Genomic DNA, 44,028 nt, shown 5'->3' with positions numbered 1-44,028 from the left:
TAGCAAAGCCCTGGCTTGTGAAAGTCAGGGCTTTGTGATTTTTTAAGAATCAGGGAGTTTTGACACACCCTCTTTCGCAGTTATTATTCTACATATTTGTCTTTATCCAAAAATCAGGCATAACAGTCTTAAATTCAACATCAATGAAATGACATTGTTCCTTTATAATGCCACGACGACGAATAGCCGGTTGTAGGCAGTAAGTGTCAAAATCATCAATGTTTACATCTTCAACATGAGTCCAATGAGGAAACAATAGCTTCATGTATGCTACTGCTATACGCTTAACCGCATTGAAATCTCGTGTATCAGCATTTTTGTCACATCCCACTAATTCGTCAAACAATAGTCCATATACATTTTGAGTGCGAAGCGAATGTAGTATTTCAGAGAAGTATTCTACATTTAATGTCCACCCTTTGTAAATAATGCCTTTGTTGATACGAGGCAAGTGCCAACCTTCAATAAAACAATGGAAACGGTCAAGTAAAGCAGATTCGCGGAATGACTGTGGCAAAGAATCAAAGTATCGGTAGTTCAAAGGTCGGCGCTGCTCGTTAAGAGGTATATTGCCCATTATCATAAGCCCACACTCTGAACAGAATTCATTGTTGTCTATCGTTGTTTTACCAGACTCTAAATACGATTTGAGAGCAGCCTGTATTTCTGCTGGCTCCTGGAATATAATGGTCTGAATCTCGTCAAAGGCAGTGAAATCATGGTTCTTGATAATACCATTCTGTTGCTTTGCCTTATCATAGAAAAGTTTGGCACGTGTAACTTTACCACCACTCACAAGCCATCCATACTTTGAGAGGTTTCCAAACACAAATGACTTACCCGTTCCTTTTGGAGCAAGTTCTATAACATTCAATCGAGGCTCGACAAAAATAAGAAGACGTGTCAAGAACTCCATTTTCTGTGTCATTGTCTCAAAACCATCAGCTTCATATTCCATAGACGACAAAAGCACATCTATCCACTCCTCCGTTGAGAAAACTGCACGAGCGTTTCGCAAGTAATTAATGTCAACACTGCGGTAAGGCTTGAATGGTTTGTAATCAACCATCTCAACATGATTTTTCTTTCCATCTTCATCAGGAAGTACAGAAAGTTTTATAATTCCCCATTTCTCACCATCAACGAGTTCGCCTTGATGATTTTTGTAAACGTACTCAGGTATTTGTCCTTCATTTATTTTGATGCCAAGATCAGGGATTCCGAATCTGCGCACACCTTTCACCAAGTCTATGTAGATGATGAAACGTGTGAGCAAAGTAAGTTCCTCACCAAAAGCCAAACGGTCTTTTACCTCTGTCTGCTTTTGCGGTATGACCATATCAAGGAAGTTTGTCAACTCAGCACGGTTGACATTTCCATCCGCATTGATAAACCGCTTTAGAATAAAGTCTTTTACAAATGACGGAAGGTTTCGCCCGGCAAACAAGCTGTTGGTTGATGCAGGGTCTTTATATATAGCCATCGAGGAGAACTGCTCCCGAATCTTTTGTGTGATAGTTGCTTGCATAATTTAAAATCCGAATAAGTCGTCTTCCTGAACACCAGTGTTGATGCTCAGATTGTCTGTTTGCTTAAATTCTCCTATATGTAGGATTATTCTTGTTGAAGTGCTGACGAGATTCAATCGTTCACTCTCATAAACATCTCCATCCATATTGTGAAGCTCATAGTCAACACCATTGTATGTTACATATGGAGTGTCTATGCTGCTGATTCCCTTTATCGTATATCTTACTATGGGGCTACTTGCAACAATTTCGTTTGACTGCAATTTCGCAGAATATACATTTGCATTTTTTTGACTGGAAACAATTATGATAGGTACAAGTACCTCTTCAGGTGTTGCGCCTCCATGAGCACCCTGTCCCACTGGCGTTTTGGTGGAAAGAGAGTTGTTATTCAATGAACACAGAGTCTGGCCATCATCCAAAACAACATAGTTATTATCTGCCGGAGCAGACCCTTTGAGCCAATGTCCACAACGTCCAGCATGATCTGTCTCCACGCCTGCGAGGTTAAGTCCTGCTCCGAACTGTGCCATATAGCTGACTCCATGATCAGAGACAAATGCTATCTTCTTGCCATTGTACAGCGAGAGAACTTTCGAAATGGCATCTTCTACAATTCGAAACTCCTCAATAAGGTATGCAGGATATTTTTTCGGCGTATGTGCAAACTTATCAACATCTCCGATTTTCACCAGTTTGCCATCTGCCATCTCATCCAACTTCGTCTTGTTTACGGAAGTGACTGTAGGCAATTCTGAAGCTGCGACATAAATTTCATTCAAGAACACTCCATCTGCCTTGTGTTTTTCAATAACTCGTGTTATGAATGGAATCCAATCTACACCAAGCCCATCTATCCAATAGTAAATGTCAATATCCTGCCTGTTGTGCATGAATGTCTTTACAGTCTTGAAACCATTGCGCCATGTCTCAAAACTGACTTGTGAAGCATTAAGTTCCTTGAGCTTGTTTGTCAGGTTTTCTGTTTGACTATTTCCCACTTTTGAAAGACAATATTCCTGGAAATATTCATTTATCCAACCATTGACTTTCTCTGTTTGCACACTTGAAGGCAACAAATAGGCATACAATTCAGGGAAAAGAATCTTTATATAGTTCTTTTCTATCTTTCCGTGACCAACCCATTCCGTCATAAGACATTGTTCTGACAAAGTGAGTGGTGACATATATTTCATCGCAAACAATGGCCCACGTTCTGGATCAGCAGCCATTGCCGACAACTTTGCCTTAACCTTTTGTTCTGCCAAACTCGTTATCTGCACATGCTGTCTTTTTGCTTCTCTAAGCAGAGCCAAACGTTGGCTAATACTGGTCTCGTCAAGAGACTCTTCAAAGATTTGGGTAGCTATTTGTGAGAACAAATCTGACGAGCCCAAAGAGGCAACGTTCTCCAAGACCCTAATGAGATAATTGCATTCCTCTGTTTTCCATACAAAATAAGTTTTCAGCAGCCAGCGTGAAAACTCATCCCTATATTCAAACCATGTCTGCACAAAGGCATTCTCTTCATTCAAACTTGATGTATTGAACCGTTGATTGACAAAAGCGTCAAAATCAAAATCTGCCACATCAATATTGGAAGCCAGTTCTTCCCAATACGGCATATCTTCTTCTCTTGCATTCAATTTGCCAAAATCAATACAGAGTCCTTTGGTCAAGAATTCAAACGCATTGTTGCAAATCGTATACTTGAAGGCATTGTCTGGCTGGGCATTATTACTGTTGGCGAAAATACACTTTGATGTACAAATAATCTGCGGCTTTATCTTGGCACCCACATTTTTCCAAAGGGCAATCCAATGGCGTAGGTCTTCACACAGCGTATAATGTTCTTCAAGTCCTTTCACACCGTATGTTGTTCCCTTCGTAAGAATCAGGTGATAGTTGTCATACTCTGTCCCAGAGCGGTATTCCCATATGTGGATATTTGGATCGTCCTTGAATTTGCTCACCTTGCTCTGCATACCGATGACAGGCACGTATATACGCTGGTGATCATGTTGGGCTTCTTCCGGTGATTGGATAAGACGTATTGTCTTCAGCAACGAATCAAACTCAGCGTAATGTGCATTGTCATAGAATCTTGTTATCTCCGAAAATGGCGCGATGACGAAATCGTTTGCAGGCAGACTTTTAATGTAAGCCTCGAATAATGCGGCAAGTTGCGAATAGGTGATAAGTTTGTCGTCCTGTCCGTCTTTCATCCATTTTTCTATGCTTTGCACATACACGTCATGGTCTTGGCACACTTGCACGAAATCGCCAAAGTCGCCAAAATTCTCAAACAATACAAAACGTATTGGATAGCGGTTGCGGAGACTGCTCTCCGCTCCCGTCCAATGTTTGTCGACCTCTATTTCATGACAGAGGTCTTCCAATGTACCAAACTCCTTATACATAGATTTAACCGTTTATCTTGTCCAACAGCCACTCTCCACATTCGTCACACAGTCGGGTCAGCAGAGCCTTTGCATCATCAAGGGAAACAATGCTTGAAATGTGCTTTTTTGCTTGCTTGCGCTTCTCCTCCAATGCGTTAGAATCCGTATAGGATGTTTGTACAGTATTATTGGTAGGCGGTTCGGAAACTATGTCGTTGCTTTGTTGCCAACCATTGCCATTTGTTTTTTGCTGACCATTTGCAGATGAACTTCTTGCAGAATTCCATTGTAATGCCTTCTTCTCCACCTCTTCTTCAGTCCAATAACCTACTGTTGATTGTAGATTCTGCTCGATGAAGTGCTTCACGTCATCCACTTCATCTTCTTGTATGTTGATGAAGTCAAGCTGCATCAGATAATTCTTAAAGCCATCAGAGAAGGCTGCATCCACATTGAGGATGTTCTTCATCTCGAACCTCAGTTCAGAGATGAGGTCTATAGTATCCTTTACCAACGCTGGATTCCGCAGGTCGCGTTCCATACAGATGGTGACGATATTGTCTATCAGTCTGCACTCTTCATCCGTAATGTTCAGCATGACTGGCAAACTGGCAAAAGCAGCTTCCGAGGCGTATTTCACCGTCCACAGCGGATATCCTTTCTTGCCAAGAAACTCTGATGTTATGGCGTAACGGGCATCTTTCAGACTGGTCACATCCGAATAGTCATTGTTCTTGTTGTTCAGCTTGAAAAGCGATATGAGGTCTTTGCACAGTTTGCCTTCTTCGGGTGTTTGGAACTTGAAGTTCAGCTTACTGTTCGATTTTTTGTCATCCCACACCTTGAACAGCCATACGATATCGTCAATTAATGCATTCTTGTCGCGTGGCTTGCCCTGCATATCGAATATTTTGTTTGCCCAAGACTTCAGGGCAAAAGCCATCATTGCCATTGGAGCAAAACTACCGTATAAGCCGTATGGGGGCTTCTGCAGAACAGAAAATTTATCATCAAAGTTGAATGGCAGGCTCTTGTCTGCATACTTGATGATACTCTGCACCTTGTCATATACAACCTTGAACGGATGGTTCTCTGGCACATCGCCCTTCCACTCCATGTTGTCGTCCAAGCACTCTTGTACAAGATATTGTATAGGGCGCATCTGAGCGGTTATGGTTGCCAGTTCTTCCTTTGAAGTAGCAAATATGAATGTACGCACAATCTCTTTCGAGTTCTGTTGGCGCCAGAATGTTGACGGTGCTTTTTGACGTAACAATTCACAAGCATCCGGACCATATGGAAATATGGTCGGAGATATCACACTGTTGACAATGCTTGAAAGATGCTTAACGGAAATGGGCTGTTTATCTTCACCATTTATATACACAATGGCATTGCCACGCTGCACGCTATCCATCCACTCTTTTACCATCGACACCGCATGGTCGCGGTGTACTTTCTGCTGATCGAGGAAGCCATGGCTGCTGGCACATGCATAGTTGGCTTGATATTCTATAAACTGCTCATACTTAGCATCGGTAAACACCTCGTCAAACACAAGATACACAATATTCTTCAGGTCTTTGTCGTTCTCGTCTTCGGCACATTTCTCTGCAAAACTGCGCAGCACGCCAAGTTCAGCGTTGTTTCTTGCCATCAGCAGAGCGAAGAACATGGTGCTCGTCTTCGTATCCTTTCGTGCATTCTTAATTTGGCTTCTGAGCACGGCTTCGTTCTGATGGTCGGAGAAAAACTTGAATCCATATGGGCGTATCACTTTCTGCATCATCTTTTTCTCAAAAGCCGTGCTGGCTGCATCTGAGAAATTAAGTATCTGCTCCGTAAAGCGATACTGCACATTGCGCATCTCTGTTTTCTTTTCTTCTATCTCACCTGAAGGCAGGGCAGAGAACTGTACTGAGTACAATCCGCCTGGCGCACGTTGTATGATGCCTTGTTCATTGAACCACTGTAGTACTGTGTCCACCTCACTGTCATAACGTGTTCCAGCAAACAGGGCATGTATGTTGTCCTCCGATGGTGTTACCAGTCCGTTGTTGTTCTCTCCCGACACATTGTTGAAGGCGTTGAGCAACAATATTCCCTTAAATACAGCAAAATAGGCTGCACCTTCATTGCTGACCTGTAGTTTGTATGAGTTGTAGCGTTCCGTTACGGCTCCATAGTTGGTCACATCGTCTTGGAACACCTTCAATACATAGTCCCACAGATAGTCTGCCGTGATGGTGTCACGGTTCAAGAAACTCTCCTCGCTGTCAAGAAAATCGCGGATGGAATCATTCTGTCCCAAAAACTCGAATACGCTTCGGCTCGATGAGCCTACCACAGTAGCGTAGTGAGTGGCTAGGTTAGCTGTACCCGGATGCAGGGGATAGAGATTAAATAGGTCTTCACGGGTGGACTGCTGGTCGTTGCTGGTGGCTGTAAAGATGTCAAGCAGTTGCGGATTCATCGTATAGAACTGCTGGCACATCTGGGCATGGCGCTCCTCATCAATGATTTCAAACTTGCGCGACATAATCTTGAATGCCGATACAGATTCCATGTTGTACTTCATGCGGTGGTATCGCCCATCGGTCTGCTTCAGTTGTTCGGAGTCGATGCCGTTGAATGCAGACGGATGCGAGATAAGGAACAGGTAGGAATTACAGTCCTCATTCATGAACTTCTGAGCCACCTCTTGCAATTGTTTCAACACGGGTACACCAATGGCGTCGGTCATAACGTCGGTAAACTCGTCCCAAACAATCAGCAAACCGTTATACGTTCCCAACTCTGTCAGACGGTCTTGCACCTCACAAAGCCATTGCTTGATATTGTCGTTGTTAAGGCGTATATCGAGTTGTGCCTCACGCAGCGTGTCGCTCACGCGGTGGAATATACCAAGGTCGCCGGTCTTCAGGCTTTCTGCCAGTTGATCACTGTCGGCAACAACAGACGACAGAGCTGTATGAGTATCTATCAGATGATTCCATATTTCCGGGTTCTGGTGTATTTGCTCAATGTAGTTTTCATAATCCGTCGGCACAGCTATCTCTATCTTGTGCTTGCGGAGCGTTTCTGTTACCGCCTTCTGCAACACAAGAGCCAAGTCTCCGGGATGTGTCATTGCTCCCAGTCCATAAACATTGACCGTGAGCAAACGCTTCGTCTCGCGAAGTGAATAAATGGCTTGACGGAGTGTGGCAAACTTTGCGTCCTTATACTCGTAGTCCACCCACTGGCGTATGTCTTCCACGGCATCACCCAGCAAGTGACTGACAACTGCTACGGCATGGCTCTTGCCAGTGCCGTATGTTCCGTTTATCCAAAAACTCTTGTGGTTGTCAATGTCGTTTCCACGCACACTCTTTATGACCGTACGCAACACGTTGTTAAATTGTTCATTGGGGATGAACGAAACCCATTCACCCTTTTTTTCTTCTGCTATGTCGTAAGCGGCTTTGCCACCACGAAGCTTTATTATATCGTCATACTTAGTTGCCATAAGTGTATGATTGGTTTGTTATAGTTATTTTGTCAGGTATCGACTGATGATGTTCTGTTTGATATAATCCCTGTTCTCTGCGTCTTGTAATAGCTCCCATAGCTCATCGTCCAATTTTGCATAGAGAAGATTCTCGCGGAGGTATTTGGCAGAAGGAGAGGATGACATACTCGGAGATTCAAAGTCACGCTTCCATATTAAATGATAGAATGGAGAACTTGCAAGATGATAAAATGGTTTAAGAAATGTTGACAAGCAATATTTTTTCTCACCATAGACCTTCTCATATTGTGAGAAAAACATTTGTTGTAAGTAAACATCATCTAAGCTAAATTTATTACAGCATAACTTACCATACTTGACACATTCAATCAAAGACAAAAGGTATAGTGGCTTTGATAACGAAATCCATCCTCTATAATTACCCAATGTTAAAGAAAGAATCATATCTGTGTATGTAACAAGTAATGCTTTCATTTCGCTAATGTCTCTAAAGCTTTTTCAGGAGTTAAATCATCTCTTAGTGTAATATGATCCAAACCCATATTTAGTTCTGCCACCAATACTCTGTGACTATCAGAAGAAAGAAAACGCAATTTCTTTTCCAAATCACTTTTTGAAATACCAAATTCCTTATATATTCCGTCCTTTTCATCAGCTTTGTAAAAGTCGGAAACTCTCATCAAGTTGCTTTCCTTTATCTGTGCATATTTGTATAATGAATATGCGACTGCTTCCACCTCAATATCTGAAAATCCAGATCGAGTATATGTGTTCTTATCAACTTTAGTCATTTGACCAAGTTCCTCACCTATAGGACTCTCCTTAAATGTACGAGTGAGAGCATACACAACATTCTTTATCGTTGTTGTGCTGTCACTGGAATAATCATTCTTTACCCCTTCTCTCAAATCAGCATCAGTGAAATTGCTTCCGAAAGAAACATTCTGCGAATACCAATGTGCTATAGGAGAATTGTACGTCAAGTTTATCCAAATAATTTGCCATACTAAACTTGGATTGTTCTCATATATTTCGATAAGCAACTTTCCAAATGGGGTAATTTCTCTTTTCTTTGTATCAGAAAGAATTTCTGCCTGAACAAGCCATTTTACAAAACTTGGCAACTGCTCCTTGACATTTAGTCCATGATTTGTTGTCTGAAAATAATCGTCATGATTAGACATATAGTAGTCTAACCATTCTTCACGTAATCCAAAATTATTATAACTAATCAGTTTCATTTTACTCTTTGGTGTTTCTGTTATTTTTAATGAATGAGCTACAATACATCCAGTTTCATGGAAATTTAGGCATTTCCCACAATGGATACATTTATTAGTGTCTATTTCGGCTTTTGGTAAAATAGATAATGCACCTGTCGGACATTCTACTTCACAAGCTTCACAATTTATGCAAAATGTGGCCTTATTCAAAGCCCTTTTTATCAATCCTTGCAACGCTAAACTTTTTGCTGTATTTTTGAAAGACAGACTATAAACATCACCATTATTTTCACACTTGTATGAGTATACTTCATTCCTGTATTTGAGTTCTCCTTGTTTTTCAGAACCTGTAAATGGAGCAATAGCGCTAATCCATGTTAAAGGATGCTTCTGTGGTTTGATCAACATGACATTCAAGTCTGGCTTTGAAGACAGAAAGTCAATAGCTGAGGAAGAATGAATGTCACGACCGCCGGCTCGTCGTTTCCAGTTTCCATCTTCAATATAATTTCTAAAATCCTGTACCTTGTTACGTTTTACATTGTCTTCAATTCGTGACAAAAAGGGCTCAAGTTTTTCATGAAAAGTTTGATTAACCACCATGTCATTCCATTCAGAGGAAAAAGGACAAATAATACATCCAACTCTTGTTATACCACGTCTGTATGCAATATTAATTGGGAAGCCATAGCGGAACAAATACAAAAATACTTCAACAGAAGACCAAGATAATATTGGACTTGCATTGATAACAGTCGAATGTTTAACACCTTTTCCAATTCGATTATATCCACTTCTCCTTACAGACTCCTCCGCTCTCACTCCGTCGAATGTCAGAACACGTGCTTGCTTGTTGCCTTCAACTTTCAACATTCGGTACAACGGTGCCGTCTTCATCACCGAGCAGCACCAACGGTGATTGTCACTTGGTGTGCCAATCTTGTCCCAATAGCTCAGTACCGACTCGTGGTTGCTGGCTGTAAGGAAACGGAGTGAAGGAAACTTCTTTTTATAGTACGCCTCCACGTCTTTGTAAAGAGCGAGAGAAGGAGGCAGTTCATAGCCGGTGTCGCTATAAATGACCTCAAAGTCTGTAGGAGGAATGGCACGTGTACACAAGTCGAGTACCACTTGCGAATCCTTACCACCAGAGAAACTTGCTATAAAGCGGTCTATTTTGGTAGATAGCAGCACACGCTTGCCTTCTTTTTCTGCCGTAGCAAGAGGCATGATATCGAACGAGTCACAATCCTGTTTAACCACAGCCATGTGTTGCTTGCTCTTCTTTTCCACGCGCTCTGCCATCGTCTCGAAGTCCAGTTTGTTGGCATCAGCCTTGTTGTAGGTTTTATTTGCTTTGGCATACGCCAAATAAGTGTCACGGATAAATTCTATGGCTTCATTCTCCAATACGAACATCAAATCAGATGTACGCTGAAGCATCTTCTTCACGTCAACAGGCACCAACTCCATTGGTTCTATACCAGGTTGTATCTCCAGTGTAGGTTTGGTGTATATATTGGCGCCCTTGGCATCAAAGAGCCTCACTCCCCTATACCAATACTGCTTGTTGACAGCCCACATAATCGGCTCTTCCACATGAGGATAAGTCCATCCAAGTTTATCAAGCCCCAACAAGTCCAGCTCCTCAAAGAACACAGGACGGGGGGAGATACCCAACGTACCTTCCACAATGCGAGAGTGGAGCAGTACTCCTCCCGTTTCTTTGTCCCATGTTATTTTGTACATTTCGGCTCTACCTCTTATTAGGTGCGGATAGAACCCCAATCTCCGACGATAATTATAAAAAATTGCTGTACCTCTACAAAAATAAAGCGTGGGATTCGCCTTTGCCCATCCCACATGTCGAGGCCTTCGCATTGCCCTAATCGTCGAGACGGACAACGCTGAAAGCCCACGCATGGTATATATTAATCCCATACGTGAGCAGCCGTATACATACAATAAGTACATATACGACAAATCACGGCAGGGTATAATATACCTTACCGTGAGCATTTACTGGTTGCCACCGTCCTTTGACGATTACTGTAAGTTGCGAAGTTACGACATGTCAAAGACAGGCGCTAAGTAAACGCCCATTTCCATAAAGTCAAAACCCACCCGCTTGCCCTTTGGGCTTCCAGCAAGTGGATATCCTGTGCAAAGTTAACGCAAAACAATCAGAATAACGAATGTTTTACTATGTTTTTCTTCTTGGAGCTAAATTTGCCGTAATAAGGCGTAGCCAATATGCCTAAACTACCTATTTCTGGCATTCTTTCGCTCCTGGCATCTTCTTATACACAAATCCCTCGCCACCAGGGAAGTAAGCTTCGAATACAATGCTGAGGAACCGTGCAATATCCTTACGCTTCTTGCCAATCTTGAAGAATGTGGAACTGGCATACGCCATGAGGTCGGCTTGGCTGCATTTGGCATTAACGGCTATGCTGACTTTGGGTATTACTACCAGGTCGCGCTCGGCAAAGGCAATGGCACAAGCGTTGATGGCCTCTTGCTCTTCTTTGCTGAACACGCTCATCTTTGCTGCAAACCAGTCGAGTGCTTCTTGTACTTTGTGCTGCTGATCTTCATCCACGGCTTGCGACATTGCTGCCGCACGTTCTTGCTCCAGCTTCTCTACCGTGTCCTCAAGCACCGCCACCTTTTTCTTCATGACATTGTACTTCACCATATTTGCCATGACGAAGCAATAGCAACACACAACGACGATGAACACAAGCACAGCTTGATAACGCAGCTCGTCCACAATATCGTTCAGCCCTGCAATATAATGGCTCATCATTGGCACTGCCATCAACGACAGCGCAGCACAGACATACATAAACCTTACTTTCGCCTTGTCGCTTATGGGCGATATGCCCACAAACAAGGCAAGGACGAGCGACAACGCACAGAAGCAGAGTGCCAGTAATACTGTTCCCATATTCTATTCTGTTTTTTAATCTTTCAAACAAGCAAGCGGTATGACTTTGACTCCGTCTGGGCGTGTGTAAGCCATGCTGCCACCTGTCATGACAATCATCAAGTCGGGTTCGCGCAACGGCACCTGCTTTTCTGTTTCATTATGCACTTGAATAAGTCGTTTAATTTCCAAAAGATGTTTGGCTCCTTCTTCTATTTCACGGCTGCCAAGTTTGCACTCTATCAGAGCATAGCGTCCATCGTCAAGATGAAGCACCAAGTCGGCTTCCAGTCCGTAGCGGTCGCGATAGTATGACAGGAGGCTATCGTGAGAGGCTGAATACACCCTAAGATCTCGTGCGCACATTTGCTCAAAAATAAAGCCAAATGTCTTTAACTGAGTCATTAAGGATTCTGGTGACAGGTTGAGTAATGCGACTGCAACCGATGGATCACAGAACGCTCGTTTGGGTCTGCTTTGGATTGTTGTCTTGCTCCTTATGGAAGGGCACCAAGCCTCTATGTCCTGAATGACAAACAGTTTTTCCAATGCCTCGATGTAGCTTTCAAGCGTAGGCCTGGTACATTCTACATCATCAGAAGCAGTAACGTCTGCCAATATGGATGTGGTTTTCGCCAATGTTGAGATGTTGCGTGCGTATGATTTCATTATCAGGTGCGCCAACTTCTGATTTCTCTTTACTCCATCTATGCGTGATATGTCATTCTTATATACAGACTTTACATACTCTTTGGCAACAAGTAATTTTGACTTGTCGTCACCTAAATTCAATGTTGCTGGCCAACCTCCTCTGCATGCAGCAAATATGATTTCTTCCATTTTTAGTTCCGAGGTAGCGAAGATTTCTTCTTGAGGATTGTCGAACATCTCCATCAATGATACGCTGCCGTTAGATTCACCATATTCCCACAGGCTCATGGGCAGCATCTCCATCCGGGAAATACGCCCTGTTCCACTATGATGGATTTTACTGTCGTCAATAGCGTTAGACCCTGTCAATATGAATTGACCAGGCAAGCCACGCTCATCAACCTTTGTGCGCACTGCATCCCATAGCATTGTGGCATCTTGCCATTCATCTATCAAGCGAGGCACTTCCCCTTCTAATAAGAATGAGGGCTTGGTAATGGCTGTAGCCAAATATTCTTCACGATGGTCAGTATCTTGTAAACTAATAACACTATTGGCCAATTGCTTGGCAGTGGTGGTTTTGCCACACCATTTTGGTCCTTCAATGAGCACTGCTCCCATTGCTTTAAGATGCGCTTTAAGTCGCAAGTCAAAGACTCTATTTAGATATGCCATATTCGATTTTGTTTTATGCTGCAAAGGTACTCATTTTAATTTGATTACCAAACGTATTTTAAGTTTTTGATGTGTTTTATTTTAATTTTTTGTTGTAATCCATTTATAATTTTTGAGGTATTTTATTTGTAGTTTTTGGGGTGTTTTATCATGTGTTTTTGTGGTAAAGCACTACCTTTTAATAAGGTAGGCTGCACCTCGGAAATAAAAATAAATGTGATTTATTTTTGTTTTTCTCTTCATTTGCACTACCTTTGCAGCAGTTGAGTGCGTGTTTGCTTATCGTTGCTTATTTCCATATTTGCAGCACATTTGCAGCACGCTCACGCAAATGGCTTGTTTAATAACGGTTTGCATTTCGAGGAAGTGAAGTAAGTTTGACCAATTTGTAAATCTTAATCCGAATTAATAACAAAAGGCGTACAACTTAAATCTTAATGATTTTGGTTGTACGCTTTTTTATGTTTAAGTGATGTGATGTTCTGTCAAACTATTCTCTATATATCCTTCCTGGTCGTAGCAGCGGTGATATTTGTGGAGCATATCTATCAGTTGCTGTAGTGGCGGGATATTGGAGGTGAGGTGGCAGAATTTTGGATATTGGTCGTTGTATCTCTCTGCCGAACCATGCTTTATGCGCTGTTCTATGTCTTGCGGAATGAGGAAAGAGGCACGTGTGCCGAGGTGTTTTTGAAATTCTGTAAGGAAGATATGGATGCCGGCGAGGTCGAAATCGCCGAAGTGGACGTACTGGTTAGGGATGGTCTGCAACCATGTCCGTAGGTCGGACGACTGCGGATAGCGCGACACGAACAGCAGTTGTTTGCCTGCCAATGCAGAGGCAAACAAGGATTGCTGACGACGTATAAGGCGGAAGTTCTCCATGTTCTCGATGTTTACGACGGTCACATCGGCAGGTATGGCAAATGATTGCCAATCGGCAATGAATAGGAATGTGCCTTCCTGTGGATTGACCACCAGCTCCTTACCGTTCAGACAGCATATGATTGGTTCGTATGAATTGACTGGAAAACCTGGGCATGAGCGTGCTGTCACAAGTTTGGAATTACCCGTTTCTGCCGCCTGTTCTGACCTTGTTGTTTCCGCGTCAAGAGTCTCTTTCATTTTGTCGAGATGGCCTAACCGTTCGTTGATATGCATCAGACTTTTTTCCAATGTATCTGGAGAAGCCGCAATTATGCAGCTTCTGCTTCCGTGTGAACGGCTGATAAGCACACCGTCGCTTAGGAGTTCTTCCACCCATTCACCACGTAGGGCACTGGACGGAAGTGACTCACCTGAGCGAAGTCTGATAAGCTTGTCTATAAGAGATGACGTAATCTTCATATACGAATATAGTCAGCTGTTTCTGATGTGTTTTATTGTTGTGATATTAAAGGATGAACCACGGTCTGCGACTTGCTGTCCTTGCTAAGCAGATAGGTGTAGCGATAGTCCGAAACGTTGTATGTGGTGGGCGAAGAGTTGATGAGCAGTATGTTTCGGGCATTGGCAAAGTCGAGTATGCCTTTCACGTTCTGCGGGTGCAGCTTGCCGATTTCGTCCATCATGCAATGTATGCGGAAGTCGCCGAACTTACGGCTTACCTTTCCTTTGAATACATTTATCAGCATGATGTTTATCATTGCCTTAACCAATGTGTCCGTTCCCTCGCTTCCCACATGCGACAGCTTGTCCACCCATCCCGTGTCGTTGTCGTTCTCCACGATGCGGAACTGCAGCAGGAATAGGTCAGAGAGTGCAAGGTATCGTCGTTGCGGATTGTCAACAAGCGACTTCATCAGGTCGAGCAAGTGTCCTACAGCCTTCTGGTTCACGTCGTCGCGATTGGCTGAGGAGAATAGGTTTAGCTCACCCATGGTGTATTGGTTGTCGTCGTGAAAATCCTTTATACGCTTCATCAGCAGCACCATCTTGTCTGCTGAAGGAACGGATTGAAGGGCAATGAGTTTTATGACGCCGGCAAAATTGCGTTCGCGGAAATCGTTATTGATATCATGAATGACCTTATCTACATCCGATTCGTGCCGCGTCAGATCGCCCATCTCCTTGGACACACGTCCCAATATGTCTACATATCGTTCGCTGGTGCGGCGTCGGAATTCTTCTATCTTGTTGTAGACAAGGAAGTCTTCCAGATTATTGGCGAAGTCGAGATAGTCTTCATCAAGAGCCAGCTCCATACGGAAGTTGAAAGTATTCTTAGCGGTAAAATTGCCCTTGAACACGTTCACTGCGCTTTTAAGCTTGTCTTGGCTTTTTTGGCGTGACACAATTATGCCCGTCAGTTCGTCCACTGCCAGTCCTGGCGTGCGCAGTGTCTGACGTTCTTGTGCCTCTGCCAGCATTGGCGGACACAGGTTTTCGTCATGTATGAAGCGTTCAGCCTTATGCAGGTCGTTGTCAATACGGGTCTTCTCCTCCCTGCGTTCATTCAGTTCTTTGCTCAGTAAGTTCAGCGTTTCGTTATGCTTCTGCTTGCGGAGATCGTATTTCTCGTTCAGTTGCTGGAACTGATCGGTGATGAGTTTCTTCCTTGTTTTGAATTCTTCCTCATGGTCGAACAGTTCTTCACAGTCACGCTGATAGTCGAACACTATACGTCTGTGGTCGTCTATGTATTTAAGTTCGGTTTCTGTCGTCTTTATTGAAGCCTTGCATTCCTCCACTATACGTGTGTCAGCTCCACGTCCGTGCAGTTCTTCATGCTCTTGCTGTTGCAGCAGTTGCAGCTCCTTGGCAGTATTCTGCTCCTGCAATCTTATGTCCGCACGTATTTCAGCCACCCGTTGTTCGTGCTGCTTGATAATTTCCTCCTTAGCTTTCTGGTGTCGCTTGTCTTCAGAAGTCAGCTGTTTCTGTTTGTCATTCTGTATCTTTGCCAGTTCCGTATCGGCAGCAGTTCGGCGTATCGTCACATCCTGCAGTCGTGCATTCAGCTGTTCGGCCTTTTCCTCCTTTTCATGTTGAGCCTTAGCCACATAGTCTTCCTTCTTCAGCTGTATGGTCTTGCGTTTCTGTGGAATGACGCGCAATTCGGTCTCATGGTATGATTTCTGTTCGTGCAATTCTCTCATCTTGGGAGCAAAGCGTCGTTTCAGTTCGTCCTGCAGTTTCTCCTGTAGTTCCGTCAAGCCAACATATTCAGTCTTCAACGAGCGAAGCGCCGCATCCAGTTCTGCTCGTTCCGCTTTCAGTTGGGCAGGTTTGCGCACAGCAAGTGGCAGGTCCATAAGGTCCAGTTTCACGCCGAACAGCGATGTTCCCTCGTCCTTCTGCGGATGCAATCCGGTCTGATAGAGCACGCTTTCTTCGTTTATTACCTTACCTATGTTCTGTTCCCAATCGCGCTTGTTCGCCTCCAGCCATTCATAGAGCGATCCCTTGGTTCTTTCCAGCAAGCTGTCTATCTCAGTCAACTTCCCCTCAACTTCATCCATTTCGTGCTGCTTTGCATCCAACTTGGCTTTACTGTCCGCCATTATTTCAGCTTCGTTCTTTTCGTATTCGGTCTGCAGCTGATTGATTTTAGCCTCCGTGGCTGAAATCAGTCCGTTCAATTCTTTCTCACGTAAAGCCAGTTCATTGGTTTCTTTGCTGAGAGCGTCAGTCTCTTCCTTGTAAGGTTGCCAGTATTTCAGTTTCAGCATCTCTTTCTCCAGCTCCGTCTTTTCGCCTTTAAGTTGTTCGATATAGTTGGTGGCGAGAGTGATTTTATCGGCGAAAGCCACCTCTATACCCTCTCGTTGCTTGGTATGTTCGGCGAGCATACGTTCGTCTGCTGCTTGCTTTTCCATTCCGAGAGAGATGATGCGGTTGGTCTGCGACTGACGATAATTCTCCAAAACGTTCTTCGCCCCTTGATAAAGAGCCTTATATTTAGCTGTTATGTCATTAAAGTGCGCCGTGAGTTCCGCCAGTCGGGCATTGTCTCCATCGAGTTTTACGCGCAGAATCTGTTCCTGCTCGTATCTATTCAGTATCTCCTCTATCTTCTGGGCAGAATAATATTCCTTACGTTTCTTCAGACGTTTGAGGCGGTCGTTCACCACGCCCTGCTCTTGGTTGAGACTTGACTTCTCCATATCGAATTTCTGCTGTATTTCGCTTATCAGCCTTTTCTGCCGGTTTTGTTCCTCCATAAGCTCGTCTATCTTCTTCTCCACCAAAGGCAGACGTTCTCTTGATGTGCGTACAGCATATTTCAGTTCGCCGCACAGTTCGGTTATCTGCCGCTTCATGAATAGCAGTTCGCGGTAAGTCTTCACCACGTTTTCCGCTTGTGTGCGTACTATGGATTCGCCTTTCTGATTCAGCTTATACCAACATGAGATGTCCTTATATTCCTGTTCGAAGTCTGCCACCTGACGACGGTAATATCCGAGATCGATGTTGGCTTCCTCATCACTCATAGAGCGGATGATGATGTCCTTGATGAAATTGGCATCCAGTCGTGAGTTGAGAAAAACGTTCTGTATGCTTCGCGGGATGTTCTGATAACGGTTCGACTCCATCAGTTGGAAACGTGCAAACTCCTTGCCCACGGCTTGTCTGTTGCCATAGAGAATGTCGCGGTATTGCTCGTAGCGGTCAATAATCTTGCTCATCGACGCTCCTCCCAGACGCTCGCGTATCACCTTGCTGTCTGCCGTAACGTCTCCATTGTTGTCTATGAGCCATTCCTTACGGTATGCAGCGTCTATGAATCGGTAACAGGCACGGCCTGACGAACGGAACGTTAGCACGCAGAACGGTCCGTGTTCATGCTCCACCTCATACACGATGTATGAATTGGCATGTGGCAGATAAAATTCGTCGTATGATTTCATCTCCTTGGGAATGCCAAGGTGCAATTTGTCGGCATTATAGAAAAACAGGATGGCGCGTAGCAGGGTGCTCTTGCCCACGCCTTGTGTGCCGATGAAGTGCACATTTCCGTCCAGTCGCACCTCTGCGTATCTTATGTGTGCGCTGTTCACAAATATTATCTTGCGTAATGCTCTCATGCTTGTTCGGTATCGGTTTCTATAATGGTGAGACAATCAATAAGTTCTTCTATGTAATGGAAGGCTGCTGTCACCTTGAAAGTGCCGTCAAGTTCATCCTGCAGTTCCACGAATCCCTGACGTTGTAGGTCGCCTATCAGCTTGTCCATTTTCTCATCGTTGGTTTTGAGGTCGGTATAAAGGTGACGTGCCTTTTCCTTGAGTTCTATGTCGCTTGAGAACTGCTCCAGGATATTCGATTTGCGGAATGTGAATCCTGACCCGAATGCAGTGTTAAAGGTTTTGAGGAAGTCAATCCTGTCTATCCATTCTGCCATTCGCTGTACCTTGTCCGCCAGTTCCACCTTGTTCTCCAATCGTGAGAAATAATAATATCCGTTGCCGCCTTCAAGCAAAAAGCCAATTCCGCTGAAGTAGTCTTGGTATTGCTGAAAGTCATCTTCTATGGCATCATAAAGGTTAGAGATTTGCTGTGAGACGGAGTTTTGCGATATAAATCCACCTCTGCTCAATATGTCGAATATGTCTTTGGTATAACGCATAAGTGTCAAGCTGTTTTAGGATAAATCAATGGAAATTCAATGTTGCCATGTCGGCTATGTTCTTCGCTTATGAAAAGCTCGTCAAGATATTGTGCGGCAATCTGGCAGAACAACACCAGTTTTTCTTCTTCCGTCATATTCTTTCTGTATCCGGAATAGTTCATTACGAAGTGGAAGAGATTGTCGCCCGAAGCCATGAATGCCGTTTTCACCTCACGCACGTCCACCATCTGCAGCACCTGTTGCTGTTCGGTAAGTTCTTCCTTAGTGAGCGGTTCAGCCAGATTGCCTTTACGCAAGCGGCTGTTGTGTTTTCCTTTGGCAACGTCTTGCAGAATCTTCAGCCCGAGGTCTGTGGTACGTAGCATTGACAGCGACACCTTCAGCGTATATCTTGGGCGAGGCTCCATCCATACCGGATTCCTTGCGTCCATCTTCGCCTTTAGGTCGGTGTTGGTTTCGAGCAGCATCTGGTCGCGCAGATACTTCAGCTTCTGCACTTTTTCGAACAGTCGGTTCTGATATTCTATTAGGTTGAGGTAGTTGATAATCTGCCGGTCGAGTTCGAGGAGGTTGTGATACACCTCCCTAAGCTGTAGTTTCACGTCCGTCACCGTCTCCTTCAGTCCTACGTCCATTGCCATCATGAAGAAGGTGGCTTGTTTCTCGTCTATCACCCTCTCGCATTCGTTGATCAGCACGGCTATGTCCTTTCGCTTTTCATCAAGGTTCACCAGTTTCTTCTTCTTTACTGCGAAGGTAGGTTCGTTCTTGTATGTATTGTCGATGTTTCGCTTTAAGTCGATAACGTTTCTTAATGTGGTAAGAGCTATATTGCGCAGGATGCGCTTCACGTCCTTCAGGTATCCGTACTTGCGTGTGGGGCTGTTCTCGCTTTGATAATAGTCGATGGCGGCATTAAGATTGCCGATGCTCTCCTTTACGCTCGCCACGTTTATCTCCTCGTTCACTTCGAGCACTTCTTCAAAGAACTTCATGTACACATCCTCCAATTCCACGAAGTCGCCGTTCTCTCTGATTACTCCGAATCTGCGCAGAAACTTCAGACTTTCGTCCTTCTTGGCTGCCATGTCGCGTGCCACATCATAACGGAACGACAGTCGCTTGCGGTCCTGAAACAGTCCGCTTAGAAGTTTGCGTTCTCTGTCAAGAGCGCGTATCAGTTCGTCAAGTGAATGGAAGTGCGATAGTGTGTCCATTGTTTATGAAGTTAGTTATTTTGCTTACAAAGATAGTTATTTTCGTTCAGATATAAGAAATTAGTTGTATCTTTGGTGGAAAAATACAATAGTTATGTCAAAAGCAACGATAAAGAAACTTCTTCGGTCAATGTCGAAGGAAGAGATAATAGAAATGGTGATTGAAATGTATGATGCTCGCAAGGAAGCAAAGGATTATCTGGAGTATTATGCAAGTCCTGACGAGAATAGCAAACTCGAAGAATACAAGGATATTATTCGTGCTGAATTTTATCCTGAGGGACGTCGCGAACCAAAGACACGTTTTTCGGTTTGCAGAAAAGCCGTAACTGACTTCAAGAAGCTCAAGCCATCTGCCGATGCGCTTGCAGAACTGATGCTGTCGTATATGGAATATGCCATAGAGTTCACATTCGACTTCGGTGATATGTGGGAACAGTATTATGAGTCTGTTGAAGGTAATTTCGCCAAGACTGTTGAGTTCATTGCTAAAAACGGTTTGTGGGAAAAGTATGACAAGCGACTACAGCAGTGTGTCAAGTGGGCGAGCGTATGTGGCTATGGTTTCGCTGATGGTATTGATGACATATACGAGGAGACAAGACTTCGTTATGTTTAGAGCAATTCTATGTAAATAACTCATATTTTAGCCGTATACGTATTCATCGGCTTACGCATACGTTATCATTGGCACATGAATACGTTATCGTTGGGCGATGAATACGTTATCGTTGGGATATGTAAAATATCAAGCTTTGCACCTGCGCCGGAAATAAAGCAAGTAACCAGTAATAGGCAGTGATGCTCCTATGAGACTTACGACAAAAGTTATAATTTTTGTCAACATACCTCCCCACAAACCTATATGCAGTTCATGAAAGAGTCTCATCAACTCAGTACCCTTAGGTACAAGCTTCAAGCCGAACCCCAAGCCAGTAACAGAAAGAAGCAACAACCAAAGAAGTGCCCACCAGCCAAGACTGACGTGAAGGTCGAAGAGGCGGCGTCTGCTTCCTTTGTTCCATTCTACCTTAAAGCGTTGGCACAACTGCTTTCTGTCTTTCGGCAGAAGAACAAATATACCACTTATCAAGATGAAGATAAAGAGCAATGTGGTATAGGTGATTATAAGTTTGCCAACAGGTCCCATCATGAGACTGGTGTGAAACTTGGTGACATAGGAGAAAAAATCTCTTTTTGTCGTTGTACCATAAGGAGCGTCCTTGGAAGAAAACTTGCCAATAGTCTTGCCAACCCTTTCTTCATCACCCGCTTTTACGCTATAGGCTACTTTTACGCTCTTTGCGTGTGGCGCAATGACTTTTGGCATTTCAAGAGCATTTCTTATCTCATTTTTGAATACGAGTGTAGCTCCAGACAGGCAAATGAGTATTATGATAACTCCCAAAGGCAAGGAAAGCCACAGATGAAGTTTCAAAAGAACTTTCTTAGTCATTATTCATTATATAATCAATGCAAGGAGAGCGGAAAACCAACTATCTGATGCTTCCGCTTTCCTTGATATTCCATTAAAAAGTCTTATTTTGCAAAATTCACTTTTAGTCCTACCACAAGCATTCTGCCAGGCGAGTAAAGTGCCACTTTCTGTAAAGGAGTGTCTGTGCGATGATCTGTCTTGTTGAAGATATTGTCAATGCCGACACTAGGAACAAGTTTAAACATTTTGCCTATGGTAAAGGTGTGAGTAGTATTCAAGTTTATTACGCCATAGCCAGGAGCATTCTCATAGCCAGGATAATAAGTTGCCGACTGGAAGCGGCCGTTGAGGTTCACACCGAGGGTATAGTTGCGCCAAGTGTGGTTGTAGTTGGCTCCTGCCGTTAAGCTGTTCTTGAAGGTTCGCTCAAGCGCGGTCCATGTGCCAGCGTTCTTCGATCGGCCGTTGGTGTAGGCATAGTTTACAATAAGAGAGATGTCGTTAGTAACACTTACCGTTGCGTTAGCCTGTAGTCCTCTTACCACGCCTTTATTACTATTAATGTAGTGGCCGTATGTCTTCAGCTGCGCAAGCTGATCGGCTGTTGCCTCAGGAAACTGTTGTGCGAGTTCAGTACGAGCAGCATCGTCTATTGTGATGTTCTCCTTGACAATCATATTGTCAACAAAGTTCATATATCCCATAACAGATAGTGTAAGAAACTTGTTGCTGTATTCTGCGCTCAATGAGACGTAGTTGCTGCTTTCTGCCTTGAGGCTTGTGTTTCCGAATGTTATGACAGGACGCTTGCCCATCATCTTGAAGTAGTGATAGTAGAGCTCGTCGAGACCTGGTGCACGGAAACCGCGTGAGTAGGCAGCACGGAAGCGGAATTTGCCAGGAGCATACATCAATGCCACCTTAGGTGTGAAGTTGTTTCCGAAGGTGCCATGCTTGGTGTAGCGCATGCCAAGGGTTGCACTTACATTTTTCACAATCTCCATATCGTGCTGCACATATCCAGCAAGTGTGTATACATTGTTGTTTACGTTGCCGCTTGTAGCCGTGAGAAAGTCGTTACGCCAGTCAGCACCAATGATCGTCGTTGCATTGTCATAGAAATGGAATACGCCTTTCAGCTCAGCCTCATAGTATTTTTGCGACTTGTTACGCACGAAGTGTCCAACATCGTAAGTATTCGTTGCCACCTGATAGAGGTTTCCATAGTGGTAGTTGTCGTTTATGAAGTCGAAGAGCACAGAGTGTTTGCCCATATTATATTTTGCGCCCGCTTCCCAACGCCATCCTTCGCTACGCATGTCATAATCGGAACCTCCAGTAATGTCTTTACGAGAGTTGGGACGGTCGGTAAGTTTATAGCTGTATGATCCACCTGCATACATTGAGAGATTCTTTGCAGGATTTATGTCGAAGCGCTGATTTATTACGTTTGAGTTGAAACCGATGAACAGCGGTGCTATCGTCTCATACTCTTTTCCGTCAGCATCTACAGCCATGTTGTTGTTCTGATAACTGTCAGCCTCTTGATGAAAATACGAGGTGTGAGAGTCAAGATATTTTGATGTAACGTCAAGGTTCACACCTTCAGAAAATTGTCCTTTGCCCGATAGTCGTGTATCTGAAGAAGCAACTACTTTGTCCATTGTCTTCTCATCAGTAATGATGTTTATCACTCCGCCAATGGCATCTGAACCATAAAGGGCAGAGGCAGCACCATCAAGCACCTCAATACGTTTTACCTTCGACATATTGATGCGGCTTAGGTCTACATTGCCTGCAATATCGCCTATCATCTTTTTGCCGTTGACAAGAACAAGCACATATTTGTTTCCCAAGCCGTTAACACGGATGTATGATCCCATGGCGTTAGGCGAGAACGACACCTGTGGCATGAGCTTTGTCAGCACATCTTGAAAGTCGGTCGTTCCAGTTTCCTTTATTGCTTGCTGTGAAAGCACATGCACTGGTGTCGTGGTAGACTTAAGCAACTGGTGGTGTCCGTTTCCTGTAACTACTACCGGGTTGAGATTTATTGTCTTGCTAATGTCCTTATCGTCATTAGTTCCGTCATAAACATTACCTGCCACGGCATTTAAGCATCCAAACGAAGCAGCTACGACAAAAAGTAGAGTTCTGTTGTTCATATAATTATGTTTGTTGATTTCTTTTTGTATTAGTTTGTCTGTGTGTAAGGGCATCTCCCTTTTTCTTTATTATGACTTATCGCATTGTTTTTTCTGTAGACAACAACAATTTACTTAGCCTTTTCAGAGTTTACTGTCTTTATTTGAGCATCAATCTTACCAATGATCATATTCTGAATTTCGGTCATTTCTCCGATTCCTTTCCCAAACACGTCCACATGGTAGCCTTTAGTCTGAAGCTGCGTTTTCCACACTCCATCAATATCTTCCTTCTGATGGTTACCGGCGATGTAGAGCAGAGGTACAAGGATTACGTTTTTGTTTTTGCTGTTCTTCAACTGTTGTTCCACGTTTTCTCTCTTAGGAAAACCTTCTATCGTGCCTACATGCCATGAAGACTTTCCTTCAGCTTTCAACAAATAGTCGATCTGACTGTACATGGCATTTGCCGGACTGTCGCTACCGTGACCAACAAGCACCACTTGTGATTTTTTTGTTGCTACCGATTTGTCTGCAAGAAGACTCTTGGTTAGCATCTCTATAATTGTCCGGCAGTCGTCTACCGAGTAAAGCAATGGACGAACAACAGATACTGCTCTGAAGTCGTTCTTTACCTTGACAACTTCTGTTCTCAGCATCTCTGTCATCACTCCATCAAGAAGCATCGTGCTCTGCACAACGAGTTTGTTGCAGCCAAGCGCTTTCAGCGAATCAAGAGCTTGCGAGATGTAAAGTTTCTTGATGCCACGCTTTGCAAGCGTCTTTATCACCGACGGAGCCGAATAAGCCTCAACAACTGCACAGTCTGGAAAGGTTTCAGCTACACGAGAGTTGAGTTTGTCTATGGTCTGTGCACGGCTTTTATCGTTTGACGTGCCGTAATGTACAAGAAGTATTCCTGTTTTTTCGTTATCCACATTCTGTGCCATGATTGTTGCAACGCAGAACAGAGTAAAGACTATCGTAAGTATGTTTCTTTAATACCTAAAAAATAGGATATTGTAAGCACTACACCGACCTGATTATTTTTCATGATTATTATGTGGTTATACAAATACGCCAAAAGGCGTACAACCTCAATCTTTACGATTTCGGTTGTACGCCTTTTTATGTTTAACCATAACCGGTCATTAGGAAAAAGGGGCTTACATTTCCAAATGACCGATTTGAGGTTATCTCGTTGCTTTTGTGTTTCATCGAACCATCACTTTCTTTCCGTTGACAATGTAGATGCCTTTGGAAGTCGGAGTGGTTATGCGGCGGCCTTGCAGGTCGTACCATACGGGTGTGGAAGCGTCGTTGCGTTTAATGCTTTCAATGCCCGTCGGGTCAACATAGTTGTGCTTGCTGTAGTAATAGTGGCACACGTTGCGAGAGTTGTCGGCTGCTGTCTCAACACTCTCAAGCAGATAGTCGGTGCCGGGGAGATACTCGTAGGTGATGTTGCCACCCTTGCTGTAGATTTCCTCAATCAGTCTGCCGTCGTCGTCAAGACGGTATGTTATTGTACTTACTATGGTCTGATTGCCGTTGTAGGTGTCGGCAACGATATTGCCATCCTTGTTATACACCCTTTGGGCTTCTGTCGGATACCCCAAGAGTTCCCAATCGCCCTTGTCCGTGTTCCAATCATAATACCATATAGTTTCACTGGTAACAGGATATGCTTCTTCCTCATCTTCTCTTTCGAGAGGCATCAACGGGTCGGTATAGTTATATTGCGGATTAGCAGGAACGGATGCGTTGCTTGCGAGAGTCTGTTGATAATAACCGTGTGTTACAACGCCAGCTGACACTTCGTAGTTTCCATTAGTATTCCATACACCATCATTGTTTTCTATATAATGATAGCCGTCTGTCATATCATCGATAAACTTCGGCGCTGTAGCTGCACGCGTTGCGAGACGCTTTCTGGCTCTTGCTTTGCTCCAATCTTCCTTGGTCCACGGACCATCCCAGCTGTCGCCATCATATTCTGCCTCACTAGTCCAAACACCTTTCTTGTTGTACAGGTATTCAATCTTGATGAACTCGTTTTCGCTGATGCTATGGTCAATCTTCCATGCCAAATGTCCATCGGCGTTATATCCTACTCGTATCTCGCCGTAGTCGGTCACAGTTGTCGGATTGTCGTTATTGGAATCATACTCTTTATAAGTCTCCGTCCATTTGCCTCCAATGAGTTGTCCGTTGGCGTTCCACTCGTATGTACTCTCACCCTTATCACCATCGTCGGGATAATAGTAAGAAGAGGTTGCCGGATGTCCAAACTGCATAAACTCGTCCTCCGGATATATCTGACCGCCACCGTCTAATGCTTCAATAGCTTCGCGCAGCGACAGTTTCTTTGCATAGTCGTCGGCGTAAGTATATTCGTCCTTATATGATATTTCCGATGTCGATCCATTGTATCTGATGTCGGATAACAGGCGACCGAGATTGTCCCATGTGTAAGAATGAGAAATATTATCGCCCGTTACTTCGCCAGTTTGGTCATAGCTACGCATTGTCTCCCGTACTGGTCGGGTGCCGTCAGCATTGAGTGCGAATTCGCTTTCAGACGATTTCCACATTTCTCTCTCTATACTTCCTACCGTAATTTGTAGATAGTTTGGGCAGGTGTATTCCCGTTTGTACAGTTTGTCGTTTTCGGTTTGCCATACTATCTTACGGAATTCATCAACATACAGCTCGTTGGTATTCATCGTGTAATGGTAATCATCTTGTCCTTTTGCCGTAAGATCATACAAAAGTCGGCCTCTCTCGATGCTGGTGTAATTTGCATTGTCGGCGTATATGTCTACCGGTCCGGAGTATTCTCTCTTTTTATATCTGCGTATGAACTCCTTACGATTGTAGCTGTCATATCCATACAGGATTTCCTCCACGCGGTTGCCCCACTGGTCGTAGGCGTATGCCTCACTTATGTGAGTGGTGGAGTCGGGATATTCCTTATAGTAGCGTTCCCATGTCGTGTCGCCTATCACTTCCACTTTAGCTTTGTTCTTCTCAGTGGTCTTGTTGCCAGCCTTGTCCACATTGAAGCTTGTTCGGGCTGTACACTGTCCGGCGGCATTGAACACGTACTCCTGGCGATACGAGTTGTCGGTGTCGAGCACCCACTGTCCCGCCTCCTTGTTGTATTCCATGACCGACGTGATATATCCATACTCGTTGTATTGATATATCTTCCGGTGAGTGTCGCTTTCCACCCGGTCGAGCAGCGTAAGCTCGGTCGTTGGTTTTACAGCCTTGATTTTTCTGATTGGCACATTGTTTTGTGCCGCTGCAGGAGCTGCCTGCATAAACATTGCCGAGGCTATAGCAAGTAATAAGGTAGAATTTCTCATATTACATCGTATATTAAGTTTTGATAAATACAATTACTTCTGTCCGGCAACCGGACTACAACACTCTCAGTATTCCCATACGATAAACGGTTCCGATGAGCTGTGCGATGTTTCGTGATTTCGTCTTCTTGAGCAGTTGTCGGCGATGATACTCCACGGTATGTGGAGATATGAACAACTTTTCCGAAATCTCTTTGCTGCTAAGCCCTATGGCGAGCAGACTTAATATCTCCTTTTCGCGTTCGGTGATACTGTTCTTTATATCGGTATTCATGTAGCTGGTATTTGATAATGAGTACACTGTTTCTACACAAAGGTATAGAAAAAAAATAGTAAATATAGTCCTTTAAACACAGTAACCCCCTACCAAAAACTAAGAACTATGGTTTTTGGTAGGGGGTCGGCTATGGTTTTCCGTAGTCGGCCGGACCGCTGTCCGACCGACATAAAACGCATTATAACAATCAGGCATCAGATGTTTGCCTTAAAGCCCAATTCCGTTGCCCGGCTTATCATTTCGGCAGCGTTGGCTACATTGAGTTTCTGCATGATACGACGACGATGAAACTCAACGGTATTGGCACTGATGCCAAGCCTTGAAGCCATTTCGGCGGCAGAGAGTCCCATTGCCGTGAGACTGACTACCTGCTTCTCGCGGTCGGACAGACGGTCGGGGTGGCGCTTCAATGAATTGAGCAGCCGGAAGAAGGTTGGACTATAGTAGCCCTTGCCGGCACAAAGACTCCTGACTGCCATGAGCAGTTCCGCAGCGTTGTCGCTCTTCATCACCACCGCCTCGGTGTCCATATCGGCTATTTCGCCTACCGACCACGGTTCTTCGTGCATGGTATATATCGCCACCTGTGTGGCTGGCTGAACGTTGCGGACGTGCTCTATGAGCATGGAGCCGCTTTCGCCGTTGAGGTCAAGATCGGTTATAATGATGTCAACCTTATGTCTGTTGAGCATCTGTTCAGCCTCCCCCACCCCTGCAGCATCAATGATACGGGCTTCGGCAAACGACGAAGCCAGCAGGGCGTGTATGCCCTTGAGCACTATAGGGTGGTCGTCGACGATGAGTATTGTCATTGTTTTCAATTGGTTAAGGTGTGACTATGTGGTGGTGATTCGGTAAATGAGCATAAGCCTATGGCGCATGTCAGCCTCATCTACAGTAAGCTTTGCACCGATGCGGTCGGCACGTTTCTGCAGCGTCTGCTGTCCTATGCCATGATTGGAGGTGTGCCTGCCGTCAGCCGGACGGGTGCCTATGCCGTTGACAACGCATACGCTCAGGTTGCCGTCGTTGACGGTCAGCGATATGTCTATGCCCGTATGGTCGCCGTATTTCATGGCATTGGCTGTAGACTCCTGTATGATGCGGTATATCTCGTAAGCCACATGTTGCGGCAGACTGCCCCAATCGAACGCAGGGTCTATATTGAGCAAGATGTCGCGACTGCCGTTGCGGCTGATGGCGGCAACATACGAGCGCACCACTGCGTCGAGTGAGAGCGTCGAGAAACATGGAGGCATAAGCTCGTGCGACAACTGGCGCACGTTGCGCCAAACGTCGTCGAGATACTGCTCGGCATGAATGCTGTCGGTGGCGAGCAGCAGTTTGGTGGCGAGGATGTCGTTGCACACGCCGTCGTGCAGATCCTTGGCTATGCGCTCACGCTCGCTCTCGAGTCCGTCGATATAGCTCTGCTTCTCGTGCAGCAACGCCCGCTGTGCAGCGATGCGCCTGCGATAGAGCATAATGCCAACCACTGCCAGCAGCAATACTACCGCCACCACAAGCCACAGCACCTGATTGGCTTTCTCGGCATTCTCGCGTCTGGATTCAGCCAGAGCCATCTCCGTCTCCAGTGTCTTGTATTTCACCGTGAATTCGCTCATGCTTTTCTCTATGTCGCTTTGCTTTACCGAGTCGAGCACGGCAAAGGCACGGTTCATGAACGAGAGCGCCTCGGCGTTGCGATGCATGTTTTCGAGACACTGGGCTTTCGTGCGCAGCATCTTGTCAAGCGGCATTGCCTGGTTATGTGTGCCGCTGGCGATGATGCTGTCTACAAGTGCCAGCTGCTCGGCATATCTATGCTGCTTGCCAAGAAGATCGGCCTTGACCTCAAGAATGCCCAAAACTCCGTTGCTGCTGGCAGCCATTCCGTCCATGACACGGTCGGCATATTGCATGTATTGTGCCACGGATTGATAGTCGTCCAATGAGCTGTACGACTTCAGAATGATAGAAAGGAACTTCAGCGTGAGCACGTTATAGCCCACACTCTTCACCTCCTGCCAGCACGGCAGCATAGCATTGAGCGCAGCCCTATACTGGTTTTGCTTCATATATATGCCTCCGATGTTGGCACGTGCCGACAATCGCTGTATGGTGTCGTTGGCTGCGAGGGCTTCCTTTTCGGTCTTTGCGGCATAGTGAAGAGCCTCAGCAAAGCGGTTGCTTTCGGAGTAAAGCACCGTGACACAATTGTTCAGATATATCTCATATTCGGCATTATGCTCGGCAAGCGCCATCTGTATGCCCTCCTTATACTGCACCAGAGCCGAGTCGGTCTTGCCCAGACGACGGTAGGCTATGCCCATAGTGCCACGCAGATTGAGCATTGCGTCCACGTCGTGCAGCTTCTCTGCCAGACGGTAAGCACCCTGAGCCACGCCTACGGCATCCGCCATACGCCCCATGTCGACAAGCGTCACTGCCTTTTCGCTCAAAAGCCAGCATCGGGTAGTGTCCGCCGGGTGCATCAGCAGGGCACTGTCGGCAAGGGCCAATGCGCCTGGCTTGTCACCTCCGGCGTTGAGTTCGGCTACACGTTCGAGCATGGCGTAAGCGGGGTCGGACGCTGAATTGTGTTCGGTTCTGTTGCATGCAAGCATCAGAAGCGCAAGCAGTAATGGCAGTAATTTTCTCATTAGCGTGGTTTTTTATTAAATCTTAGCGCTGCTTAAAACTCAAATAAAGAATTAAAATTTCGCAAGCGAAAGTAGTTAAGAAGTTAAGGAGTATTCGCGCCCTACGGTCGCTAAGGAGTTAAGCCATTAGTTTTGCTTGATATAGCATTATAAACATTTGGCTTCGCTCGGCTTTGCCGCTTGCTTGCAAGAACTTCTTAACTCCTTTAACTACAGAATTCTCTGAACTTGCTAAAGTTCAGTAAAGAATATCTGACATGTGGCAAAGGTAAACAAAATCAGAGATAATCACTACTTTTAGAATGAAAATCTTATGCAAGACAGGCATTTTTATGGGTATCCGTAAAATGGAGTGATAATAGTAGTTTATTATTATAATGTAACAAGTTTATATAGTAGCGGATATGTCAAAAGTCAAACAAAGCGTGCTGAAAGCCCCAAAAGCACATAGCCCAAGGTAGCGCCTTGGGTGTACGGATTGAAAACAGCAAAACGCCCTGCAAGGGCAAAAGCATTGATAATTAACGCTTTTGCCCTTGCAGGGCGCATTGGTATTTGTGATACTTTCACCCAGGGTGTTGCCCTGGGCTATGGGCTTCTGCCCCTTTGGGGCGTACTGCTGTGACTCTTGACTCACCCTCAGCAATCAATGATGCAAACACTATTATTAGTAATGATGATTTGTATTCGACTTGGTGCTGCGGAGGCCAGAGACCTCCGCTACTTATAGGTTCATAATTGAATCACTTCAAATTAGGATGAACCATTTTTATATGTTTAGAAATCTGTGTCGGCAGTACGATATTTGCATTTTCAAGCGCTCAAAACTGCGAGTTGAGCGCACGACGAAATGTTTTGCCCGAAATTCTTGAGTTTTGGGCGAGCAGCGGTATCGTGCTTATACACAACGGTTTGCGTCGTATAGTAACCAAAGTGTGCAATCTTCGCAATTGCAAAAAGGCTCCTTTTGATGGCAAAAGGACAACTTTAGCCTTGCCAAACGACTCCTTTTGCCAGTCAATAGTTGTCGTTTTACATGGCAAAAGGAGTCGTTTTAGACGGCTAATGCAGTCGTTTTGCTATAGAAAAGCAGTAATATTGGGGTGAAAGAGGGGTTCGGGTGGGGTAAAAAGCATAAAAAACGACTCTGAAAATCTCCAGAATCGTTTTTTATTTTGTAACAGTTTTTTACTGTCTGTATTATATTTGCATTGGTTAGAAAGCACTGGCGGGACACTGGAATCCGGTTCTTCAGAAAGCAGGAATGTCACAATAACTTTAATAAAATCTAACTGTAGGAGGTTATGGCGGGGACGCCATATGCCTGAGCAAGCTGCGGTGTAAATAACTACATATAAGAATGTAACGACAGACTGCACTGGAGGGAGTGTCAAAAGTCAAAGCAGCACGCCCCGAAGGGGCAGAAGCACATAGCCCAGGGCAACGCCCTGGGTAAAAGTATCACAAATAACAATGCGCCCTGTAGGGGCAAAAGCGTTAATTATCAATGCTTTTGCCCCTACAGGGCGTTTTGCTTTTATCAATCCGTACACCCAGGGCGGTGCCCTGGGCTATGAGCTTATTGGGCTTTCAGCCCGTATAATTGACTTTTGACGCACCTCCCCTTACGTTTTTCAATGCCTCTTTTCCTTACTTTCTGAACCGCTTCGACACTGCCGAATAGCCGCAACGTTGGCACAGAGGTTCTACGGCTGTGTGATTGGTGAAGCCCTGATAGATGGCGTCGGCGCGTGTGGACGAGAGGATATGTTCAAGGCTGTGCTCGTAGAGGTTGCCCAGCGGCATGTCGCCGTTGTGGTCAAGACAGCACGGCACAACCGTTCCGTCTACCAATACGCCAATCTGATTGCGCAGGGCGTAGCAGAACACTTCCTCCTCGGCAGTGGGGGCGCATTGCAGGTCGGGCCATTCGAACATATTGTCGTTCTCGATGTAGAGATTTACGGCAATGCGCCAGCCGTCGTGACGTTCAGTCCACGGGCGCGGCTGATGGCTGGCTATCATGTCAAGAATGGCCTGGTTAAGGCTGTTGTGTCCGCCTTCGTTCCACAGACGCAGCACGATGATGCACCCACGGCGGGCGGCTTCCATGGCAAACGCCATCACTTCGTCGATGTATTGCTTTAGGTCAGCCTTGCCGTTGCCCTCGTGCGAGTGGAGCGAAATCTGGATTTTGTGGGGCAAAGCTTCAAGAATATCGGTGCGCTGCGAGAGCAAAGTGCCGTTGGTGGTGAGTATCGGGACGAAGCCTTTGAGCCTTGCCATACCGATGAACTGCGCCAGATGGGGATGCAGAAAAGGCTCGCCCATAAGGTGGAAATACAAGAACTTCACCTCGCCTCCAAGTCGGTCGGTGAGCGTGTCGAATTCGTCCAAAGTCATTGTGTGCTTCGTGCGCGTCGTCTTGGGGCAGAACACACAGTTGAGATTGCATACGTTGGTTATCTCAAGATAGCATCTGGTAATCATCTTGTTGTTGTTATCAAATGTAGGATGAGCCGTCGTCAGACTCTTGCGAAAGGGGTTACTGGTCGGGATTTTCTACAAATCCCTGGTATTCCTTTGTCAGTCCAGACATAACGGCGTCGTAGCTCTTGCTCTCAAGATGCTTGATGTTGTCGGGACCTGTGCCTATCGGCATGATAGGCTTGTGTATGGTGAGGCGCAGCGGATGCCATGTCACCCAGCGCATGTCGCGCATTCGGGGCATCACATTGAACGACCCGTTGATGGTGATGGGCACTACGGGCAGCTCGATGTCGTCTGCCAGCATGAAAGCTCCACGCTTGAACACGCCCATATGACCCGTAAACGTACGTGCTCCTTCGGGAAATACCACGAGCGACATGCCGCCCTGCAGCGTTTTGCGGGCACGGTCGTAGGTCTCGCGTATCTTGCTGGGGCCTCGCTTGTCGACGAATATGTGGTGGGCAGACTCGCATGCCTTGCCCACGAGGGGGATCTGGCGCAGCTGGCGCTTCATCATCCACTTGAAGTTGCGGCACAGGAAACCGTAAATCAGGAATATATCGAAGGCTCCCTGATGGTTGGCTACGAACACATACGACTGCCCTTTCTGCAGGTTTTCGCGTCCCTCTACCTTCACGGGCAGCAGAAGCACACGCACAATGAACTGCGCCCACCACTTGCCGGGATAATACCCCCAGAAATGACCGTTGCCCAATGCGCAGCCGATGATCACCATCATACTTGTTATTACGGTGTATATGGCTATCAGCGGAAGAGCTATGAAGAGCTGATAAATACGGTATATTAATTTTACCATTGCTTTTTAATATTTAATGATTTATGAATTATATTTAATGAGTAATGATTCACGCCATACCCTATTGCTTACTCAGGCTACGGCGAGGACGCCATAGCCTCCTACAGATAGCAGTTCATACCACTCCCCTCCCTACGGGGGAGGGGTCAGGGGGTGGGGCTTCTTAACGTTATCTCCACCACTTCTGGATCCATATTGAATCGGAACGGCACGAAACCGCCCAATCCTGTGGATACGAACAGAGCGCGGCCTGCCTCCTGGTAGAGTCCGTCGTCCTCGCGACCCGTCAGGTTTGTGGGGCGCAATCCGAACAGACTCATCTGTCCGCCGTGCGTGTGTCCGCTCAAGGTGAGCTGCACATTGCTGCCGGGCAGTATCGAACGGCGCCATGCCGAGGGGTCGTGCTGAAGCATGACGACGAACGAACGGGGGCTGACTCCACGCAATGTGCGCTTGAGGTCGGCTTTGCTTGGGAATGGCGGAAGCCCGTCGTTCTCCTCGCCCGCAATCACTATGGAGTCGCTACCACGTCGTATGATGCGGTGGTCGTTGAGCAAGAGCTGCCAACCTACGTTGGCGTGAAACTCGCGTGTGAGCTGTTCGTTGTGACGGCGTTGCCGCATTGGCAACTTCGGGACGTACTCCGAGTAGTCGTGATTGCCCAATACGGAGTAGACTCCGTCCTTGGCATGCAGCCGACGCAGCGTAGACGTGTAGCGCATGAGCTCGTCGGGGCGCATATTCTGAATGTCGCCAGTGAAGGCTATCATGTCGGGACGCTGACGGTTCATCTGTTCTACGGCGCGTTCGAGCAGTTCGCTGCGCATCGAACCGAGGTGGATGTCGCTGAACTGCACTATGCGATAGCCGTCGAACGACTTAGGCAGATTGGGCACACTTATCGTCACACGGCGTACACGCAGACGGTCGGTGCCTGTCATCGAACCCGTGAACAGCACGTAAAGCTGTCCCAGCACAAGCAGCAATCCGAAGTAGTTGCCCCAATTGCGCGTGCCTCCCGTCATACGGCGCACTCCACGACCGGCTATCGACGACAATACGAACAGCAGCTTGGGCACCACTATCAGTCCGAGCATGAACAGATAGATGTTGAACAACGTGAGATTGGCTGGCGCAAAGTCGTCAATCATGGCGTAGACAAGCGTCACCGACACCATCGCAGCACCAGGAACCCACCACAACAGACGCATCAGGAGCGAGAGGTCGAAGCGGTGGCGTATGTAGCGACGATAAATGTAGAGGTCGGGCAACAGCGTTGCCAGTATTATTAATATGAATATACGGGCTATCATTTATACTTGATTTATCTTCTGAACTTACAGCGTCAGTCTACGAGTCGTGAAGCGAGAAACCTACGCATCAGCTCCACTGGCACATGACGGCGCCGTGCATAGTCGCGCAACTGGGTGTCGTCGATGCGTCCGATGTCAAAATAATGGGCCTTGGGATGTGCAAACATCAGACCTGACACAGAAGCATGGGGCTTCATGGCACCGCTGTCGGTGAGGCGTATGCCTATGCGCTTCATGTCGATGAGGCGGTCGATGATGAAGTTAAGGCTCGTATCGGGCATTGACGGATAACCCACGGCTGGGCGTATGCCCTGAAAGTCCTCGCGAAGGAGCTGCGGTATGTCGAGATTTTCGTCGGGAGCATATCCCCATATAGTCCGGCGCACCTGCAAGTGGGTGATTTCGGCAGTGGCTTCAGCCAATCGGTCGGCAAGGGTTTGGGCGAGCATGCGCTGGAAATCGTCCTGCTGAAAGTCGTGTTCTATCGCCTCGTCAATACTGGCAGCAAACACTCCCACCCTATCCTTAATGCCCGACGAGAGCGGACGCACAAAGTCGGCAAGACAGAGGTAAGGTGCTCCCGGCTCGGAGGGGCGCTGCTGGCGCAGCATCGGCATGCGTTCTGTGCCTACTACGATGTCGTCGCCGTCGGCATTGGCATCGAACAGGCCTACAAGTGCATGCGTCTGATAGCGCTGTTGCAGCTGGTCGAGCATGACGTTTGCCTCGTTGAGCAGTTTGTCCTTCTCGGATTGGGGCTTGCCGGCGAGTCCCCACGCATGGTAGAAGTACAGCCAGTTGATGTAAGGACGCAGTTGGGCGATGTTGAAATCTATCTGTGTTACATTATTCATATATATCAGATTCTGAACTCCAAAGCCTCACCACGGCTCGTGTTGTCGAATGCTCCATTGTTGTATATTATGCTGCCGTTGCACATTGTGGTGCGCACCTGCCATGCGAATGTGTGTCCCTCCATCGGACTCCATCCGCATTTGCTCTGTATGCAGTCCTTGTCGACAGTCCAGGGCGAGTCGGGACGCACAAGCACTATGTCGGCCTTGTAGCCCGGACGCAGATAGCCACGACGCGACACGCCGAACAGTTCGGCTGGGTTATGGCTCATCAGCTGCACCAGACGCTCAATGGTGAGCACGCCCTCGTCGACGAGTTGCAGCATGGCAACGAGCGAGAACTGAACCATAGGCATTCCCGAAGCAGCACGGGCACATCCGCCCTGCTTGTCGGCAAGAAGATGCGGAGCGTGGTCGGTACCGATGGTTGCTATGCGTCCGTCGTTGAGTGCAGCACGCAGAGCGTCACGGTCGGCGGCTGTCTTGATTGCGGGATTGCACTTGATGCGTGTTCCGAGTGTGGCATAGTCGGCATCCGAGAAGAACAGATGGGCTATGACAGCCTCTGCGGTGATGCGCGGGTTGTTGCCGAAGAGTTGCAACTCGCGTGCTGTGGTGAGGTGTGCTACGTGCAGACGAGCTCCAGTCTGCTCTGCAAGTTCTACAGCCAGACGCGTAGACTGCCAACATGCCTCCTCCGAACGAATCTCGGGATGATGCTCCACAGCCGGGTCGTCTCCATACTTGGCCTTAGCCTCAGCCATGTTGCTATTGATTATGTCGGTGTCCTCGCAATGTGCCATGATGGGCAGAGCCGATTTGGCAAACAACTGTTGCAACACTTCCTTACGGTCGACAAGCATATTGCCGGTGCTTGAACCCATAAACAGCTTTATACCAGGCACGCGGTGCGGGTCTATCGACGTAACTACATCGAAGTTGTCGTTGGTGGCACCGATGAAGAAGCCATAGTTGACGTGCGACTTGCGTGCTGCGTCGGCATACTTGTCGTTGAGTGCCTCGAGCGTTGTGGTCTGCGGGTTGGTGTTGGGCATATCGAAATAGGACGTGACACCGCCAAATGCAGCCGCACGACTTTCCGTTTCGATGTCGGCCTTTTGTGTCAGTCCCGGATCACGGAAGTGTACATGGTCGTCAATCACACCTGGTAAAACAAAACACCCCGTAGCATCCACGACGCTGTCGTAGTTGCCACGGGGAGAGTCTGTACCTTCAACTATCTCTGTTATAACATCATTGTCAACAATCACGGAAGCCTTTCGGGCTACACCTTCATTGACAACGGTTCCTCCAAATATAAGTGTTTTCATATTCTAAAGTTGTTATGTTGTTGTGTTGAGATGGTGTGATCTCACCATCTCAACACCTCACCCTTATTGGGCAGGCGCAGCCAGCTCATTGGGAGTTGGACCCTGGGCTGGAGCAGACATTGCCGGTTCAGGAGTCTTCATTCCATTCATTATGGCTTGATTCTCCTGTGCCTTCTTATAGTAGTCCTTTACGTAAGGATCGTTCTTGAACTTATCAGTAGCCTTGCTCATAATGTCCTCTATCCACGGTGTGAGTTCAGGATAGCGATAGCCTATTGTCACCATGAAGAATACGCCGGGACCGAGCACATTGTCGAAGTTGTCGGTCACAAACGATGTAACGAGCTTGTCCTCCTGCTCTGTCAGGTGCTGAGCTTCGGCACTGATGCGACGGTTAACGGCATTCATGTCCGAGCCGTCCATGATTGCGCGGTCGTGCATATGGATGAGTTCTGCCTCCTGATTCTTCAGTTGGTTGTAGCGATTGAAGAACTTGAACAGCTCATCATTGAGCGGTGTGCCGCTGACTGTTTGCTGAGTGTTGTCTATTTTGATAGTGATGTCACCCTTTTCGAGCACGAGAGGCAGTACGCTTTCATCATCCATGAAAATATTGGCCATACATATAGAGTCGAAAGAACCATTGAAATGGAACTGACCATGTACAACGTCGCACGAATCAATAGTCTTGAAGTCGTTGTCATGCAGTACTTTCAGATAGAGCATGCGTCCATCGAGCGTTGAAACATTTGACGATCCCTGGATGTTATAAGAATTGCCGCATGACGCTAACGCCATGATTGTAATAAAAGCGTAAAGTATTTTACTCATAAAAATGTGGTTTCTTGTAAATTTGTATACAGACAAAGGTAATATGTATTATTTGAATAACAGACGTTTTTGCCGAGTTTTAAATTAAGATTATTCTTATTTAGATTTTTTAGCGACACGCCTTATGCCGCCCGTTACTCTGTTGCGGGAGTGTTATCTTCCTTTTTCAGACAACTGCTGATGCGGTGCATAGTGTACATTTCGAGAATGGCAGCCACGAGCAGCAATAACACCCACTTGTTGTAAACCACCTCTATGTATGTGGTATAATTGGTGAATGTATCGCGAAGAAACTGAAATGCTGTGTCGATCATCAACAGTCCAGAGAACACGAACAATATGTCGGCAAGCGTCATGATACGCTTCAGACGCTTGATGGTGGGGTTGTTGCCCTCATAAGTTTCGCTCACCTGCATCCAGGCGAACAACAATGCACCCACAAGATAAATCCAGCAAACCACCTCGCGTGCAAACATGAACGCGAAACATCCTGCTCCTATAACCATAAGTATGCCTCCTGTGAGGAACAGCATACTCTGTACTCTACTCATTTGTTTCATTATTGTCGGATTCTGTTTTTTTATCGTCACTCAAGACATAAATGTCCTCGTCATCGGTCTGCATAAAATAGCGTTCGCGTGCAATCTTCTGATAAGCACCCGGATCATGATTAAGCTCCTTAAGCTTTCGCATGTCGTCCTCGTTCTGTGTGTTGTACTTGTCTATTTGCTGGCGAAGATCGCTTATCTGCATTTCCAACTGGACGCGATGCATAAAGCTGTTCTCATCGACAAAGCCTACAAGTATTATTCCGGCGATGATGACAATAGCATATTTGTAGTGGCCCACAAGAGCCATTATAAGTTTAAGACGACCCATTGTTATTTAATTTGTATGCAAACTTACTCATAATTTTCCGTATTCATACACGAAAATAGAATTTTTTATAGTAAGTTTGCAGTTGATTATCATCATTGCACATTATATAATATGGAAGAATATATAGTTTCAGCACGCAAATACCGCCCGATGTCGTTCGACTCTGTGGTGGGGCAAAAGGCTCTTACTACAACTCTGAAGAACGCCGTGAAGAGCGGAAAGCTTGCCCATGCCTACCTGTTCTGCGGCCCGCGCGGTGTGGGCAAGACCACTTGCGCACGCATCTTTGCCAAAGCCATCAACTGTATGAACCCCACTCAGGACGGCGAAGCATGCGGAGAGTGCGAGAGCTGCAAGGCTTTTGCCGAACAACGCTCGTACAACATCTTCGAGCTTGATGCCGCCAGCAACAACTCGGTGGAGCATATCAAGTCGCTCATGGAGCAGACACGCATACCGCCGCAGGTGGGCAAGTACAAGGTTTTCATCATCGACGAGGTGCACATGCTGTCGTCTGCCGCCTTCAACGCTTTCCTCAAGACGCTTGAGGAACCGCCGGCACACGTCATCTTTATCCTCGCCACCACCGAGAAGCACAAGATTCTGCCTACCATCCTGTCGCGCTGCCAGATATACGACTTCGAACGAATGACTGTGGAGAATACCATATCGCACTTGAAGAACGTAGCGCAGAAGGAAGGCATCACTTACGAGGAAGAGGCTCTGGCTGTTATTGCCGAGAAAGCCGACGGCGGTATGCGCGACGCTCTGTCGATATTCGACCAGGCTGCGAGCTTCTGCCAGGGCAACATCACATACGCCAAGGTTATTGAAGACCTCAACGAGCTGGATGCCGACAACTATTTCCGTATGGTTGACTTGGCGCTTGAGAACAAGGTGAGCGATATAATGGTGTTGCTCAACAGCATCATTGAAAAGGGATTTGACGGGGGCAACCTCATCAACGGACTGGCGTCGCACGTGCGCAACGTGCTCATGGCTAAGGACGAGAGCACCCTGAAGCTGCTCGATGCAAGCCAGCAGCAAGTGCAGAAGTATGCCGACCAGGCTAAACGCTGCCCAACCAAGTTTCTGTATCAGACGCTGAAGCTGACCAACCAGTGCGACCTCTCGTACAGACAGAGCAGCAACAAGCGACTGCTCGTTGAACTTACGCTCATACAAGTGGCTCAGCTGACTCAGCCTGAGGACGCTTCTGATGGCGCGGGGCGTAGCCCCAAACGTCTGAAATCCCTGTTCAAGCACTTAACAATGACCCGGAACACAGCGGCTCGGCAGGTGGTCGCTCCGGGAAATGACAACAGCATCCCCTCACACCGACATCAGCCGACGGCAACGGCAACTGTTCCGGCAGGCGAAGACGCCGCTCTGGCAGCAGCAATGGGCGCTGCCTCGGCACACATCACGCAATCAGCGGGAGCCACATCGGCAGCCACGGCTACGGCATCAGCCACTACGGCTGCACCCAAACGCCCTGCCATGAAGCTCTCAAGTCTCGGAATTACATTCCAAAGTCTTCAGCAGAAGCAGCAACAGGAGCAGAAGCAGGAGGCAGAGATAACCAATAAGGAGGAGAACGAGGAGTTCACTCAGGACTTCCTCGAACTGCAATGGCTCTCGATGTGCAACCGAATGCCGCAGAAGATGATAAGTCTTGCCTCACGAATGAAGAACATGAGGCCACGAATAGCAGAATTTCCTGCCATCGAAATAATCGTAGACAACCAGATGTTGCTCGACCAAGTGGAGACAATCAAGGGACGAATACGCGCCACTATGGCAAAGGCCCTGCACAACGGAAGCATAACACTGACGCTGCGATTGGCAAAAGCCGAGGAAATAAGCAAGAAACTCACAAAGAAGGAGGTGTTCGACGAACTGATGAAGCAGAAGGAAGTGCGCACATTCGTTGAAGCCATGGGATTGGAACTGACGTAAGCCGGCAATCGTAGCTGACGTAACAACAAACCATTAGTAACAAAACAAAACATCATATAAATGAAGACATTGAAAAGATTTCTGCCAGACATTCTGGTAGTATTGCTGTTTGCAGTCATCGCATTTGCCTATTTCTTCCCGGCAGATACCGAAGGCCGCATTCTCTATCGTCACGACTCGTCGGCAGGACGAGGCTCGGGTCAGGAGCTGACCGAGTATTATCAGCGCACAGGCGAGCGCACCCGTTGGACCAACTCGCTGTTCAGCGGAATGCCTACCTATCAGATGGCACCGTCGTACGACAGCCAGCAGGTTCTGAACGAAGTGGGCAAGTTCTATCATCTTTGGTTGCCCGAGAACGTTTGGTATGTGTTTGCATACCTTCTGGGCTTCTACATCCTATTACGCGCATTCGACTTCCGTCGTGAGCTGGCAGTGCTCGGCTCTATAATATGGGCGTTCAGCAGTTATTTCTTTATCATCATCGCCGCCGGACACATCTGGAAGGTGATAGCATTGGCTTATCTGCCGCCTATGATAGCAGGTATTGTGCTGGCATATCGTGGCAAATACGTATGGGGATTTGTAATCACGGCGCTGTTCACGGCACTCGAGATACAGGCCAACCACGTGCAGATGACCTACTACTATCTGTTCATCATAGCCTTCATGGTGCTGGCTTATCTGTGGGATGCCGTGCGAAATCATCGCCTGGCACAGTTTGGCAAGGCTACTGGCGTGTGCTTTGTGGCTGCCGCACTGGGCGTTGTCATCAACCTTTCCAACCTCTACCACACCTGGCAGTACACCCAGGAGTCGATGCGAGGAAAGAGCGAGCTGGTGAAGAAGAACTCTGCCAACCAGACAAGCAGCGGTCTCGACCGCGACTACATCACTCAGTGGAGCTATGGCATAGACGAGACATGGACCCTGCTCGTACCCAACACCAAGGGTGGAGCGTCAATGCCGCTTGCCATGAACGAAAAGGCTATGCAGAAAGCCGACCCGCAGTTCTATCAGATTTACCAGCAACTGGGACAGTACTGGGGCAACCAGCCCGGCACAAGCGGTCCGGTATATGTTGGAGCCTTTGTGCTGATGCTGTTCGTACTGGGTCTGTTCATCGTCAAAGGACCGATGAAGTGGGCGCTGTTCCTTGCTACCTGTCTGTCGATACTGCTGTCGTGGGGCCACAACTTCATGTGGTTTACCGACCTTTTCCTCGACTATGTGCCTATGTATGCCAAGTTCCGAACGGTGGCTTCGATACTCGTGATAGCCGAATTCACCATTCCGTTGCTGGCAATGTTGGCGCTTAAGAAGATATTCGACACTCCCGACTTCTTCACACAGAAGATACGCATATACCTCGGAACGTCGAAACATCCTATCATTGCGCACAACACCACCAATATGTTTTGGTTGTGGGCGAGCTTTATAGCTACGGGTGGCATGGCACTGCTGTTTGCCATCATGCCGTCGATATTCTTCCCCGACTATGTCTCGGCTTCAGAACTGGAGGCAATGAAGCAGATTCCGTCGGAATATCTGGGTCCGTTGCTCAGCAATCTGCAAGAGATACGCATCTCGATATTCACCGCCGACTGCTGGCGCACACTCTTCGTCATCGTGCTCGGAACCGCTGTGCTGTTGCTGCTGCGCATGAAGAAGATTCAGCCCAAGTATGCTGTGGGTGCCATCATCGTGCTCTGTCTCGTGGATATGTGGCAGGTCAACAAGCGTTATCTCAACGACGACATGTTTGTAGAGCGTAGCGTGCGCGAGACTCCGCAACAGGAGACTGCCACCGACCGCCAGATTATGCAGGATAAAGCGCCCGACTATCGTGTGCTCAACCTCGCTTCGAACACGTTCAACGAGAACGAGACTTCCTACTATCACAAGTCTATAGGCGGATACCACGCTGCCAAGCTGCGCCGCTATCAGGAGATGATCGACCAGTATATCGGTAAGGAGATGCGCAACATGCAGGGTGCCATCGTCAACGCACAAGGCGACATGACCCGTGTGGCTGGCGACTCTATCTATCCGGTGCTCAACATGCTCAACACCAAGTACGTAATCCTGCCGCTGCAGGGCGGACAGACAGCACCGTTGCTCAATCCGTACGCCTTCGGCAACGCATGGTTTGTAGACCGTATAAGCTATGTCGACAATGCCAACGCCGAGATTGACGCCGTAGGAAAGATTGACCTGCGCCATGAGGCAGTAGCCGACAGCAAGTTTAAGGATGCGCTTGGCGAGCCGGCAGCACAACAGTCAAATGCCGTAGTGACATTGAAGAAGTATGAGCCCAACGAGCTTACCTACACCGTAGAGTCGCAGAAGGGTGGCATCGTAGTGTTCTCGGAGATATACTATCCCGGATGGACTGCCAAAGTGGACGGTGCTGACACTCCCGTGGGCCGTGTCAACTACATCCTTAGAGCAATAAACGTGAAGCCAGGCAAGCACACCGTAGTGCTGACATTCAAGCCTACATCTGTGAAGAACACCGAAACGGCTGCTTATGTGGCTTATCTGCTGCTCGTGCTGGCTATCGCCGCAGGCGTATTCTTCGAAACGAAGAGACGCAAGAATGAAACAAACGAACTGAAGAAATAAAAATATGGAGTTTCGTACACCAGTAACAATTACGCTCGCGCCGTTCGCTATCGAACCGCGCGAGCGTATGCTTTTTGTAGGCTCATGCTTTGCCGACAACATCGGACGGCGATTTGTGGATGACAAGTTTCGTGCAACGGTCAACCCATACGGCGTGATGTACAATCCGGCAAGCATCTTGCACACCGTGAAGCGATGGACCGGGGAGCTTGTAGCTGCACAATCGGAAGCCTCAGATTCCGGTTCTGACGTTAGTCAGGCAATCAATGAAGCCCCTCAGACGGCTGTGTTCACGCTCGGCACCAATCATGTCTACGTCCTCAACGAGACGGGCGAGATAGTGGACAATTGCCGTAGACGTCCGCAGCGGTTGTTCACCGAGCGCGAGTTGAGCGTAGACGAGTGTGCCGACTATCTGCGTGACGCCGTCACGATGCTTCGGCAGATTAATCCCTCGGTTCGTATCATCATCACCGTCAGCCCCATCCGCTACGCCAAATACGGATTTCACGGCAGTCAGCTGTCGAAGGCTACGCTGCTTTTGGCTGCCGACAAGCTGACAAAAGAGATGAACAACGTGGTGTATTTCCCCGCCTACGAGATTGTCAACGACGAACTGCGCGACTACCGTTTCTATCGTGAAGACATGCTCCACCCTACCGACCAGGCTGTGGAATACATCTGGCAGTGCTTCGGCGAAACGTTCTTCTCCAAACAGACGGTGAAGTTTCTTGAAGAGTGGCGCCCGATAAAGGCAGCACTTGCCCACCGACCATTCAATCCGGAAGCCGAAGAATACAAGAAGTTCTTGGAAAAGGCGAAGGAAGGGGAAAGGGAGTTGATGGAGAGGTACAAGTGAAAAGCCACAAAAGCCCTACCCCCGACTCCTCCCCCGTAGGGAGGGGAGTGATATGTAATGTTTGCTAAAACACTCAAAATTCCGGATAAACAAAAAAATGTAGTCCTTTTACCCTGTAAATGTACCCCTTTTGAAGTGCAAAAGGACTACATTTACAGGGTAAAAGGACTACATTTGAACAGCAAAAGGACTCCTTTTGAAAAGCCTATATATAACCCACTTATTTTCAATGCATTCAAAAATCGAGATTCATTGCATTTTTATCAATATTTCAACACATTGCATTCGATTTTCAACACACTAACACCCAATCCCCAATGCTTTATTTTTAGAATCTCAATGCATCTCACTCATTTTTTTAAAGCATTCTTATTAGAATCTCAATGCATTATTTTCAGATTCTCAAAGCATACCACTCCCCTCCCTACGGGGGAGGAGTCGGGGGTAGGGCTTTTGTGGCTTTTCACT

Annotated in this window: 32 protein-coding genes; 5 read left to right on the top strand and 27 right to left on the bottom strand. The window is 46.8% G+C overall.

Annotated features, from left to right (window positions below; translation table 11 throughout):
- Positions 1-88: 88 nt before the first annotated feature.
- The 11 genes from brxL to I6E49_RS09785 form a co-directional block, all read right to left on the bottom strand.
- The gene (gene brxL / locus I6E49_RS09835) at positions 89-1,528 is read right to left on the bottom strand and encodes a BREX system Lon protease-like protein BrxL (protein ID WP_235402046.1); all 1,440 of its coding nucleotides are present in this window, start codon (positions 1,526-1,528) and stop codon (positions 89-91) included.
- Between the two features lie 3 nt (positions 1,529-1,531).
- A complete protein-coding gene (pglZ, locus tag I6E49_RS09830; protein ID WP_235402045.1) occupies positions 1,532-3,949 on the bottom strand; it encodes a BREX-4 system phosphatase PglZ in 2,418 nt (805 codons plus the stop codon).
- A gap of 4 nt (positions 3,950-3,953) precedes the next feature.
- Entirely contained in the window at positions 3,954-7,439 is a 3,486-nt protein-coding gene (locus I6E49_RS09825) for a hypothetical protein (protein ID WP_235402044.1), read from the bottom strand.
- A gap of 24 nt (positions 7,440-7,463) precedes the next feature.
- Positions 7,464-7,916 (bottom strand): hypothetical protein, encoded by a 453-nt coding sequence (locus I6E49_RS09820; RefSeq protein ID WP_235402043.1) that lies wholly within the window; start codon positions 7,914-7,916, stop codon positions 7,464-7,466.
- Entirely contained in the window at positions 7,913-10,414 is a 2,502-nt protein-coding gene (locus I6E49_RS09815; RefSeq protein WP_235402042.1) for a phosphoadenosine phosphosulfate reductase domain-containing protein, read from the bottom strand. The genes I6E49_RS09820 and I6E49_RS09815 overlap by 4 nt, the downstream gene beginning before the upstream one ends.
- A 517-nt stretch (positions 10,415-10,931) precedes the next feature.
- Positions 10,932-11,615: a hypothetical protein gene (locus tag I6E49_RS09810; RefSeq protein WP_235402040.1), complete on the bottom strand. Its 684-nt coding sequence runs from the start codon at positions 11,613-11,615 to the stop codon at positions 10,932-10,934.
- Positions 11,616-11,630: 15 nt separating this feature from the next.
- Positions 11,631-12,920, bottom strand: coding sequence for an ATP-binding protein (locus tag I6E49_RS09805; protein ID WP_235402039.1), 1,290 nt, complete (start codon positions 12,918-12,920; stop codon positions 11,631-11,633).
- Positions 12,921-13,385: 465 nt separating this feature from the next.
- On the bottom strand, positions 13,386-14,267 hold the full coding sequence (locus I6E49_RS09800) for a DUF7281 domain-containing protein (RefSeq protein WP_235402038.1): 882 nt from the start codon (positions 14,265-14,267) through the stop codon (positions 13,386-13,388).
- Positions 14,268-14,299: 32 nt separating this feature from the next.
- Complete coding sequence (locus I6E49_RS09795; RefSeq protein WP_235402037.1) at positions 14,300-17,947, bottom strand: ATP-binding protein; 3,648 nt, start codon at positions 17,945-17,947, stop codon at positions 14,300-14,302.
- Positions 17,944-18,489, bottom strand: a complete 546-nt coding sequence (locus I6E49_RS09790; RefSeq protein ID WP_235402036.1) for a condensin complex protein MksE — start codon at positions 18,487-18,489, stop codon at positions 17,944-17,946. The genes I6E49_RS09795 and I6E49_RS09790 overlap by 4 nt, the downstream gene beginning before the upstream one ends.
- Positions 18,490-18,494: 5 nt before the next feature.
- A complete protein-coding gene (locus I6E49_RS09785) occupies positions 18,495-19,709 on the bottom strand; it encodes a hypothetical protein (protein ID WP_235402035.1) in 1,215 nt (404 codons plus the stop codon).
- Positions 19,710-19,803: 94 nt separating this feature from the next.
- On the opposite strand from I6E49_RS09785, the gene I6E49_RS09780 reads away from it, so the two are divergent.
- The gene (locus I6E49_RS09780; protein WP_235402034.1) at positions 19,804-20,328 is read left to right on the top strand and encodes a DUF6155 family protein; all 525 of its coding nucleotides are present in this window, start codon (positions 19,804-19,806) and stop codon (positions 20,326-20,328) included.
- Positions 20,329-20,457: 129 nt separating this feature from the next.
- On the opposite strand, the gene I6E49_RS09775 is transcribed toward I6E49_RS09780, so the two are convergent.
- From I6E49_RS09775 to I6E49_RS14465, 8 genes are all read right to left on the bottom strand, one after another.
- Positions 20,458-21,165 carry a PepSY-associated TM helix domain-containing protein gene (locus tag I6E49_RS09775; protein WP_235402032.1) on the bottom strand — a complete coding sequence of 236 codons (708 nt, stop codon included), beginning with the start codon at positions 21,163-21,165 and terminating at the stop codon, positions 20,458-20,460.
- Positions 21,166-21,248: 83 nt separating this feature from the next.
- Positions 21,249-23,312: a TonB-dependent receptor plug domain-containing protein gene (locus I6E49_RS09770; protein ID WP_235402030.1), complete on the bottom strand. Its 2,064-nt coding sequence runs from the start codon at positions 23,310-23,312 to the stop codon at positions 21,249-21,251.
- Between the two features lie 110 nt (positions 23,313-23,422).
- The gene (locus I6E49_RS09765) at positions 23,423-24,229 is read right to left on the bottom strand and encodes a sirohydrochlorin cobaltochelatase (protein ID WP_235402029.1); all 807 of its coding nucleotides are present in this window, start codon (positions 24,227-24,229) and stop codon (positions 23,423-23,425) included.
- A 276-nt stretch (positions 24,230-24,505) separates the two neighbouring features.
- Positions 24,506-26,662: a hypothetical protein gene (locus I6E49_RS09760; RefSeq protein ID WP_235402028.1), complete on the bottom strand. Its 2,157-nt coding sequence runs from the start codon at positions 26,660-26,662 to the stop codon at positions 24,506-24,508.
- A 55-nt stretch (positions 26,663-26,717) separates the two neighbouring features.
- Complete coding sequence (locus I6E49_RS09755; RefSeq protein WP_235402027.1) at positions 26,718-26,963, bottom strand: response regulator transcription factor; 246 nt, start codon at positions 26,961-26,963, stop codon at positions 26,718-26,720.
- A gap of 170 nt (positions 26,964-27,133) precedes the next feature.
- Positions 27,134-27,751, bottom strand: a complete 618-nt coding sequence (locus tag I6E49_RS09750; RefSeq protein ID WP_235402026.1) for a LuxR C-terminal-related transcriptional regulator — start codon at positions 27,749-27,751, stop codon at positions 27,134-27,136.
- Between the two features lie 24 nt (positions 27,752-27,775).
- Complete coding sequence (locus I6E49_RS09745; RefSeq protein WP_235402025.1) at positions 27,776-29,602, bottom strand: tetratricopeptide repeat-containing sensor histidine kinase; 1,827 nt, start codon at positions 29,600-29,602, stop codon at positions 27,776-27,778.
- A gap of 414 nt (positions 29,603-30,016) precedes the next feature.
- On the bottom strand, positions 30,017-30,151 hold the full coding sequence (locus tag I6E49_RS14465; RefSeq protein ID WP_262911537.1) for a hypothetical protein: 135 nt from the start codon (positions 30,149-30,151) through the stop codon (positions 30,017-30,019).
- 924 nt (positions 30,152-31,075) lie between these two features.
- Between I6E49_RS14465 and I6E49_RS09740 the strand changes: the two genes are divergently transcribed.
- Positions 31,076-31,216 (top strand): hypothetical protein, encoded by a 141-nt coding sequence (locus I6E49_RS09740; protein WP_235402024.1) that lies wholly within the window; start codon positions 31,076-31,078, stop codon positions 31,214-31,216.
- 36 nt (positions 31,217-31,252) lie between these two features.
- Here the strand turns inward: I6E49_RS09740 and I6E49_RS09735 are convergent, their stop codons facing one another.
- The 8 genes from I6E49_RS09735 to I6E49_RS09700 all read right to left on the bottom strand — a co-directional run bounded on the left by I6E49_RS09735 (position 31,253) and on the right by I6E49_RS09700 (position 38,117).
- Positions 31,253-32,092 carry a radical SAM/SPASM domain-containing protein gene (locus tag I6E49_RS09735; RefSeq protein WP_235402022.1) on the bottom strand — a complete coding sequence of 280 codons (840 nt, stop codon included), beginning with the start codon at positions 32,090-32,092 and terminating at the stop codon, positions 31,253-31,255.
- Between the two features lie 55 nt (positions 32,093-32,147).
- Positions 32,148-32,909 (bottom strand): lysophospholipid acyltransferase family protein, encoded by a 762-nt coding sequence (locus I6E49_RS09730; RefSeq protein WP_235402020.1) that lies wholly within the window; start codon positions 32,907-32,909, stop codon positions 32,148-32,150.
- 146 nt (positions 32,910-33,055) lie between these two features.
- Positions 33,056-34,222: a metallophosphoesterase gene (locus I6E49_RS09725; protein ID WP_235402018.1), complete on the bottom strand. Its 1,167-nt coding sequence runs from the start codon at positions 34,220-34,222 to the stop codon at positions 33,056-33,058.
- 32 nt (positions 34,223-34,254) lie between these two features.
- Positions 34,255-35,076 carry a vitamin B12 dependent-methionine synthase activation domain-containing protein gene (locus tag I6E49_RS09720; protein WP_235402017.1) on the bottom strand — a complete coding sequence of 274 codons (822 nt, stop codon included), beginning with the start codon at positions 35,074-35,076 and terminating at the stop codon, positions 34,255-34,257.
- A gap of 5 nt (positions 35,077-35,081) precedes the next feature.
- Complete coding sequence (locus I6E49_RS09715) at positions 35,082-36,407, bottom strand: dihydroorotase (RefSeq protein ID WP_235402016.1); 1,326 nt, start codon at positions 36,405-36,407, stop codon at positions 35,082-35,084.
- Between the two features lie 63 nt (positions 36,408-36,470).
- The gene (locus I6E49_RS09710; protein ID WP_235402015.1) at positions 36,471-37,238 is read right to left on the bottom strand and encodes a DUF4369 domain-containing protein; all 768 of its coding nucleotides are present in this window, start codon (positions 37,236-37,238) and stop codon (positions 36,471-36,473) included.
- A 134-nt stretch (positions 37,239-37,372) separates the two neighbouring features.
- Positions 37,373-37,798 carry a hypothetical protein gene (locus tag I6E49_RS09705; RefSeq protein WP_235402014.1) on the bottom strand — a complete coding sequence of 142 codons (426 nt, stop codon included), beginning with the start codon at positions 37,796-37,798 and terminating at the stop codon, positions 37,373-37,375.
- The gene (locus tag I6E49_RS09700) at positions 37,782-38,117 is read right to left on the bottom strand and encodes an FtsB family cell division protein (protein ID WP_235402013.1); all 336 of its coding nucleotides are present in this window, start codon (positions 38,115-38,117) and stop codon (positions 37,782-37,784) included. Before I6E49_RS09700 ends, I6E49_RS09705 begins: the two co-directional genes overlap by 17 nt.
- A 111-nt stretch (positions 38,118-38,228) precedes the next feature.
- Here I6E49_RS09700 and I6E49_RS09695 point away from each other — a divergent pair, with 111 nt between their 5' ends.
- From I6E49_RS09695 to I6E49_RS09685, 3 genes are read left to right on the top strand one after another with little or no spacing between them, the layout of a single operon-like run.
- Positions 38,229-40,076 (top strand): DNA polymerase III subunit gamma/tau, encoded by a 1,848-nt coding sequence (locus I6E49_RS09695; protein WP_235402011.1) that lies wholly within the window; start codon positions 38,229-38,231, stop codon positions 40,074-40,076.
- A 60-nt stretch (positions 40,077-40,136) separates the two neighbouring features.
- Positions 40,137-42,701: a YfhO family protein gene (locus I6E49_RS09690; RefSeq protein ID WP_235402010.1), complete on the top strand. Its 2,565-nt coding sequence runs from the start codon at positions 40,137-40,139 to the stop codon at positions 42,699-42,701.
- 4 nt (positions 42,702-42,705) lie between these two features.
- Complete coding sequence (locus I6E49_RS09685; protein ID WP_235402009.1) at positions 42,706-43,560, top strand: GSCFA domain-containing protein; 855 nt, start codon at positions 42,706-42,708, stop codon at positions 43,558-43,560.
- Positions 43,561-44,028 lie beyond the last annotated feature (468 nt).

This window comes from Leyella stercorea, assembly GCF_021531655.1.
Note: the sequence above shows the minus strand (reverse complement) of the source record. Positions and strands in the feature narration are given on the sequence as shown.

Coding starts and splice junctions, on each gene's coding strand:
- I6E49_RS09815 (WP_235402042.1), bottom strand. CDS start 10,414: ATGTACAAAATAACATGGGACAAAGAAACGGGAGGAGTACTGCTCCAC.
- I6E49_RS09725 (WP_235402018.1), bottom strand. CDS start 34,222: ATGATAGCCCGTATATTCATATTAATAATACTGGCAACGCTGTTGCCC.
- I6E49_RS09780 (WP_235402034.1), top strand. CDS start 19,804: ATGTCAAAAGCAACGATAAAGAAACTTCTTCGGTCAATGTCGAAGGAA.
- I6E49_RS09760 (WP_235402028.1), bottom strand. CDS start 26,662: ATGAGAAATTCTACCTTATTACTTGCTATAGCCTCGGCAATGTTTATG.
- I6E49_RS09820 (WP_235402043.1), bottom strand. CDS start 7,916: ATGAAAGCATTACTTGTTACATACACAGATATGATTCTTTCTTTAACA.
- I6E49_RS09700 (WP_235402013.1), bottom strand. CDS start 38,117: ATGGGTCGTCTTAAACTTATAATGGCTCTTGTGGGCCACTACAAATAT.
- I6E49_RS09715 (WP_235402016.1), bottom strand. CDS start 36,407: ATGAAAACACTTATATTTGGAGGAACCGTTGTCAATGAAGGTGTAGCC.
- I6E49_RS09735 (WP_235402022.1), bottom strand. CDS start 32,092: ATGATTACCAGATGCTATCTTGAGATAACCAACGTATGCAATCTCAAC.
- I6E49_RS09810 (WP_235402040.1), bottom strand. CDS start 11,615: ATGGGAACAGTATTACTGGCACTCTGCTTCTGTGCGTTGTCGCTCGTC.
- I6E49_RS09695 (WP_235402011.1), top strand. CDS start 38,229: ATGGAAGAATATATAGTTTCAGCACGCAAATACCGCCCGATGTCGTTC.
- I6E49_RS09785 (WP_235402035.1), bottom strand. CDS start 19,709: ATGGACACACTATCGCACTTCCATTCACTTGACGAACTGATACGCGCT.
- pglZ (WP_235402045.1), bottom strand. CDS start 3,949: ATGTATAAGGAGTTTGGTACATTGGAAGACCTCTGTCATGAAATAGAG.
- I6E49_RS09790 (WP_235402036.1), bottom strand. CDS start 18,489: ATGCGTTATACCAAAGACATATTCGACATATTGAGCAGAGGTGGATTT.
- I6E49_RS09710 (WP_235402015.1), bottom strand. CDS start 37,238: ATGAGTAAAATACTTTACGCTTTTATTACAATCATGGCGTTAGCGTCA.
- I6E49_RS09770 (WP_235402030.1), bottom strand. CDS start 23,312: ATGAACAACAGAACTCTACTTTTTGTCGTAGCTGCTTCGTTTGGATGC.
- I6E49_RS09745 (WP_235402025.1), bottom strand. CDS start 29,602: ATGAGAAAATTACTGCCATTACTGCTTGCGCTTCTGATGCTTGCATGC.
- I6E49_RS09730 (WP_235402020.1), bottom strand. CDS start 32,909: ATGGTAAAATTAATATACCGTATTTATCAGCTCTTCATAGCTCTTCCG.
- I6E49_RS09805 (WP_235402039.1), bottom strand. CDS start 12,920: ATGGCATATCTAAATAGAGTCTTTGACTTGCGACTTAAAGCGCATCTT.
- I6E49_RS09795 (WP_235402037.1), bottom strand. CDS start 17,947: ATGAGAGCATTACGCAAGATAATATTTGTGAACAGCGCACACATAAGA.
- I6E49_RS09775 (WP_235402032.1), bottom strand. CDS start 21,165: ATGACTAAGAAAGTTCTTTTGAAACTTCATCTGTGGCTTTCCTTGCCT.
- I6E49_RS09685 (WP_235402009.1), top strand. CDS start 42,706: ATGGAGTTTCGTACACCAGTAACAATTACGCTCGCGCCGTTCGCTATC.
- I6E49_RS09740 (WP_235402024.1), top strand. CDS start 31,076: ATGCGCCCTGTAGGGGCAAAAGCGTTAATTATCAATGCTTTTGCCCCT.
- I6E49_RS14465 (WP_262911537.1), bottom strand. CDS start 30,151: ATGCGCCCTGCAAGGGCAAAAGCGTTAATTATCAATGCTTTTGCCCTT.
- I6E49_RS09720 (WP_235402017.1), bottom strand. CDS start 35,076: ATGAATAATGTAACACAGATAGATTTCAACATCGCCCAACTGCGTCCT.
- I6E49_RS09750 (WP_235402026.1), bottom strand. CDS start 27,751: ATGACAATACTCATCGTCGACGACCACCCTATAGTGCTCAAGGGCATA.
- I6E49_RS09705 (WP_235402014.1), bottom strand. CDS start 37,798: ATGAAACAAATGAGTAGAGTACAGAGTATGCTGTTCCTCACAGGAGGC.
- brxL (WP_235402046.1), bottom strand. CDS start 1,528: ATGCAAGCAACTATCACACAAAAGATTCGGGAGCAGTTCTCCTCGATG.
- I6E49_RS09800 (WP_235402038.1), bottom strand. CDS start 14,267: ATGAAGATTACGTCATCTCTTATAGACAAGCTTATCAGACTTCGCTCA.
- I6E49_RS09690 (WP_235402010.1), top strand. CDS start 40,137: ATGAAGACATTGAAAAGATTTCTGCCAGACATTCTGGTAGTATTGCTG.
- I6E49_RS09825 (WP_235402044.1), bottom strand. CDS start 7,439: ATGGCAACTAAGTATGACGATATAATAAAGCTTCGTGGTGGCAAAGCC.